Source organism: Neobacillus sp. PVCKKU3 (genome assembly GCF_058323225.1).
In genome coordinates, this window is record NZ_JBLVQN010000054.1 from 1 (window position 1) to 43,439 (window position 43,439).

41 protein-coding genes and 2 riboswitches are annotated in these 43,439 nt (G+C 41.3%); of the genes, 27 read left to right on the forward strand and 14 right to left on the reverse strand.

The window, feature by feature from the left end; translation table 11 throughout:
• Positions 1 to 719: 719 nt before the first annotated feature.
• A complete protein-coding gene (locus ACNQGS_RS25705; protein WP_491489865.1) occupies positions 720 to 1,742 on the reverse strand; it encodes a M42 family metallopeptidase in 1,023 nt (340 codons plus the stop codon).
• A gap of 177 nt (positions 1,743 to 1,919) precedes the next feature.
• On the opposite strand from ACNQGS_RS25705, the gene ACNQGS_RS25710 reads away from it, so the two are divergent.
• A complete protein-coding gene (locus tag ACNQGS_RS25710; RefSeq protein ID WP_491489821.1) occupies positions 1,920 to 2,627 on the forward strand; it encodes a DUF421 domain-containing protein in 708 nt (235 codons plus the stop codon).
• A gap of 69 nt (positions 2,628 to 2,696) precedes the next feature.
• Here ACNQGS_RS25710 and corA read toward each other — a convergent pair whose 3' ends face one another.
• A complete protein-coding gene (gene corA / locus ACNQGS_RS25715; protein ID WP_491489823.1) occupies positions 2,697 to 3,647 on the reverse strand; it encodes a magnesium/cobalt transporter CorA in 951 nt (316 codons plus the stop codon).
• 167 nt (positions 3,648 to 3,814) lie between these two features.
• Here corA and ACNQGS_RS25720 point away from each other — a divergent pair, with 167 nt between their 5' ends.
• From ACNQGS_RS25720 to ACNQGS_RS25730, 3 genes are read left to right on the forward strand one after another with little or no spacing between them, the layout of a single operon-like run.
• Positions 3,815 to 5,149, forward strand: coding sequence for a spore germination protein (locus ACNQGS_RS25720; RefSeq protein ID WP_491489824.1), 1,335 nt, complete (start codon positions 3,815 to 3,817; stop codon positions 5,147 to 5,149).
• A gap of 24 nt (positions 5,150 to 5,173) precedes the next feature.
• Positions 5,174 to 6,250, forward strand: coding sequence for an SLC5/6 family protein (locus ACNQGS_RS25725; protein WP_491489825.1), 1,077 nt, complete (start codon positions 5,174 to 5,176; stop codon positions 6,248 to 6,250).
• Positions 6,247 to 7,347, forward strand: a complete 1,101-nt coding sequence (locus ACNQGS_RS25730) for a Ger(x)C family spore germination protein (protein WP_491489826.1) — start codon at positions 6,247 to 6,249, stop codon at positions 7,345 to 7,347. Before ACNQGS_RS25725 ends, ACNQGS_RS25730 begins: the two co-directional genes overlap by 4 nt.
• Positions 7,348 to 7,387: 40 nt before the next feature.
• Here ACNQGS_RS25730 and ACNQGS_RS25735 read toward each other — a convergent pair whose 3' ends face one another.
• The gene (locus ACNQGS_RS25735; protein ID WP_491489867.1) at positions 7,388 to 8,575 is read right to left on the reverse strand and encodes a TIGR04053 family radical SAM/SPASM domain-containing protein; all 1,188 of its coding nucleotides are present in this window, start codon (positions 8,573 to 8,575) and stop codon (positions 7,388 to 7,390) included.
• Between the two features lie 359 nt (positions 8,576 to 8,934).
• On the opposite strand from ACNQGS_RS25735, the gene ACNQGS_RS25740 reads away from it, so the two are divergent.
• Positions 8,935 to 9,714, forward strand: a complete 780-nt coding sequence (locus tag ACNQGS_RS25740; RefSeq protein ID WP_491489827.1) for a C40 family peptidase — start codon at positions 8,935 to 8,937, stop codon at positions 9,712 to 9,714.
• A gap of 477 nt (positions 9,715 to 10,191) precedes the next feature.
• Here the strand turns inward: ACNQGS_RS25740 and ACNQGS_RS25745 are convergent, their stop codons facing one another.
• On the reverse strand, positions 10,192 to 11,562 hold the full coding sequence (locus tag ACNQGS_RS25745) for an MFS transporter (protein WP_491489828.1): 1,371 nt from the start codon (positions 11,560 to 11,562) through the stop codon (positions 10,192 to 10,194).
• A gap of 143 nt (positions 11,563 to 11,705) precedes the next feature.
• On the opposite strand from ACNQGS_RS25745, the gene ACNQGS_RS25750 reads away from it, so the two are divergent.
• From ACNQGS_RS25750 to ACNQGS_RS25765, 4 genes are read left to right on the forward strand one after another with little or no spacing between them, the layout of a single operon-like run.
• The gene (locus ACNQGS_RS25750) at positions 11,706 to 12,710 is read left to right on the forward strand and encodes an XdhC family protein (protein WP_491489830.1); all 1,005 of its coding nucleotides are present in this window, start codon (positions 11,706 to 11,708) and stop codon (positions 12,708 to 12,710) included.
• A 54-nt stretch (positions 12,711 to 12,764) separates the two neighbouring features.
• On the forward strand, positions 12,765 to 15,095 hold the full coding sequence (locus ACNQGS_RS25755; protein WP_491489831.1) for a xanthine dehydrogenase family protein molybdopterin-binding subunit: 2,331 nt from the start codon (positions 12,765 to 12,767) through the stop codon (positions 15,093 to 15,095).
• Complete coding sequence (locus ACNQGS_RS25760) at positions 15,082 to 15,921, forward strand: FAD binding domain-containing protein (protein WP_491489833.1); 840 nt, start codon at positions 15,082 to 15,084, stop codon at positions 15,919 to 15,921. The genes ACNQGS_RS25755 and ACNQGS_RS25760 overlap by 14 nt, the downstream gene beginning before the upstream one ends.
• A gap of 15 nt (positions 15,922 to 15,936) precedes the next feature.
• Positions 15,937 to 16,392, forward strand: a complete 456-nt coding sequence (locus tag ACNQGS_RS25765; protein WP_491489834.1) for a (2Fe-2S)-binding protein — start codon at positions 15,937 to 15,939, stop codon at positions 16,390 to 16,392.
• 52 nt (positions 16,393 to 16,444) lie between these two features.
• On the opposite strand, the gene ACNQGS_RS25770 is transcribed toward ACNQGS_RS25765, so the two are convergent.
• Positions 16,445 to 17,773, reverse strand: a complete 1,329-nt coding sequence (locus tag ACNQGS_RS25770) for an IS3 family transposase (protein WP_491489835.1) — start codon at positions 17,771 to 17,773, stop codon at positions 16,445 to 16,447.
• Positions 17,774 to 17,892: 119 nt separating this feature from the next.
• Positions 17,893 to 19,956 (reverse strand): peptidoglycan D,D-transpeptidase FtsI family protein, encoded by a 2,064-nt coding sequence (locus ACNQGS_RS25775; protein ID WP_491489836.1) that lies wholly within the window; start codon positions 19,954 to 19,956, stop codon positions 17,893 to 17,895.
• A 177-nt stretch (positions 19,957 to 20,133) separates the two neighbouring features.
• Here ACNQGS_RS25775 and ACNQGS_RS25780 point away from each other — a divergent pair, with 177 nt between their 5' ends.
• Positions 20,134 to 20,520: a hypothetical protein gene (locus ACNQGS_RS25780; RefSeq protein WP_491489837.1), complete on the forward strand. Its 387-nt coding sequence runs from the start codon at positions 20,134 to 20,136 to the stop codon at positions 20,518 to 20,520.
• A 49-nt stretch (positions 20,521 to 20,569) separates the two neighbouring features.
• On the opposite strand, the gene ACNQGS_RS25785 is transcribed toward ACNQGS_RS25780, so the two are convergent.
• Genes ACNQGS_RS25785 through ACNQGS_RS25795 form a run of 3 tightly spaced genes read right to left on the reverse strand, consistent with a single transcriptional unit; the run spans position 20,570 to position 24,236 of the window.
• Entirely contained in the window at positions 20,570 to 21,058 is a 489-nt protein-coding gene (locus ACNQGS_RS25785) for a (2Fe-2S)-binding protein (protein WP_491489838.1), read from the reverse strand.
• The gene (locus ACNQGS_RS25790; RefSeq protein WP_491489839.1) at positions 21,055 to 21,894 is read right to left on the reverse strand and encodes an FAD binding domain-containing protein; all 840 of its coding nucleotides are present in this window, start codon (positions 21,892 to 21,894) and stop codon (positions 21,055 to 21,057) included. The genes ACNQGS_RS25785 and ACNQGS_RS25790 overlap by 4 nt, the downstream gene beginning before the upstream one ends.
• Complete coding sequence (locus ACNQGS_RS25795) at positions 21,891 to 24,236, reverse strand: xanthine dehydrogenase family protein molybdopterin-binding subunit (RefSeq protein ID WP_491489841.1); 2,346 nt, start codon at positions 24,234 to 24,236, stop codon at positions 21,891 to 21,893. The genes ACNQGS_RS25790 and ACNQGS_RS25795 overlap by 4 nt, the downstream gene beginning before the upstream one ends.
• 248 nt (positions 24,237 to 24,484) lie before the next feature.
• Here ACNQGS_RS25795 and ACNQGS_RS25800 point away from each other — a divergent pair, with 248 nt between their 5' ends.
• The 6 genes from ACNQGS_RS25800 (at position 24,485) to ACNQGS_RS25825 (ending at position 29,544) form a co-directional block, all read left to right on the forward strand.
• Entirely contained in the window at positions 24,485 to 26,017 is a 1,533-nt protein-coding gene (locus ACNQGS_RS25800; RefSeq protein ID WP_491489843.1) for a carboxypeptidase M32, read from the forward strand.
• 290 nt (positions 26,018 to 26,307) lie between these two features.
• Positions 26,308 to 27,090 (forward strand): TerC family protein, encoded by a 783-nt coding sequence (locus ACNQGS_RS25805; protein ID WP_491489845.1) that lies wholly within the window; start codon positions 26,308 to 26,310, stop codon positions 27,088 to 27,090.
• A gap of 181 nt (positions 27,091 to 27,271) precedes the next feature.
• Positions 27,272 to 27,973, forward strand: a complete 702-nt coding sequence (gene pssA, locus ACNQGS_RS25810; protein WP_213115975.1) for a CDP-diacylglycerol--serine O-phosphatidyltransferase — start codon at positions 27,272 to 27,274, stop codon at positions 27,971 to 27,973.
• 27 nt (positions 27,974 to 28,000) lie between these two features.
• Positions 28,001 to 28,306 (forward strand): iron-sulfur cluster assembly accessory protein, encoded by a 306-nt coding sequence (locus ACNQGS_RS25815; RefSeq protein WP_491489847.1) that lies wholly within the window; start codon positions 28,001 to 28,003, stop codon positions 28,304 to 28,306.
• Between the two features lie 177 nt (positions 28,307 to 28,483).
• Entirely contained in the window at positions 28,484 to 29,230 is a 747-nt protein-coding gene (locus tag ACNQGS_RS25820) for a Cof-type HAD-IIB family hydrolase (protein WP_491489848.1), read from the forward strand.
• A 113-nt stretch (positions 29,231 to 29,343) separates the two neighbouring features.
• A complete protein-coding gene (locus ACNQGS_RS25825; protein WP_213140427.1) occupies positions 29,344 to 29,544 on the forward strand; it encodes a cold-shock protein in 201 nt (66 codons plus the stop codon).
• Positions 29,545 to 29,976: 432 nt separating this feature from the next.
• On the opposite strand, the gene ACNQGS_RS25830 is transcribed toward ACNQGS_RS25825, so the two are convergent.
• The 3 genes from ACNQGS_RS25830 to ACNQGS_RS25840 are packed head-to-tail and all read right to left on the reverse strand — an operon-like array spanning position 29,977 to position 30,975.
• The gene (locus ACNQGS_RS25830) at positions 29,977 to 30,426 is read right to left on the reverse strand and encodes a hypothetical protein (RefSeq protein WP_491489868.1); all 450 of its coding nucleotides are present in this window, start codon (positions 30,424 to 30,426) and stop codon (positions 29,977 to 29,979) included.
• Positions 30,348 to 30,779, reverse strand: a complete 432-nt coding sequence (locus ACNQGS_RS25835) for a nuclease-related domain-containing protein (RefSeq protein ID WP_491489849.1) — start codon at positions 30,777 to 30,779, stop codon at positions 30,348 to 30,350. The genes ACNQGS_RS25830 and ACNQGS_RS25835 overlap by 79 nt, the downstream gene beginning before the upstream one ends.
• Positions 30,780 to 30,804: 25 nt before the next feature.
• Positions 30,805 to 30,975: a hypothetical protein gene (locus ACNQGS_RS25840; RefSeq protein ID WP_491489851.1), complete on the reverse strand. Its 171-nt coding sequence runs from the start codon at positions 30,973 to 30,975 to the stop codon at positions 30,805 to 30,807.
• A 116-nt stretch (positions 30,976 to 31,091) separates the two neighbouring features.
• Here ACNQGS_RS25840 and ACNQGS_RS25845 point away from each other — a divergent pair, with 116 nt between their 5' ends.
• The 8 genes from ACNQGS_RS25845 to ACNQGS_RS25880 all read left to right on the forward strand — a co-directional run bounded on the left by ACNQGS_RS25845 (position 31,092) and on the right by ACNQGS_RS25880 (position 38,356).
• Positions 31,092 to 31,931 (forward strand): oxidoreductase, encoded by an 840-nt coding sequence (locus tag ACNQGS_RS25845; RefSeq protein WP_491489852.1) that lies wholly within the window; start codon positions 31,092 to 31,094, stop codon positions 31,929 to 31,931.
• Positions 31,932 to 32,123: 192 nt separating this feature from the next.
• Entirely contained in the window at positions 32,124 to 32,591 is a 468-nt protein-coding gene (locus tag ACNQGS_RS25850; protein WP_491489854.1) for a GyrI-like domain-containing protein, read from the forward strand.
• 75 nt (positions 32,592 to 32,666) lie between these two features.
• A riboswitch (FMN riboswitch) is annotated at positions 32,667 to 32,814 on the forward strand.
• A 151-nt stretch (positions 32,815 to 32,965) separates the two neighbouring features.
• Entirely contained in the window at positions 32,966 to 33,625 is a 660-nt protein-coding gene (gene ribE / locus ACNQGS_RS25855) for a riboflavin synthase (protein ID WP_491489855.1), read from the forward strand.
• A gap of 37 nt (positions 33,626 to 33,662) precedes the next feature.
• Entirely contained in the window at positions 33,663 to 34,856 is a 1,194-nt protein-coding gene (locus ACNQGS_RS25860; RefSeq protein ID WP_491489856.1) for a bifunctional 3,4-dihydroxy-2-butanone-4-phosphate synthase/GTP cyclohydrolase II, read from the forward strand.
• Between the two features lie 18 nt (positions 34,857 to 34,874).
• Positions 34,875 to 35,342: a 6,7-dimethyl-8-ribityllumazine synthase gene (gene ribH, locus ACNQGS_RS25865; protein ID WP_213140423.1), complete on the forward strand. Its 468-nt coding sequence runs from the start codon at positions 34,875 to 34,877 to the stop codon at positions 35,340 to 35,342.
• Between the two features lie 137 nt (positions 35,343 to 35,479).
• Positions 35,480 to 35,672: riboswitch (cobalamin riboswitch) on the forward strand.
• A gap of 136 nt (positions 35,673 to 35,808) precedes the next feature.
• On the forward strand, positions 35,809 to 37,104 hold the full coding sequence (locus tag ACNQGS_RS25870; protein WP_491489857.1) for a prenyltransferase/squalene oxidase repeat-containing protein: 1,296 nt from the start codon (positions 35,809 to 35,811) through the stop codon (positions 37,102 to 37,104).
• A 2-nt stretch (positions 37,105 to 37,106) separates the two neighbouring features.
• A complete protein-coding gene (locus ACNQGS_RS25875; protein ID WP_491489858.1) occupies positions 37,107 to 37,775 on the forward strand; it encodes a DUF4430 domain-containing protein in 669 nt (222 codons plus the stop codon).
• Positions 37,775 to 38,356 (forward strand): ECF transporter S component, encoded by a 582-nt coding sequence (locus ACNQGS_RS25880; protein ID WP_491489859.1) that lies wholly within the window; start codon positions 37,775 to 37,777, stop codon positions 38,354 to 38,356. Before ACNQGS_RS25875 ends, ACNQGS_RS25880 begins: the two co-directional genes overlap by 1 nt.
• Positions 38,357 to 38,372: 16 nt before the next feature.
• Here ACNQGS_RS25880 and ACNQGS_RS25885 read toward each other — a convergent pair whose 3' ends face one another.
• Positions 38,373 to 40,475 carry a transglycosylase domain-containing protein gene (locus tag ACNQGS_RS25885; RefSeq protein ID WP_491489860.1) on the reverse strand — a complete coding sequence of 701 codons (2,103 nt, stop codon included), beginning with the start codon at positions 40,473 to 40,475 and terminating at the stop codon, positions 38,373 to 38,375.
• Positions 40,476 to 40,658: 183 nt separating this feature from the next.
• On the opposite strand from ACNQGS_RS25885, the gene ACNQGS_RS25890 reads away from it, so the two are divergent.
• Positions 40,659 to 40,925, forward strand: a complete 267-nt coding sequence (locus tag ACNQGS_RS25890; protein WP_423802057.1) for a phage holin — start codon at positions 40,659 to 40,661, stop codon at positions 40,923 to 40,925.
• A gap of 44 nt (positions 40,926 to 40,969) precedes the next feature.
• On the opposite strand, the gene ACNQGS_RS25895 is transcribed toward ACNQGS_RS25890, so the two are convergent.
• Positions 40,970 to 41,647, reverse strand: a complete 678-nt coding sequence (locus ACNQGS_RS25895; protein ID WP_491489861.1) for a DUF421 domain-containing protein — start codon at positions 41,645 to 41,647, stop codon at positions 40,970 to 40,972.
• 153 nt (positions 41,648 to 41,800) lie between these two features.
• Here ACNQGS_RS25895 and ACNQGS_RS25900 point away from each other — a divergent pair, with 153 nt between their 5' ends.
• Both ACNQGS_RS25900 and ACNQGS_RS25905 read left to right on the forward strand, forming a co-directional pair.
• Complete coding sequence (locus tag ACNQGS_RS25900; RefSeq protein ID WP_491489862.1) at positions 41,801 to 43,018, forward strand: MDR family MFS transporter; 1,218 nt, start codon at positions 41,801 to 41,803, stop codon at positions 43,016 to 43,018.
• Between the two features lie 112 nt (positions 43,019 to 43,130).
• Complete coding sequence (locus ACNQGS_RS25905) at positions 43,131 to 43,337, forward strand: hypothetical protein (RefSeq protein ID WP_491489863.1); 207 nt, start codon at positions 43,131 to 43,133, stop codon at positions 43,335 to 43,337.
• Positions 43,338 to 43,439 lie beyond the last annotated feature (102 nt).

The following is a 43,439-nucleotide window of genomic DNA, read 5'->3' on the forward strand; positions in this document are numbered from 1 at the left end:
GCTCTAAAGCGCCTGCGGGGTCTCCCCTGCCCCGTACTCCCGCAGGAGTCTTCGCGCCTTCCGCTCCAATCAACAGGTGTATTCAATAAAGACCTTCAACTCACAATGCATAACAAAGTCCCTCATAAAACCAATGAGGGACAAAATCGAAGGAATCCAAGAAGTAAATGTCCCTCATTAAGCTGATGAAGTACGAAATCGAAGGAAATTGAGAGGGAAATGTCCTTCATAAAGCTGGTGAAGGACAAAATTGAAGGAATCCAAGAAGAAAATGTCCTTCATAGAGCTGATGAAGGACAAAATCGAAAGAACTTAAGGAGGAAATGTCCTTCATAAAGCTAGTGAAGAACAAAAAAGTTTGAAGAATGCTAATGAATAAACGATCTCTTCTACAGCCTTCCAAAATATAAAAAAGATCGAATCATAATTAGTTAGGATGGATGTGTATAGCAATACTTTAGATTGATTTCCGCCAGTTGATTGGAGCGGAGGGCATTCGACTCCTGCGGGATAGAGAGGTCACTGGAGACCCCACAGGCGCCATAGCGCCGAGGAGGCTCCAGGACCTCCCCGCGGAAAGCGAATGCCCGGAGCGGAAATCAACAGGCCAGTTTGCAGAGACAATCATTAAAAAAATCGGTGATTAGAAAAAATAAAAAGATTGCCGAGAAAAACTTTCTCGACAATCTGTCCAATTGGTCTTTTTTATTAAGTAAGTTTTATAAAATTAATTCAGATTGAACGTAATGATACAAAAGCTTGGCTGTATTTTCTAGTGACGATTTGTGGGTCCGTTCAAACGCGTGTGATGAATCGATGCCGGGGCCGATTAATCCGTGGACAATATCGTGTCCGGAACGGATGGCAGCGGAGGCATCTGAGCCATAGTGCGGATAAATATCAAGCTTATAACCGATATTGTTAGCTTCTGCAAGCTGCACCAAATGTTTTCGTAAGCCGTAATGATATGGGCCGCTTGAATCCTTCACACAGATCGAAACCGTGTATTCATCGGTTGACTGTCCGTCTCCCATTGCTCCCATATCCACCGCTAAGTATTCAACCGTTTCAGGTGTAATATTGGAGTTGCCGCCATAGCCAATTTCCTCATTATTCGAAATGAGGAAATGCGTTGTGTAAGGTAAAAGGATATTCTCCGTTTTAATTTGTTTAATTAATTGCAGGAGAACAGCCACGCTCGCTTTATCATCCAAGTGGCGAGACTTGATATAACCGCTCGGTGTCACCTCAACGCGCGGGTCAAAGGAAACAAAATCTCCTACTTCAATTCCAAGCGCGCGGACTTCATCTGCTGTATGTACTTTCTCATCAATTCGAATTTCCATATTCTCCTGATTCCGTTCCGCTTTTCCGGCATCTTTGTATACGTGGACGGATGTTTGATGCATCAGGATGGTCCCAGTGTATTTCTTACCGCTCGATGTTTCAATTTGGCAGTATTCACCTTCGATCGAATTGTACTTAAATCCGCCAATCAGGTCAATTTTCAGTCTGCCATTAGATTTTATTTCCTTTACCATGGCACCTAGTGTATCCACATGAGCGGTCAGCATCCTGTGCTGGCTTTTGTCTTTGCCTTCCAGTGTAGCAATAAGGCCGCCTTTACGATTTCTCTTCGTTTCAATCTGCAGTTCCGCAAGGTATTTTTCAACAAAGGTTACCACTTCATTCGTATTGCCGGACGGGCTTGGAATGGAGACTAACTCTGTTAATAGTTTCATCGTATCTTCCGTGTCTGGATATGCCACAATTATGTTCTCCTCTCTATAATAGCGATCCTTTTTATTATACATCTAAATTTCTATGTTAATAAAAATGGTTCTGGTTTAGATGCAAAAAAAAATCTAATACTAACATCGAGTCAGTGGTCGTTTTACTATTGCTAGGGGAGATACATATTGGAATTAATCTATCGCACAATTATTGTTTTTTTAGCTGGATATGTATTTTTAAGGGTGACAGGTAAAAAGGCTGTATCGCAGATGCATACCTTCGATCTTTTGTATATCTTTGTCCTAACAAATATTATTAGTACGCCTATTGAGGTAAATGGACTAGGCAAAGCTTTAACTTATGCAGCAATAACAGTCGTATTATATAAAATTTTAATTCGTCTATCGTTACACAACAAATTAAGATGGATCATTTATGAAAGTCCTACTGTGTTAATTCGCAATGGTGATATAGATCGGACAGGACTGAAAAAGGTGCGTATGCCGATGAATGAATTATTATCGCATTTGAGGGTGCAAGGGTATACGGATACGCAAAATATTGATCTTGCTGTAATGGAGGAAACAGGCAGCATTAGTGTGATACCTAAATCAGAATACCGGCCAATTCAGCCCAATGATTTAAATTTAAAGGTGAAGAAAGAGTATGTCCCAATACCACTAATTATGGACGGTCAAATTATTTATCATAATCTAAAATACCTCCAACTAGAACAAGGATGGCTGATGAACGAGGTAGAAAAAACGGGGGAAAAAGTGGAGAACATCATATTAGCCACTTATTTAGAAAACGGGAAGTTATTCATTGATAATAACGTAATGAAGGAACATAAGGGGGATCCTTATTATTACAATCCGGGAGAAGATAATTAAATGATATCATGTGGGGTTTATAAGAGGGGGTCCCAAAGGTATAAAAAAATTTTAAGGACACCCCTTTATTTACTTAAACCATCCTTTTTTCTTAAACCATAAGAACATCCAAAGCCCGACTAGGAACATCAGAAAAAGGACAGCAAAATAACCATATTTCCAATTAAGCTCTGGCATATAATGAAAGTTCATTCCGTAGAGGCCGGCAATAAAAGTCAGTGGCATGAAAATAGTTGTGATGACAGTCAAGACCTTCATCACGTGATTTGTCTGGTGGGAGTTGATGGATATATAGCTGTCCCTGATATCCGTCGTTAATTCCCTGTTTGCTTCAATCATTTCTGTTAATTTTAACAAATGGTCATGGATATCGGAAAAGTAAACCATTTTCCCTTGCATTTCCGTCATCCGCTGCGAATTTAACATTCGATAGATTAGGTCGCGCATCGGTGTAATCGTATGTCGTAACGATAGAAGCTGATGCCGAGTATCAAACAAATCCTCCAACAACACCTCCATTGATCTGCCTGTTGAATTCTCATCAATCTCACTTAAGCGGTCTTCAATCTTATAAACTGGAGGAAAATAGTTGTCCACCATTTTATCGATAATATTATAAAGGACGTGGGAGGGGTCCCATTTTTGAATATGTGGAGATTGACTTAAACGGTTCCATACCTCATTAATTTCCATTGAGGGGCTGTGATGAAATGTAACAATATAGTTCCCGCTAAGAAAGAAATCCACCTCTTCTTTTGAGATCGTTTCCTGGTTTAAAGATTGAGTGACAAAAAATGTATAGTTATCATAATAATCTAATTTTGGCCTTTGTAAATGATGAATACAATCCTCAATCGCCAATGGATGAAAAGAGAGTGGGTCCCTCAGGAATTCAATTTCCTCTTCCGTCGGCTTATTAAAATCAATCCAGTACCACTTGAAATTTCCCTCCACCAAGTGAATGATATCCACGTCTTTGACGATTTCCTTATTGTTTTTTATAGCAATGGTTCTTATCATAAAGACTCCTTAAAAAGCGCACAAATGTTTAAAAACTATTACGATAATACCACTAAACCCAACGAAAAACCATAAATTATCATCCACTAATACCCTCTCTTTTTAGAATAAAATACCAGCTGTTGTGGGACAGTAACGTACAAAGCAGTTGTTAAAGAGGGAGACATATGCCGACTACTAAAGTGGAATCCATCAAAGAAAGCATAATGAGCAAAATACAAAAAGCGGAAGATGTAGTATTTAAAGAAAACTTCACGAAAGAAAAATATCTTGAAACCTATTATATAAAATCAATCAGTGATGAACAGGTTTTAGGCCAATATGTACTTAAACCATTTTTTGAAATTCAAGGCTCTGAGTTATTTCTGGATTATCTTCAATCTCATCCAAAAATAACAGCATTTAAGACTGAGGAGCAAACGGTCGAAAGTGTGCTTAGGGGGGAGGCAGTCCTTTTTTATCAGGACTATATTTTTTTATTTGATTGCAAGGTTGACCATAATAATGCTGTTCAAGATACAACGGTGGAAACGACGATACAAGGGCCGCAATCGGGATTTAGTGAAAGTTTGCCGACAAATCTTGGACTGATCCGGCACCGTTATCCAGAAGCCACATTAAAAGTTGAATCCTCACAAGTGGGGGCCATTTCCAAAACGAAGGTGATGCTCCTTTATGACACTAGATTTGCTGATATGGACACATTAGGCCGAATCAAAGAATTTTTGGGTAATGTTAAGATTAATATGTTTCAAACAGGGGAACAGCTGCTTGATAGTATCAAAAAAAGTAATCGATCCTTGTTTCCGGTCATGCTTGTGACGGAAAGACCGGACCGGGTCGCCATAAATTTGTCCACAGGAAAAATAATTTTATTAATCCACGGTTCGCCATTCGCCGTTGTTTTGCCGACTTCGATGAAGGATTTTATGGCTTCGATGGCTGATATTTATCAAACCTATTGGGTTGGGAGATTCCTGCAAACAATGCGTTATATCGGCCTTTTTGTCAGCATAGTTTTACCGGGGCTGTATGTGGCGACAACTAGTTATAATCCGGAGATATATCGGGTGCAATTGGCCTTATCGATTGCTGGGAGTCGAAATCTTGTTCCGTATCCTTCATTTGTCGAAGTATTGCTGATGCTGTTTATGATGGAAATGTTGACAGAGGCCAGCATACGGCTGCCAAAGGCAATTGGACCAACAGCGACAACCGTCGGCGGTTTAATTTTGGGACAGGCAGCAACAGAGGCAGGGCTAGTGAGTAATATTATGATTATCATTGTATCTACTGTTGCCATTTCTAATTTTGTTGTCCCGATTAACGCCTTTAGTTTTTCGGTAAGAGTTGTCAAATATATCGTATTGGGACTCGCCACTGTGTTTGGGCTTGTTGGTGTAGGTATTGGGTTTTTGTTGTTTATTGCGTACATGGTTAAGCTTGACAGTTTTGGCCAGCCATTTCTTACATTAATTCAAACGAAGCCAAATAAAAAGTAAGTTAGATTAGGAGGGAGGACTGCATTGAACCGATATTTTCTCTATTTAATATTAACAAATATGTTAATTAACGTAATCATTTTTGTGCCGAAAATTTTAATTGAATACCGTTATGAAGGCGCAGTAATGGGGATGTTGATTGCCATACCCATTGGTTTTACGCTTTCCTTCCTTTTCTGTAAGGCAATCACGAAATTCCCCGGGCTAGGGTTTCCCGAAATTGCTGATAAATATTTTAAGCGCCGATGGTTAAAATTTCTTCTTTTTGGCAGTATCCAGCTTGCCGGTTTTTCTGCTGGGCTCATCACGCTGGTTGGTTTTATTGATATCTTAACCCGTTTTATCAACCCTGAAATGCCAAGATTATTATTGCTGACGATTTATTTAATTGCAATTATATTTATTATTCAGCTTCCTACTGAAAGGGTTATGTATATTTTAGAAATTGTCCTGTTTATGAATACACCATTAATCGGTTTTATCGTTTTTAAAGCATTCACCAGTGATTATTTAAGCTGGGATTCGATTCTTGAGGTTGGCACCCATCTGTTCGATCGGCCAAGCGTAAAAGCCATTGCTGCAGCTACTTACGTTTTTAGCGGTTATGCCAATCTTGTTATTTTTAACCGTGTGATTAAAGAAAAACTTAAAGCTTGGAATTTTGTCATTATTTTCTTTATGAGTATTTTTAATTTATTTACTACTTTTTTTATTCCAATCGGCTTTCATGGATCCGACGGTGCCCAGGAATTTCTATACCCTTGGATATCGACGTCAGATTCCCTGCGCCTCGTTTACAGTCCGATAGAGAGAGTCATTTTTATTTTTTTAATGTTCTATATGAGTATTACACTTATGAGTATCACGGTACAATGGCATGTAGCATTTGAATTATTAAAGGGGACATTTAGGAAAAAGGAAAATAAAAAAATGAAATGGGTTGCCCTTTCAGCCTATTCTGTGTGTGCAGTGATTGCGGTCATGTTTATTGAGACAATCCTTTTAAATCAGATTACTACCTATTGGATGATTTTTCGATTAGGTTTTGAAATAATCATTGTGATTTCTTTTAGCTTATGGGCAAGGAGGCAGATCGCATGAAAAGCACTGTAAATTGGTTTGTTGCAGTTTTCATCGGCACAGGTTCCTTACTTCTGACTGGGTGCGGTTTCAAAGATATCGATAAGCGCCTGTTTGTCGTCAGTATTGGGGTGGATCTTGCCAAGAACAGTTCGAAGAAATATGATGTCCACCTTAAATTTGCCATTCCAAGCGGGTCAAAACAACAGCCAAACGAATTCACGATAGTATCAGAACAAGCAGACTCAATGTCGGATGCGGTCCGAATTATTAAAACAAAAGTGGATAAAGAAATCGATTTTAGTCATGCCAAAATGATTTTGGTAGGGGAGAAGCTTGCAAAACAAAGGGGTAATGCCGGGATTTACTATTGGCTGTCAAGAAGAAGAGATATTCAAATGATTGCCTGGGTGGCTGTTGCCAAGCCAACGGCGCTTGAGGTACTAAAAATCAAACCGAAATCCGAACAAATTCCGTCGAACTCTTTGTTTCTCGCTATGGGAAAAGACGGCTCGGAGACACCTTATGTTCTGCCAGAATTCCTGTTTGATTTCAAGATGAGGCTGATTGAACGGGGGTTGGACCCGATGCTGCCGATTGTTGAAGCTAAAAAGGAATTTGTTGAAATAAATACGACCGGTCTTTTTAATAAAAGTCATATGGAACTCACCCTTACTCCTGAGGATACAAAAGCCCTTAACTTCCTCTTGAATAAGGAAGAAAAATCAGCGATATGGGCAAGAAAGGGCAAAACCAGGTTTTTTATAGATACGCAGAAAATAAGCTCGAAGTATAAAATTTATACGCCAAAAGGGAAAACGCCATATATAAAATTTGATATAAAAATAAAAGGGATCGTGGAGGAGACCAGTAGAAAAATTCCCAATACCAGATTAGCCAAATATGAAAAGGAGGTAGAAAAGGAAACAAACAAATTTGTAAAACACGTTTTAGTAAAAATCCAGAAATCAGGCATTGATCCGATTGGCTTTGGACTGCGCTACCGATCCCGCCATTTTAATGAAAATGATTGGGAAGAATGGCAGAAGATTTATCCGAAAATAGTCTTTAAGGTAGATACGAAGGTTAAAATTACGGATACGGGATTAATTGAATGAAGAAGGGCCTTCCTACACGGAAGGCCCTTTATATACTCCATTAAATTACAGGTGAGGTTTCCTTGTTACGCATCGCTTGCGGGATATAAACGCAGAATGGCTCACTTTCTAAATAATCCCCTGTGACAGCATAGGTTCTCGAGCGTGAACCGCCGCAAATTTTGTTGTATTCGCAAACGCCGCATTTACCTTTATAATTGTCAGGCTGGCGCAGTTCTTTAAATACTTTTGCCTCACGATAAATCTTTGCCAAAGGCTCCTCGCGAATGTTGCCGCCGACAATTGGCAAAAGCCCGCTTGGCATCACATCGCCAATATGAGAAACGAAGGCAAACCCATTTCCGTCATTGACGCCTTTTGGCGCCCGCTTCAGCCCGTCGTGCATCGAGGCAAAATCGGTTGTGATCGAATCCTCGTAACGAATTTCCCCTTTTTCAATCAGATGATCACGTGTTTTCTGTTGAAGGACAACGCGGCGGTAATGTTGAGCGGCTGTCGTTTTAATATCATACGGTGCTGTTTTGCTCAATTCATAAAGCCAACGGAAAACCTTCTCATGTTCAACAGGAGAAATGCAGGCATCCAGTTGCCCACGTCCAGTAGGAACAAGCAGGAAGATATACCACATGACAGCACCAAGTTCTCCGACAAGCTCGGCCATTCGCTCCAGATGGTCATAATTATATCGTGAGATTACCGTGTTAATTTGTAGCGGCATTTGTAATTCATTTAAGTATTTTATTTTCTCAAGAGTTAATTCAAAGGAACCGGGAGTTCCTCGGAAATGGTCATGAATTTCCGGTGTTGGACCGTCAAGGCTGAAGCCCCAGCGCGAAAGGCCGACTTCTTTGGCACGCTTCATTTTCTCGACGGTGACATTTGGTGTTGCACTTGGTGTCATCGAAACACGCATGCCTTTTTTGATAGCATAGTCAGCCAGCTCGAACAAATCTTCCCTCATCATACAATCCCCACCGGTGAACACAAGCATCGGGTTGTCCATTTCATAGATTTGATCAATGAGATTGATTCCTTCTTCGTGAGTCAGCTCCCGCGGGTCCGGTGTTAGCTGTGCATCTGCCCGGCAATGTACACACTTTAGTTGGCAGGCCCTAGTAACCTCCCAAATGACAATAAACGGATTTTGATCATAATCAATTGATTTTCCTCCACCATGTTGGTGGCCGTGACCCATCTCTTGTGGATGTCCCTTACTAAATCCTTGCATTTTCATCACCATGTTTCATAGATATTTTTGTAACCGTGAAAACGTTCTATAGGTTCATTATAAAATTGAAGTCTTCTAGTGCATGGGTGCTTTGTTACAATATTTCTACATTACTAGTAATGTCTTTTAACTATTACAATTTTGTTACATAGATGTCACAAATAGTTATATGAAAATAGCAAAAGTGCAAAAAAAATCAAGGATTGAATGTAATTTAGAGTAGTTATCATTTGTTATATTTGGCCTGTATATTTCCAATTGTGTCGAACACTTCCATGTAAACCATATCTTTGGCATTTTATCCAACTAAACTATTCGATACCATGTAAATACAAATATCTTGAAGGAGTGCAACAAGAATGAAAAAACAGCTACTGACAGCCGTCACGGCAGCCGGCATCTTCCTATCCTCTTATGCGGGAGCCGCAAGCGCCCACGAAATGACCTATACGGTTCAAACTGGAGATACCCTTTGGAGAATCTCGCACACAAACAATCTTTCAGTTACGGACTTAAAAGCATGGAATAACCTCACTAACGATACCATCTACTTAAATCAAAAACTATCATTACTTGCTCCTCATTCTCATGAATACACAGTTCAAAAGGGTGACACTCTTTACCGAATTGGCGTCAACAACAATGTATCAGTTGTCCAGCTTAAATCTATCAATAATTTAACTTCTGACACTATTTATGTGGGACAAGTCTTGAAGCTTTGGGTTCCGGAAACAGCAGCAGCTCCTACACCAGCTCCGGCACCAGCACCCGCGCCAACAGTTTCAAAAGCACAATTGGTAGTCGATGAGGCGAAAAAATTGATTGGAACCCCATATTTATGGGGTGGAAATACGCCTGCCGGATTTGATTGCAGTGGTTTTACAAAATACGTGTTTGATAAAGTAGGAATATCCATTCCGCGTACGGCTGCGACACAGTGGTCCGGATTAACTCCAATCACAAGTCCTAAACCCGGCGATTTAGTGTTTTATGAAACGTATGCACCAGGTCCAACACATGTAGGCATTTACATTGGGGACAATAAATTCATTAATGCAGGATCAAATGGGGTCACCATCAGCGACATGAGCCTTAACTACTGGAAATCTCGCTACCTTGGTGCGCGAACAGCATTTTAATAAAGACAGAAAAGACCTTTTCGCTTCGATAAAGGTCTTTCTTTATCCAAAAAATTAGAAAGTAATTGTTTATGGAAATATATTTTGCCATTATACTATACATAAAAAAATACCCGGCCAAGAAAGGCCGGGCAAAAACAAATATCTATTAAAAGGGGGCGGAGGTTGAATGGTTCATTATCGAACCTGTTACTATCATAATGGTTAAATATGAAAAAATTATGAATGAAAAATTAATAGATTAAGAAACCTTCTCAAGAGGAGTTAAATTCGATGAAAGATTATCATTGCTGCGCCACCTGTCAACATTTTAAAGCCGAGAAAAAATCGGAGGGAATGTTTTATTTTTGCAAACGCTTGGGATATGAGACAAAGTCCAGCTATAAATTCAATTGCTGGAGTCCAAGGGAAGAAATAAAGAAGTTGATGGAAAAGAAATAAAGGAACAAAGCCAAAAGAAGCTCTTGTTCCTTTTCTTCAGACTTGTTTAAAATTGCCGAATCGTAATGATTGTCTAGAAAACCACACACTCACTAAAAAGCTACAAGTTCCGAGGATTATCATAATACCGCCAACGATTTTCATTTTTTCAGGTGATGCTTCAGCGTCAAATATCATGCCAAGAATGATGGTGGAAAAAATCGATCCTAGATAACGGCAGGTTTGAAACAATCCGGAAGTAGTCCCGATTATCGCTTTGGGACTTTCCTTTAACATCGCCACTTGAAGCACAACATTGCCAATACCATAGCTTAGCCCCATAATCGATAACAGGATCCCAATCACAATATAGGAGGCGCCAACAAAAAAGAATGTAAAGGCCGAGGCCCCGATAATTGATAAAAATGCCCCTGCCGTAATCGGCTGATACACACCGGATTTATCTGCCCATTTCCCTGCAAACGTTGAAATGATAATGCTGACTCCCGACATAAACAGCATAAGCATGCCGCTTTTTTCTACGTCCAGTCCCATTGCCTCCTGAAAATAAGCAGGCAGACCGAAAAATAAACAATAAAAAAAGATATTTAACAAAATAAACTGCACGTAAACCAAAGTCAGTTGAGGGTTTGTTTTAAAAATACGAATATCAATAAATGGTTCTTTAACCTTCAATTCTCTCCATGCAAATAAAGCAAAAAAGAGTAAGCCTCCAATCCCTGATGAAAAATGGACACTTTTTTCAAAGGAAAGCAAAAACCATAAAAATAATACCATTCCTGCAGCAAAAAATCCCATTCCCCAAAAATCAAGGTTGGAAAATAACCTTTTAACCGTTTTCTTATCCTTTTTCACATCCTTAGGAAACATGTGCCAGCCAAGCAGGAAACTAAGGAAAACAAAAGGCAGGTTCACCCAAAAAATCGCTGGCCAGCCTCCCCAAACAATTAAAAAGCCGCCGATCGTCGGTCCGAGCGCAACCATTGCCGAGGCGAAAATAGACAAAACGGCGAGTGCAGATGCTTGCCGCTCTTTAATATGCTCCCTGATTAACGCCATCCCTGATGGATAAATCGCACTGCTGCCAATCGATTGAACTAATCTCATTACCACTAATAATAGGAAGGTCGAAGAGAAGGGAGCGCCAATGGCGGAAAGGGCAACAAGGACTAGTCCAAACAAAAAGGTGTTTTTTCTCCCAAAGATATCTCCGATTTTTCCTGTTACCGGCTGTGCTACAGCACTCGATAAATAGAAGGCGGTAATTAACCAGGAAACGGTTGAAAAGGAAAGTTGGAAGTCCTTTTGAATGCTATGTAAGGCCAGGGCGATCATCGATGAATTTAGGGGATTCAGCATAGTTCCCGAGGCAACGCCAGTTATAAACAACGCACGTGTTTGTTTCATGTCGAATCTCATTCCCGTATTTTTGTTTTAGCATATCCTTAACCCACTGTCTCTAGCCGTTAAATAATGAATTTTATTCTAGGAATAGCCTACCCGGCCATATAAATAGGGTAGGACTTTATGTGTTGAAGCGGGGGAGAGCCATGGAGGATTTTTTTCAAACTATCAATGTACTGAACCATCCCGGTAAAAAAGTGCTGGCAACAATCGTTGATGTAAAGGGATCTGCCTATAAAAGAGAAGGTTCTTCAATGATTTTTAAGGATGACGGAACCCAGACCGGGATGGTTAGTGCCGGCTGTGTGGAAGCTGATTTAGCGGAGTGGGCAAAAAAAGTGCTTGAAAACGAAGAGCCCCAGCTTGTCCGGTACGATTTGACTGAGGAGGGTGACATCGGCTGGGGAAAGGGCTGTAACGGAACCATTGATATTTTGCTTGAGCCGATTACCAGGAAGTTAGAAGAAGATATGAAATTGGTGAAAAAATTACTCGATAACAATATCAAGGTGGCAGGGTTTAAGAGCTTGGGCCATTTGGGGGAGTATGTTTTTGTTCCCGAAAAGGGTGAAGCGTTTGGCTGTTGGGAAGGCTCATTTCCGATTATTAATTTTTCCTCCAAGAGTGGGCTGATGATAGATGGCGTCATTTTTCAGCACATATATCTGCCAAAGCCAAGGTTAATCGTTTTTGGAGCTGGGCCGGATGCAAAATCGCTCGTTTCTTTGGCGGCAGAAACCGGTTTTTCCGTTACGGTGTGCGATTGGCGGGAAGCGCTTTGTCAGGAGCAAAACTTTCCTGCAGCAGACGAGCTTTTAATAGGGTTCCCCACGGAGCTTTTACGAAAAGTCTCTTTTTCACCCTATGATTTTGTCGTGATTATGACGCATCATTTTCAAAGGGATCAGGAAATTCTCTGGCCGCTGCTAGATGAGAATATTAGATACTTAGGAGTTCTTGGACCTAGAGAAAGAACGGTAAGACTCCTAAATGGAGAAAAGATTCCGGAATGGGTTCATTCACCGGTCGGATTGTCAATCGGGGCGAAGGGGCCTGCTGAAATTGCTATTAGTATCATTGCGGAAATGATTGAAGCGTGGCGAAAACCGGTCCGTGAAAAAGTAGAGCACTTATGGACCATACCTGATTAGCCGGCATTTACCGGATTCAGAAAAAGAAAGATAGAGTTGGGGGAGGGACCTGAGTTGGAGGTTGTTGGTAAAAGTGTTATTCGCAAGGAAGCATTCGATAAGGTGACGGGCCGGGCCAGATACACACATGACTATCAAACTAGCGGGATGCTGTCAGCAAAAATGGTCATCAGCCCATATGGCCATGCCAAAATTGTCAGCATTGATACCTCGAAGGCCCGGCAGGTCCCGGGCGTTAGGGCGATTATTGCGGGGAAACGCTATCCGTTGACGGGTGAAGCCATTCGCGACCGGCCGCCCATTGCCGTTGATAAGGTAAGGTACCACGGCGAACCGGTTGCCCTCGTTGTGGCAGATACTCCCGGGCAGGCGAAAACGGCTGCTGATTTGATTCATGTTCAATATGAACCATTGCCTGTCGTTAATTCGCCTACCCAAGCGTTTAGAAGGGATGCGCCTTTGGTCCATGAACGGTTGGGTGAATACAAAAAGGAAGAGGATTCCCATCCTGTGCCTGGCACCAATATTGCCACTCATATCAAAATCCGAAAGGGTAATATGGAAAAGGGGTGGGCGGAAAGCGAGGTTGTGGTGGAGGCGAGTTTCTCATTTGCCCCGTCCGATCACGCAGCGATGGAAACGAGGTGTTCGACCGCAGAAATTTTGCCCGATGGACAAATTATTATTATGACCTCTTCACAGGCGCCCTTTATGGCAAAACGGTTAATTGCCGATTACTTTGGGGAGGACATGGGGAAAATTATTGTTCATACCCCGTTGGTTGGCGGAGCCTATGGGGGGAAGGCAGCGGTGCAGCTTGAGGTGCTGGCGTATCTTGCCTCAAAGGAAGTTGGCGGGAAACCGGTTAAGCTTTTAAATACACGAGAAGAAGATATACTTACTTCACCGTGCCATATCGGCCTGGATGCCACCGTAAAATTGGGCGCTGACCGCAACGGGAAACTTAAAGCTGCCGAAATTCAATACTTATGGGATGGGGGCGCATATTCCGATAAAGCGATTGATGTAACGAGGTCTGGGGCGGTAGATTGTACGGGGCCCTATAAGCTTGATCATGTTTGGTGCGATTCCTATTGTATGTATACAAACCACCCGTATGCTGCACCATTCAGGGGCTTCAGTCATTCAGAGCTTTCCTTTGCAATCGAGCGGACGATGGATATCCTCGCCGGGAAATTAAACATGGATCCGCTTGAGCTTAGGTTTATAAACGCCATACAGCCAGGGGATACAACGCCGACAAGGGTTCTTTTGAATCGAAGCAATATCGGAGACCTGCGAAAATGTATTGAGAAATTAAGAGAACTGTTCAATTGGAATGAAGGACCCGTAAAAGAAATAAATGAGCGGTATGTAAGAGTAAAAGGGATAAGCTGCAGCTGGAAAACATCAACGATAGACCCTGATGCACCTTCAGGGGTAATTTTGACGTTTAACCGTGACGGGAGCATCAATTTGATGTCTGGTGTGATTGAAATTGGCACTGGGACGAAAACAGTTCTCGCGCAGATTCTTGCTGAACGGTTGAAAATGGATGTTGACAAAATACATGTGCGGATGGAGGTGGATACGCAGACAACACCCGAACATTGGAAAACGGTGGCCAGCCGCGGTACATATATGGGCGGCCGGGCAGTGCTAGAGGCGGCAGAAGATGTTATTCGCCAGTTAAAAGAAGTTGCAGCTTGTGTGTTAAGAGCGCCAATTCAAGATTTAGAGGTGGGCGGAAGCCGGGTATATTTACGCGATGATCCTGCAATTGGACTGCATTTCAAAGATATTGGTACTGGATATCAGTATCCAAATGGGAACTCCGTTGGCGGGCAAATTATTGGCAAGGGCAATATTGTGTTGAGGCATCTTACCCACTTGGATCCCGAGACAGGTGAAGGAAAACCAGGACCGGAATGGACTCCTGCAGCCTACGGCGTAGAAATCGAATTTGACCGCCGCGATTACACTTACCGGCTCGTTAAGGCCTGCACGGTTGTCGATATAGGGAAAGTAATGAATGAGAAAGCAGCCCTTGGCCAGGTAATGGGAGCGATGAGCATGGGACTCGCTTTTGCCGGCAGAGAAACCTTTTATTTCGATGAACTTGGCAGAGTTCTAAATCCTCAGCTGCGTACGTATCGTCCGCTTCGCTACGGCGAAAACCCTGAGTTTTTAGTTGGCTTTGTTGAAACGCCTGCCCTTGATTCCGCATACGGTGCCCGCGGTGTCGGAGAGCATGGGGTGTTGGGGATGCCTGGAGCACTTGGAAATGCATTGTCACTGGCGGCGGGAGTATCCCTGCACCACTTGCCGCTCATTCCAGAATTAGTATGGAAGGCAAAGGAGGCAGCAAGAAATGCTTCCATTTGATTTTGATTATTACAGGCCGCAATCGCTCAGTGAAGCTATTGAATTATACCAATACTTGGCACAGCAGGGAAAAAAGCCGATGTTTTTTTCCGGAGGAACTGAGTTGATTACACTTGGAAGAATTGATTTGGCCCATGCCGATGCTGTTATTGATATAAAGGGGATAGCAGAAGGTAGAGTTATGGAGATGGATGGGGATTACTTGGTTTTAGGAAGTACCCTGTCTTTAACAAATATCGAAGAGGCAAACCCTTTTCCGCTCTTAACAAAGACCTCAAGTGAAATTGCCGATCACACCGCCCGTGGAAAAATAACTCTCGGAGGGAATATATGCGGACAAATTTTTTATCGGGAGGCTGTACTGCCGTTTTTATTAGCAGATAGCCAGGTAGTTCTTGTTGGCCCTAAAGGTGTGAAAACCGCATTTATTCATAATGTTTTTAACAAGGAACTTCAGTTGGAAAAAGGAGAATTTCTCGTTCAATTAGCCACTGAAAGAAGGTTTGTCGAGGCACCTTTTATCAGCATAAAACGGCGTCAACAGTGGGACACGGGCTATCCGCTGATTACCATTGCGGCTCTCAAAATCGATAGGGAAATTCGCGTTGCCATTAGCGGACTTTGCCCGTTTCCATTCCGTTCAAGGGAAGTGGAGGAAGCATTAAACAGACAGGGAGTGACGGGAGAAGCAAGAGTCGAAAGAGCACTTACTGTATTGCCTCGGCCCATTTTAAATGATATTGAAGGATCGGCTGAATACCGCCTATTTGTATTAAAGAATTTGTTTATTGATATCCTTCGAGCTTTGGATGGAATGACAGTGTAAAAGGGGGAGCTTTCAATGAGCCTGCACACTTTTCCATTGAATGTTAATGGAGAAAAGCGGATGGTGACCGCCAGATTTGCGGACACCCTTTTATTTGTATTGCGCGGTAGACTTGGACTGACAGGCGCTAAACCAGGCTGTTTAAATGGTGATTGCGGGGCATGTTCGGTAAATGTGGATGGCTGGCCGATGAAATCCTGTCTGATGCTGGCCGTTGAGGCGATTGGAAAAGAGGTAACGACAATTGAAGGGTTAAAGGATACGCCTATCCAAAAAGCCTTCGTGGAAAATTTTGCCTTCCAATGTGGATATTGTACACCAGGCTTTATCATGAACTGCCATGCACTAATTAAACAGCATCCAGATGCGGGTGATGATACAATCAAGGAATGGCTTGAATCAAATATTTGCCGGTGCACAGGTTATGCTGAAATTGAGAAGGCTGTAAAAAGTGTATTGGAGAAAAAATAAGGGGGTGCTTGTAAACTGGCACCTATGTCAAGGACACAATAAAAAAAAGAGATTAAGCAGCTAGAAGATGATTCCTATATTGTATAGGGGTCATCTTTTTTAAATTCCACTGATAGCGGTAATTGTTATAGTAAACCATGTAATGATTTATTTTTGACTTCAATTCCTTCAATGTTCTTGCCGATTTATAATCGACCTCATCCTTAAGATGGCCAAAGAATGATTCTTGAGGGGCGTTATCCCAACAGTTTCCTCTCCTTGACATGGACTGGCCCAGACCATATTTCTTTAATAGTTTCTGGTATCTCGGGCTTGTGTAATGACTTCCCTGGTCCGAGTGTATAAAAGCATCTTCATGAAGCGTAACTTTCTTGTTGTTCATCAATTTATGGATTGTCTGGGTGGCGATGTCCAATGTAATGCGGTCAGACACATGGTAAGCCAGGATTTCATTGGTGGATGCGTCTTTTACGGTCGACAAATAAGCCATGCAATTACCGTTATATGGCAAATAAGTGATATCCGTCAGTAATACTTTTCCAGGGATTCCTTGCTTAAATTCCCTGTTTAATTTGTTCGGGACAACTTGATGCTCCTTTGTCGCTTTTGCGATCCTTTTATAAGGATTTGGCTTTCGGTGAGGACAGACGATTCCATATTTCCTCATGATTCTCTGTATCTTTTTACGGCTAAAGGTAATGTTAAAATCATTTTCCAATATCATTTTAATGGAGCGGGAACCTTTCTTATATCCCCGTCGCTCAAAGGCCTTTAAAATGATTTCTTTAGCTTCTAGATCCAATTTCTCTCTTGCTTCCCGGGCAGAGGAAGCCTTAAGGTAGCTATTATACCCAGACCGGGATACCTCTAAGAGGTCGCAAAAATACCTAGTCATCCCCTTAAATCCATTTTGTTTAATAGTCTCCTGAATTAATTGATACGCTCTATTCGGATTTAGATTTTCGCTTGCGCTTAGCAGCCTCCTTTCTGTCGTTTCTAGCTTTTTTAACAGCTCAACCTGTCCTTCCAACAGCTCGATTCTTGCCCTTTGCCTTTCAATCACTTCGGACGGTGTAAGCTCACGTTTCAAGGGTCTGCCAGAAGCGGTTTTCCTCGTATCCGTAAGTCCGATCAAGCCATTCTTCTCATAGGCTTTTTTCCACCTGCAGGCTGACTGTTCGATTCGTTTTATTCCTATAACGTCCACATCAAAGCCGTTCTCCGCAAAGATCTGACGGGGAAGTTTGCCGGCTAGGTATTCATCTATAAATCTATTTTTAAAATCGTCAGTATAGGTGATAGACCGCTCGCTGACACGATGTACATTTGCATTCTTTCGAAGTGTGTTTATCTCTTTAGTTGAAAAAGTTATTTTACTCATGATGTCCCCTAATCCCCATATCTTGAAATTCAAGTATATAAAAAAATACCTGTAGATAAAACACTCTTTTTCAAGTGTCCTAACTACAGGTACCATTTTATTGAGGAGCACCCCCTTATTTAATGGCTTTTCATTTTAAAGTAGGTATCCAAAACCCTTCGGCCAATTTTTAAATTAGCCTTGTTATCATCATCTCCTTGAAACGCCCATGGAACTAAAACAGCCATCGCTACCTCAGGATTAGTACTTGGAGCGTAACTGACAAGACTTAGATTCATAACTGATGGAGGAATCTTTCCAAAGCGGCTTCTTAATGGTCCATCATAAAAGGCTTCCGCAGTACCGGTTTTTCCGGCAGGTGCATAAGGAGCACCTTCGAAAAATTTAAAAGCCGTACCGCCCGGTTCCTGCATGACTTTGCGAAAGCCCGTCTGTACTCGGTTCAGCCACTCCTTTTTGGCATCAATTGTATTTAAAACGACAGGAGAAATTTCCTGCGCCACGGAACCCAGCTCCTCCGTTCCCGAAGCAGGCCGGCGGATTTCCTTCACGACATGTGGCTGCATCCGATAGCCGCCATTGGCGATGGTCGAAACATATTGGGCAAGCTGCATAGCTGAATAGGTATCATACTGCCCGATGACCAGATCGAGCAAATACCCTGGAAGCCTGCTCATTCCTTTAAATCCAGTTTGCTCATTTGGCAAATCAATACCCGTTCTTGTCCCAAGGCCAAATGAAGCGAAGGAATTTCTGATGGTTTCAAACGCTTGCAGATTTTTTAGATTTAATGGTTGATCGTATTCATAATGCGCGTTTCCAATTCTTAACGCTGTATGAAACATATAAACGTTCGAGGACTTTTTTAACGCCTGAATTTCATTTAATCTTCCTAAATAGGCATAAGACTTTTTAAGCGGAGTGTCTTTAATTTTAATTCCGGCATCATCAAATACTGTTCCTGGTGTAATCGCTCCCGTTTTATATCCGGTTAAGACAGTCGCCCCTTTCACCGTGGAACCGACATTATATGTAGTTGTAAACGTGCCAAGGGCATCATCCTCCATTACTTTTCTCCCCGAAGAATCCTTGACGATTTTTTTTCCGGACATGGCCAATATTTCGCCTGTAAAGGGGTTCATTAAAACAACATAAGCCCTGTCAGTTAAGGCAGTACCCGGCATTTTTTTGGCAGCCCAGAGTTCTTCTTCGATAATCTGGTCAACTGCTTTTTGCAGGTCCATGTCAATGGTTAAGACAAGGTCTTTCCCTTTTTGGCCGTCTGAAACAGGCTGCGATTCAATGACTCTTCCGGCTTTATCGGTTACATTTTTAACTTTTGTTTTATATCCCCTTAATACTTCCTCATACTGCAGTTCCAGTTGGCTTTTGCCAACCCGGTCATTGCGGCTGTATCCTCTTGCTAAAAAATAATCCAATTGATCGGCCGGGAGTCCTTCATCAGAATTGGTCACCTTGCCAAGGACAGACCTCAGTGTTTCATCAAAAGGGTAGGACCGCTCCCAATCGGTGGTCGTATCTACGCCAGGAAGGGACTCGAGATTTTCACTGACAACTGCGTATTCCCCATCACTGACATTTTCATTTTTTACAAGCTGTGAAGTGAATTTATACCCGCTTGTAAATTCTCGGAATATGGCTGCTGCCTCTAGTTCCTCTTTGGATAAATTCATGTCCGCGTCAGATATGCGTTCCAGTTTTAATTTATATAAATCCTGATCCGTTAATTTTTTAGCAGCAAACAATTCCTTTTCTTTTCTGGTGATTTTCGCATCAGCTTGCTTTGGATTTTTTATAATCCAATAATCCTTTTTATTTTTGTCAGTTAGCTTATCTGTATTTTTATCGATTAGTTTTCCTAATTTCTCAGCTGTTTCAAGCATTTCTGTTAGCGTAAATCCTTCGTTGCTGAAGGTAATGGCACTCTTAGGGATATTATCCACGATCACTCGGTAATTGCGGTCAAGCATTTTCCCTCTTGGGACAGGATTACTTACTGTAATTCCTTCTTTTCGTTCCAAATCCCTCTTGAAATTTTCTCCATAGACAATCTGAACAAAGCCAAGCCTTAGAATGAGGATGGAAAATAATAAAAACACACTGAAAAAAAGGAAATTTAAACGAAAGGGAAAGTGGGATTTTTTCTTTTTTTCCTTCTCCAATTAGCTTTCACTTCCTTTTTCTTACGAATTGTTAAAATTATTATGCCTTATTGTAAAAAGGCGCATAACGAATATATTGGTAAATTTTCTTCATAATGTTAAATAATCCATTTGGATATTATCATGTTAAATTTAGAAAACTACGTATAGACAAACACTAAGAAAGGGTGCAACGGTGTGAAAAAACAGCAGCAAAAGCAATCCCAAATGGACCAACTGCAGAAAATGCAGCAAGCGACTCAGCAGCTTCAGGAAAACCAGCCTGCCATGGAGCAGCAATTTCAGGCACAAAAGAAACAGGCATTGCAAACTATGCAGGAAGCTTCGCAAACCATTCAGCAAAATGTTTCAATGGCAAATCTACAAGGCATGCAGCAAGCCGGGCAAAAGCTTCAGCAGGCCGTCCAGCAGCTTGATTTGATGCAGGGTATAGCAGTAACCCAGGCTGCTACAGCTCAGCAGCAGCAATTGGAGCAGGTTCAGCAGCAGATTGAACAGGCCTCGCAAACCCTAAGTTTGATTGAATCGCTGAATACTACCAATAACAGCTTCAAAAAAGGATGAATGATAATAAAACCCAGCTTATGGATCACATTAAGCTGGGTTTTATTTTTTAAGAGGCAAAATCATTTTTGTTATTCTGCAGTACTGTTTTGACCGCATCGCGGATTTCCTGGTATCCTGTGCAGCGGCAGAGATTGGATTGCATCCATTCCTCGATGGTTGTATCATCTGCATCTGGATGTTTAGCTGCCAGGGCGTGGCAGTTTAAAATAAAGCCAGGTGTACAAAATCCACATTGAATAGCCCATTTTTCGACAAATATCTTTTGAATCGGTGAATTCATCAGCGCTTCTATAGTAGTAACCTGTTGATTGACGGTTTCTACCGTTAGAGATAGGCAGGCGTGCTGTGGTTCACCATTAATCAAAACCGTGCAGGCCCCACAGTCCCCATTTTGGCATGCACGCTTAGCACCGGTTAAGCCAAGCTCTTCCCTCAGTGTTTCTAACAAGGTGTCTGCGGACCGAACCATAACATCTTTTGAATCACCGTTTACATGTAATTTTACGATTGTTTTTTCCGAACCATTTGTGTTCATGCCTTTGCAGCCTCCAAATTATCCAGCATTTCCCTTAAGGTATTTTTTAGTACAAATTGACGGTATGCGGCTGAGGCTTGAATATCTTCGATAATCTGGGCAGGCAAACGGGAGAGCGCTTTATCAATTCGTTCATTAATCGAAAGGGAGGAATCATTTAAAGCAGCCTCCATTTCGCTTGACCGGAACGGGAATTCACAAACTCCACTGAGTGCCGCCAGGATCTGCTTGTCCTTTTGAACAGCCGCGAGCGAAACAATTGGATATCCTATTTTAGAAATTTTCGTTTTTTTCAGGCTGACAAATGGGAGATTGACATTTGTTTTGTTAATCAGTATCTGGACGATAAACTGACTTGGATTTAGCTTGATTTCCTTATCGAAAATATCGCTTAGCTGCAGGGTTGTCTCACCTTCATCACCGGCTATTTTTATCTTTGCATCCGCCACTAAAAGGGGCAAAAGGCCCTCCCGATAGATAAGCCGGCTGTTCAGATTTCCACCAAGTGTAATTTTATTACGTGAAGTATGGTCAGCTATCCGTTTTAATGTTTGACTTAGCAAAGGATATAGGTCTGTTTCTGAAATTTTGTTTAATGAGAGGGAAGAGCCGATGACAAGCTCCTCACCTTGGAATTCTATTACATTGCAATCCGGAATTCCCTTCAGGTCAATAACTGCTTCAGCTGTCATCTTATTGATCCTGGAAAAGGTAATGAATTCTGTGCCCCCATTATAATATATAACGGTTTTTCCCTGATTCTGGAGGGATTTAAAGGTTTGAACCGCTTCTTGAATGGAAACAGGCTTATAATATTCAAATTCAAATGGGATCATTTCAGCCTTTCCTCCCGGGTCTTCCAAATCAGTTCAGGGATTAACGGCAAATGATTTAAATCGACTTCGGCAGCAGAAGAAAGGGCATTTGCCAAGGCACCAGCCATGCCGATAACTCCATATTCGCCAATTCCCCTTGCCCCAAACGGCCCATCAATTGCAGGTGTCTCCACGAAATCAACAAGGTATTCTACTGGCTGATCGCCAAACCTCATGATTTGATAGGTTCGTAATTGCGGGTTTTGGACTATTCCCTTTTCGTCAAAAATGAATGCTTCATGACTGGCAAAACTAAGCCCTAAATACATGCCGCCCCGCATTTGCTGTGTGGCGGTTGCCGGGTTAATGATTCTGCCGCCGTCGAGCACTGTTACTGCTTTTAAAATTTTGTACGTACAGTCTTTGGAATCCCATTCCACTTCAACTGCCTGGGCTCCAACGGACCACCAGGGGCCGGGCTTTCCGAAGCCTGTTTCCTTATCCATCGGGGTTAGATGTCTTTGGACATATCTCCCGTGCCCGACTACTTGTCCTTCAACGGCATGGCCATTGGGATATTTGTATCCAAGAGCAATATCTTCGATTTTTATGCCATATTCCGGGTTTGGTTTTAAATATACCCGGCCGCCGCCGACTTCTAAATCCTCGGCAGAACATTCCAATGCGATTGAAGCTGTTTTTTTTAGCTGTGATATGGCATCATCACAAGCTGCCATAACTGCCCGGCCTGCTAAAAATGTGGTACTGCTGGCAACTGTTCGCCACTGGTGCGGATCATTTTGAGTATTGACCTCCATTGTAACGTGGACTTTATTTAGTTCCATCTTCAACCGTTCTGCTGCCATTTGTGCCAGGATTGTTTTAGTGCCCTGTCCCAATTCAATCGCAGCACAGTTTAAATTAACGCTGCCATCCGATTCAAAAGTCAGGATAGCACCTGCCTGCGCATTTGTTGCGGTTGTCGAAGTTTTCCAAAAGATGCTCATCCCCCTTGTGATCACCTTGCCATTGTTGGTTTCAAGCCGCTGACCTTGATCCCATTGAATGAGTTCCTTCGCTCTTTCCATACATTTTTCAGCATCGCCAATATTACTAGCTGTAAGGACAGTCTGTGTAGGGCTCGTATCGCCCGGCTTGATGATGTTTCTTTTTCGAAGCTCAATCGGATCGATATTTAACTTTTTGGCAAGCTGGTCCATCGTCCGCTCCACAGCAAAAGTCAGCTCCGGATGTGCGTAACCCCTGAAGGATGTCGCAAAAGGATGGTTTGTATACATACAATAGGAGTCACACCAAACGTTTGGTATGTTGTATGGACCTGTACAGTCAAGAGCCATGGCTCTGGTAATCCCGGCAGCCTGATCAGTATAGGCACCTGAATCAATTAAAAAGTTATATTGCCCTGCAATAAGTCTGCCGTTTTTGTCAGCTCCAAGTGAAATCGTAGCTTCTAAGCCAATATGGCAGGGGGCTGTTATCAAATCTTCTTCCCGGTCATACTCAAGTTTAACCATTTTCCCGCCTACCGCCTTTGAGGCCAGATAAGCAAGCGGTTCTAATTGAACGGTTCCTTTACCGCCAAAAGCACCGCCAAGCATTGGGACGTGAACGACAATATTACCCACCTCAATATTAAAAAACTGATTTAACACCTTTTTTATCGTATAGGGCGACTGTGTGGTGGAATGGACAATAACCTTCCCGTTTGGGCTAATTTCCACTCTTGTACAGCGTGGCTCTAAAGCGGCATGGTCTGAAAGGTTAAAAGAATAGGTTTCTTTTATTTTCACTTCACAGTTTTCCCAAGCGGTTATGAAATTTCCTTTGCGGATTTTGATATGGCTTCCGATATTTGTTCCTTGAACAGGGTAAACATTACTGATAATTTTCATGTACTGTCCTGAATTTTCATGGATTAGGGGTGCGCCGTTCTGAAATGCTTCCTTAACGGAATTAACAATCGGCAGCGGGTCATAGTCGACCTTAACAAGGCCTGCCGCTTTTTTTGCCTGATATTCATGATCAGCCACTACAATGGCGATAGGTTCGCCATAATAGCGCACTTTTTCATAAGCAAGCGGTGGGCGATCTGCGAGGATCGGGCCGATATGAAATGGAAACATTTCGCCGGTCACAATCGCTCGAACACCAGATACCTTCCAGGCTTCGGTAACATCTATGGCGTTAATTTTGGCATGGGCATGAGTGCTTGTAACTAATTTCGCATGGATAAGTCCGGGCGCTGAAAAATCCGCCAGGTATTTGATGTTGCCGGAAGCCTTTTCCAGTGCATCTATTCGATGCTCAGGTTTTCCGACCGACATCCAAATGTTTTCCCGCATATTATTGTCCTCCTTGGAGTAAGGAAATAAAATTCTATTAATAAATTCGGAAATATTTTAAACAATGTTTGTATTTTTCACCCATTTGTAAAATTTATACAGACATAAAAACGAGGGAGATAAGAGATAAAAATCAGTTTGAAAAGGCTTTCAAATTTTTTCCATAATGACCAGTTTTCCTTTATAATAAATGAGGATGAACTAACAGTTTTTTCATCAATTGGAAAATAGAACAGGAGGGGGCTAATATGGAACAGAAGGTATTGGAGCCGAAATTACAACACGCATTGGAGAAATTTAAGGCATTAGATGAAAAAATAACGCATTACTCAAGTATTATCGGTTTGGCAGACTGGGATCAGAAGGTGATGGCACCGAAAAAAGGGAGACACGTTTTTGCAAAGGCAGCCGGCACATTGAGGACAGAGGTGTTTAAATTATCGGTTTCACCAGAAATGGGTGAACTGCTTACTACTTTAACACTTCCTGCGAATTCTGCAGTTTTAGATGAAGCAACAAAAGCGAAGGTAAGAGAATATAAGACTTTTTATGAAAAATCCAAAAGCATTCCCGCTGACATGTTCCAGGACTATTCGGTGCTGACAGGACAGGCAAATGATGCCTGGGAGGAGGCAAGAGCAAATAACGATTTTGCTCGTTTCTTACCGTATCTGGAAAAGATTGTGGAGTACAAGCGAAAGTTCGCTGAAATCTATGGCTATGAGGACCATCCATATGATGCTTTGCTAGATGAATTTGAACCTGGTTTAACCGTAAAAATTCTGGATCCGCTGTTTGCAAAGCTAAGAGAATCCAGTGTACGGTTATTGAATCGGATTCAAAAGACTGGTAGAGGAACAAGGTCGGAAATTTTCAACCAGGCTTTTGAAGTTGAAAAGCAGAAACAATTTAATCGCTATATCCTGCCAATCATTGGTTTTGATATGGAGGCCGGAAGATTGGATGAGACTGTTCACCCGTTTGCTCAAACAGTGAATATTGGGGACGTCCGCTTGACGACGCGTTATTTGGAACAAAATGTGCGCTCTGCCTTATTTGGCACGATCCACGAAGCGGGTCATGGCATTTACGAACAGCATATTAATCCGGAGTATGAGGAATCTGTCCTTCAAAGCGGTGCCTCTTTTGGGATTCATGAATCTCAATCAAGATTTTTAGAAAACATGGTCGGCCGCAGCAAAGAATTTTGGAATTATTTTTATCCCAAGCTTAAGGAAACATTCCCAGAGCAGCTTGCAAATGTGTCTGTCGATGAGTTTTATCGAGCGGTTAACACAGTTGAGCCATCGTTCATCCGAGTTGAAGCAGATGAACTGACCTATAATCTGCATATTATGGTCCGCTATGAAATCGAAAAGGCCCTAATCGCTGGTGAAATAGAAGCAAAGGATTTGCCAAGCATTTGGAATCAAAAGATCGAGGATTACCTAGGAATTATACCGATTTCTGATACGGTAGGAGTGTTGCAGGATGTTCACTGGTCGTTTGGCGGCATTGGTTATTTCCCATCTTATTCGTTAGGAAACCTGTATGCGGCGCAAATTCTTAGGAAGATTCAACAGGATTTGCCGGAATTTCATCAGCTTATTGAAAATGGCAGGTTTGATGCGATTCAGGACTGGTTAAAGGAAAATATTCATCAATATGGGAAGCTTTATACACCGAATGAATTAATTGTCAAGGTAACAGGTGAAGAATTGAACGCTGACTACCTGGTGGAATACCTCGAGAAAAAATACTCCGCAGTGTATGAACTGTAAAATATTTGCATTCTTAGAAACTTACATTGACATCTTTTTAAAAGTTTAATATAGTATAAGTAATAGAATATTTCCTTTTTAAAGGGGAGTAGCTGCTACAATAAAGTCGTCATTCCGAGAATTTATTCTCCGGCTTTATTGGCAACCTGGACGTTGTTAGCAAGACCTTTACTTTACTGTAAAGGTCTTTTTATATGCTTTTTTAGGCCTTTACTGTATTCGGTAAAGGCCTTTTTATTTGGCAAAAGGGTATTTTATGAACCAAAACCTTTTAAAGGAGGAATTGTATAGTGGATTTTTCTCTATTGTTGGAGTACGGCTGGGTTTTAATTATTTTGGTGGCATTAGAAGGTTTACTAGCGGCGGATAATGCTTTGGTATTGGCAATCATGGTAAAACATCTCCCAGAGGAAGAACGAAAAAAGGCATTATTTTACGGCTTGGCTGGTGCATTTATCTTCCGTTTTGCTTCTCTTTTCGCCATTTCCTTCCTGGTGGATGTATGGCAGGTTCAAGCCATTGGTGCCCTTTATTTATTATTTATGGCCGGCAATCACATTTTTCGTAAAGTAGTGAAAAGAAAAGCTGAAGGAAAAGAGAAAAAGGAAATAAGTAAAAAAAGTGGATTTTGGACCACCGTATTTAAGGTGGAATTGGCGGATATTGCTTTTGCTGTTGATTCTATTCTCGCAGCTGTTGCCATGGCTGTCGTTCTTCCCAATACCCCGCTTCCGAATATTGGCGGACTAGATGGCGGAAAGTTCTTGGTTATCTTTGCCGGCGGAATTATTGGTCTAGTGATTATGCGTTTTGCAGCTAATATGTTTGTTAAGCTTCTCGAAAGACGCCCAGGCCTTGAGATTGCCGCATTTGCGATTGTTGGCTGGGTGGGAGTCAAACTTGTTGTCTATACACTTTCCCATCCTGAACTAGCAATATTAAATGAAGATTTTGCACACTCAACCGAGTGGAAGGTGAGTTTTTACCTTGTCTTGGTTGGAATTGCTGCAGCAGGATGGTTCTTCTCAAAGGATAAAGTATTAAAAACCTCAGAAAAAGAAGCATCATCATGAAATCATAAAAAGGGGGCTGTTTCAATACGGAACAGCCTCTTCTATATTTTTAAAATTAATTTTGTTAAAATATGTTATGATATAATATTGACATAGTAACGTAACCTAACAGATATTAATAAGAGAGGAATGATTTTGAATAAAAGGGTATTAATTAATCCTTTTTATTGTTTAAATTGGAGTGATACATATTATTAGAAACAGTATTCCAAATTTGTTTACGCTATTTAATTTATTTTTTGGCTTTTTGTCGGTCATGTATTCGGCCCAGGGGGATTATAAGAATGCGGCCATTCTGATCTTAATCGGGATGATGCTCGATAGCATGGACGGACGGATTGCCAGAATACTGCGTGTGGAAAGTGAGCTGGGAAAAGAGCTTGATTCACTCGCTGACATCGTTACCTTTGGTGTTGCGCCTGCGATGATGGCTTATTACTCCTACTTTTCTACATATGGCATTGTGGGCATGGCGATTTCAGGTTTGTTTCCATTATTCGGAGCTTATCGATTAGCACGCTTCAACATAAATGCGGTGAAATCTTCATTAAAGTATTTTACGGGTGTACCCATCACGGCTGGGGGCGGGGTGTTAACGCTGCTGACGCTGTTTCACGGCAAAATGCCATCAATTGTTCTCCCTATCGCCTTTTTTGTGATTTGTTTCTTAATGGTAAGCACCGTTAAAATCCCAAGCCTGAAGGACGTTCCCCTGCCCAAATACGGAATTATTGTCACTGCTTTTTTAGGCTGCGCCATTTATTTATTTTTCAAAAAAGAACAATATCGTTTTCCATACTTTCTCTATGTAGCCATCCCGCTATACATCGCGTTTATTTGGTTCCAGCTGGTTAGAGAGAAAAGAAAACGAAATACTCGTTAATTATTTTAGAAAGAGGGCTTAGAAGAAATGAAGGTAAAAGTAAATCGTAGTGCTGCAAAGGAATTGAAAAAAATGCTTGGACAAGAGGAAGCGGAGGGTAAAATGTTCCGTGTTTATGTTTCCAACATCCACGGCGATCATGCCCATTATGACCTGATGCTTGATACACCAACCGACAAGGATGAAGTGGTAAAATCCGATAAGGATATTGATTTTATTCTGGAAAAGGATAATGAATGGTTAGATGGTGTTTGGATTCAATTTTTCCAAGTACCTAATGAAGAGTGGGTAATTACCAACCCATCCAGAGGCGGCCATCACCATCATCATTAATCATAAGGAGCAACTATCAGTTTCTTATTTTCATCTCCCTCCTTGCGGAATATCGCAGGGAGTTTTTTGCATTTACCATAAAAATATTATGTAAATTAAAAAGTCTCCTTCTTTGAAAAGACGTATTCAAAAATGGTAATCTAATGTAATGAGCAGAACAGAAGGGAGCAAGAGGAATTGAATAATCATATAGATATTAAATTAATTGCCCTTGATATGGATGGGACCTTATTAAATAACCAGCATGAAATTTCTGTGGCAAACCGTGAGGCGATCAAAGAAGCCCAGGATAAGGGCGTATTTGTTGTTCTAAGTACAGGACGATCTTTTTTAAATAGTCATAATCATGCCGATTCTCTAAATCTTTCGTCCTTTTTGGTGACGGTAAATGGAAGTGAGATTTGGGATGAAAAACGCGAACTTGTGAGAAGATCGCTTGTAAAATCTGAACAAATTGAATGGATGCTGAAGCTTGCCAATGAGCACAAAGCGACATTTTGGGCAATCAGTACGGAACGAAACTGGCACAATGAAATGCCAGAGGATTTGCATTCGGTTGAGTGGATGAAATTTGGCTTCAATATTCACGACGATGCCGTCCGCGAAATTGTGATTAAAGAGCTAGAAGCTAGAGGTGAATTTGAACTGTCAAATTCAACACCATTCAACATAGAGGTTAACGCTTCAGGTATTAACAAAGCGCAAGGATTAAAGCTTGTGTGCGAGCGGCTCGGAATTGAGATGAAGAATGTAATGGCTATCGGAGACTCCCGTAACGATCTGGCCATGATTAAAGAAGCTGGCATGGGTGTGGCCATGGGAAATGCCCAGGAGATTGTAAAGGAAACGGCTGACTGGGTGACAGCTTCTAATGAAGAAGATGGCGTGGCGATGGCTATTCGCAAATGGGTTTTAGATAAATAAAAATTTTTTTACTTGGAATTGGTATATGAGGAATGCATACGGGTAAAAATATATGTGCAAGCATTATTTTGCAAAATTTAGTTATGGGAATATGCTAGGAGGCACCGAAAGAAATGGAACATGGCAAGGTAAAATGGTTTAACAGTGAAAAAGGTTTTGGATTTATCGAAAGAGATGGCGGAGAAGACGTCTTCGTTCATTACTCTGCAATTCAAATCGAGGGTTTCAAAACCTTAGACGAAGGACAAGAAGTTACGTTTGATATCGAAAACGGCCAGCGTGGGCCGCAAGCGGTAAATGTCCGTAAAGCTTAATAACTGTTAAAAATTAAACAGACTCTTTTAAAGGGTCTGTTTTTTTCGTAAAAATAAATTGTGCCGTTCGCGTTTTGGTGTGCGAACGGCCTTTTTTGGTTGGTTTTTTAAAAAGGTAACTAACTATTGTGAGCGGGCACGGAGTTTTGCTTAAAGTTAGTTGGAAATGGGCCGGAAATTCGCGCGGATGTTTCCTTTTTAAAAGCAAAATTACAATTTTTTAGAAAAAATCCCCGAGTTGAGTGAGAAAATCATGTAAATACCGATAATCATGTTATATAGGAAATCGATTTTTCAAGCAAGAAAAAATATCAGCGAATTTTTATGATATATTGCGAATTTTTGATTTTATCAGCGAATTTTTATGATATATCAGCGAATTTTTAAATATATCAGCGGATTTTCAAATTTATCAGCGAATCATACAAGTAATTAATTTTTACGGAAATTTGTTGGGTGAATAAAAGGAATTTCTGTAGGAAAATAGACCCTCGCTTTGTTTTCACCCACATATTTAAGATTGGCTGAATGAAGTAATCTACGTGCAAGATCTGGCGAAGATATTTGCGCGAACTCCCTAAACTGTTGATTGGTAATACTAGGCCCATATAATAAAAAATAATCCTGGATAGTGTAAAGATGGGCATTTGGAACAAAGGTATTAGAAAATGAACAATACCAATTTTGGTTTTTGCGTTGCACTGGTAAATGTAAACAAATTGGACAATGCACCCCCGGCAACAAATCACCATGGAGTATGTCAAATCTTTTGAGAATTGGCTTTGTTGGAACAGTATTAAGCTTTAACAAAAGTTTATCAAACTTCCGAAGATCCTTTGGGTCAAATATCTCTTGTTTATGGAAATTCTCAAATAACTGCATTTTATGAAGAATACAGGGGATTTGCAGATGTGCTGCATGACCTTCAATCCATTTCTCCCGACAAAGGAAAGAATGGCATTAGGATTACTGAAAACTACTAAATATTCAATGGGTAACGGTGGTAAATTGTGTTCAGTAAGCACTCTATTAAGGACACTTTGATGCCTTTCTACCTGAAAAATTGGATAGGGGTATGTATATTCTTCACCATTAACTGTTTGAATTAATTGTTCTGAATCTGTGTCAATTAAGATCTTTCCCTTATGATTTTTCACATCTATGATAATTCCGCTTTTGGTAGTTGTAAGGAAGGTATCAATTTGGCAGTTGTACTCTCCATCGGGAAGGTTCAAATCGTGGAAAATATGGTATTCTTTTTCAGGAGAGAGTGCAGGTAATAATCAATCGATTGTTCACCGCGGTATCTGCCCATCGTCCGGCTAATTCATCTGAAATCAGCTGCCATTTTGGATGGTTTTTCCGTAGACGCCTTACCAAGGCCTCTAAAATAAGAATAATCAGTGGGATAAAGCGTGGTTTTATTATCAAATTCATCACTCCTTTTAATTTCCCATTAATCTTTCTCAAAAAGAAGAAAATTTCCTGCTGAATTTTGCAGGAATTTGTCAAAACTTTGTTACATTTTTATTTAAGGGGGAATTACCATGAACGAACCGATTGCCATTGTAACAGGATCCTCAAGCGGATTCGGCCTTTTAACAACTCTGGAGCTTGCTCGGTCGGGTTTTCATGTTATAGCGACGATGAGAAATCTTGAAAAAAGCGGCGAACTCCTTTCAGAAGCCAAGAAAGAAAACATCGAAGATAAAATCACCGTCCACCAACTAGACGTTACCTCACAAGATTCAATCAACCAACTCGACAAACTAACGGAAACTCTAGGCCGTATCGACGTACTCGTCAACAACGCGGGCTACGCCGCTGCCGGGTTTGTCGAGGAGCTCCCGATGGAGGAATACCGTAAACAATTTGAAACAAACGTTTTTGGTGTGATGGCAGTTACCAAAGCCATCTTGCCATATATGCGACAGCAGCGTCATGGAAAAATCATTAATCTTAGCAGCATCAGCGGCGTTGTCGCCTTTCCAGGAATGTCACCATATGTGGCATCAAAGCACGCCCTCGAAGGCTGGGGTGAATGCCTCCGCCTGGAAATGAAGCCATTTGGCGTGGATGTAGTAATGGTAGAGCCTGGTTCGTACAGGACCAGTATTTGGTCTTCAGGAAAACAAATTACCCGCTCCCAACCCGACTCACCGTACTACCGACTAATGGAAGGTATGGAAAATTACATTCTATCCGGAGAAGAAAAGTTTGGCGACCCACGGGAGGTAGCCGAAAAAATCGCAGTAATAGCCAAAATGCAAAAACCAGCATTACGTTTTCCTATTGGTAAGGGTGTGCAAATGGCCATCCTCATTAAAAATCTGATCCCCTGGAGCCGATGGGAGAGGATTCTATTAAACAAACTACCTAAGAAATAAATTTCAAGAAGTTCTTGTGGAATATTTTTGAAATTAATTCCAACATTTAGAAATAAAGTGCAGCCACCATTTTGGCTGCATTTTTGATTTTTTTAAAATAATAAATTTTTGAAAAAGTCGAATTTTTTTGGCAGGAATTTAAGGATATTGTGAGAATATTAGAAATAAGATAGAAAAAAAGGGGGTTTTAACATGGATATCCAAGTAGTAGAAAAAAATGAATTGAGAGTAGTTGGAATTTCATGGAATGGAAGTTATACTGAAACTAACAAGATACCCAAGTTGTTTACAAAATTTAAACAACGCTTAGAGGAAATTTCCTTTAAGACAGAGGAACCGGTTCTTATTGCCCCGTTTCATAGCCGGGAGACGGAGTTTACCTATTACGTCACTGCACCTGTTGAAAAAATTACAGAAATCCCGGAAGGAATGGTTGGCTTTACGATCCCAAGTAAAAATTATGTGGTGACAACCCATAAAGGAAAACCTGATGAGGTAGAAAATACATATAACCTTTTGTTTACGTGGATGAAAGAATATGGCTATGAGCAAGATCATCAAGCATTAAGTTTAGAGATCTATAAGGAAGAGCACAAAGAGCAAAATGCCTGCGGTGATCTTCATTTTGAAATTTATTTGCCAGTAATGGTGTATAAATAAAGTTTATTTTCATTAATCAGTTCGGTTTCCTTTACAGATGCACTTCTGTATAATAATATTAAAATAATTTAACAGTAATTCCTTCGGGGCAAGGTGAAAATCCTTACCGGCGGTGATGAAGCACATGCTTCTTAGTCCGTGACCCGGTTAACAATTTTGTTAAACGGTGGATCTGGTGAAATTCCGGAGCCGACAGTTAAAGTCTGGATGGGAGAAGGGAAATAAGCAGGATTAAAATTGGCGAAATTTAGCCTTTTTTAAGCCTTAATTTTCTATTGTCTTTAAACAGGCCCTGAAGGTTTTTACCTCAGGGTCTTTTTGCTTTTTAGAAGAATCTTTAATCCCTGGAAACCCTAATGAAGGGAGAAAGAAGGATGTTTACCGGAATTATTGAAGAGATTGGTACTATTTCGGCTATACAGCGGACTGGTAATTCATTTGTGATGACGATTGAAGCGAAAAAAATTCTCGCCGATGTTCATCTTGGAGACAGTATTGCTGTCAATGGGGTTTGCTTAACTGTCACCTCCTTTACGGGAACCCGTTTTACGGTCGACGTCATGCCGGAAACGGTTAAAGCCTCTAGTTTAAATTCGTTAAAGCGCGGCTCAAAAGTAAATCTTGAGAGAGCAATGGCGGCCGGTGGAAGGTTTGGCGGTCATATTGTGTCGGGGCATATCGATGGCACCGGGGTTATTAAAAGTAAAAATGCGCTTGAAAATGCTGTGTATTATGAAATTGAGACCGAGCCGGAAATATTGAAATACATTATTTATAAAGGCTCCATAACAGTGGATGGGACAAGCTTAACGGTATTTGGAGTAACCGAAAACTCCGTTACAATATCGTTAATTCCCCATACGATGTCGGAAACTGTGGTCGGTAACAAAGGACCGGGAGAGATTGTAAATTTGGAATGCGATATGATTGGCAAGTATGTCGCTCATTTTATGAATAATTTTTCGAACAATCAGAAGCCTAAAGGCCAATCAGGTATTACGGCCCAATTTTTAGAAGCGAATGGATTTTTATAAAATTGCATGAAAAAACTGAACAAAGGAGTGATACGGTATGTTTGACAGGATTGAAGAAGCAATCGAAGAATTGAAACAAGGGAACGTTATCATTGTTTGCGATGATGAGGACAGGGAAAATGAAGGAGATTTCATAGCGCTTGCCGAAAAGACGACTCCTGAGGTTATCAATTTGATGGTAACGCATGGTAGAGGCCTTGTCTGTGTTCCGATTGAGGAAGAATTAGCAAAAAAATTGGATTTAATGCCGATGGTAGCGAACAATACCGACCCGCATGGGACTGCTTTTACAGTCAGCATTGATCATAAAAATTCTACAACAGGTATTTCGGCCTTTGAACGGTCTGCGACAATCATGAATTTGATTGATCCTCAGTCAAAAGCTGCCGATTTTAAACGTCCTGGCCATGTTTTTCCGCTTATCGCTAAAAAAGGCGGCGTCCTTAGAAGAACAGGTCACACAGAAGCAGCAGTTGATCTTGCAAACCTATCTGGAGCCAAGCCTGCTGGCGTTATTTGTGAAATCATGAATGAAGACGGGACGATGGCCCGGGTACCACAGCTAAGAAAAATCGCCGATAAGCTGGGCCTGAAAATGATTACAATCAAAGATCTGATTGAATACCGAAATCAAAAGGATAAATTGGTAAAGCGGGAAGTGGAAATCAAGTTGCCGACTGAATATGGCGATTTTAAAGCAATCGGGTATTCAAATATGGTAGACGACAAAGAGCATGTTGCTCTCATTAAAGGTGAAATTGACCCGGAGAAGCCAATTCTGGTCAGGGTTCATTCGGAATGCTTAACGGGTGATGTTTTTGGGTCTTACCGCTGTGACTGCGGTCCGCAGCTCCACGCCGCCCTAATGCAGATTGAACAAGCCGGAAATGGTGTGCTGTTGTATATGCGCCAGGAAGGCAGAGGCATTGGCCTCCTTAACAAAATGAAGGCCTATCAGCTTCAGGAACAAGGCTATGATACGGTAGAGGCAAATGAAAAACTCGGCTTTAAGCCTGATTTAAGGGATTATGGAATTGGTGCACAAATTTTAAGAGATCTTGGCATCAGAAAAATGATGTTATTAACGAATAATCCGCGTAAAATTAAGGGCCTAAAGGGCTACGACCTGGAAGTCGTCGAGCGGGTACCGCTGCAAATGGAAATGAGACCCGAAAATGAAAGCTATTTAAAAACCAAACATGATAAATTAGGCCATCTGCTTCATTATTAAAAATACGGAGGAATAGAAATGGGACATATTTTTGAAGGAAATTTAGTTGGTACAGGACTGAAAGTCGGAATCGTAGTAGGACGTTTTAATGAATTTATTACAAGCAAATTATTGTCTGGGGCGCAGGATGCTTTAAAGCGCCATGGAGTGAATGAATCTGATGTGGATGTCGCGTGGGTTCCAGGCGCATTTGAGATTCCATTAATAGCTAAAAAAATGGCAGACAGCAAAAAATATGATGCAGTTATCACCCTAGGTACAGTTATCCGTGGTTCCACACCACATTTTGATTTCGTGTGTAATGAAGTCGCTAAAGGAGTATCCCGCATCACGCTTGATACTGGCATTCCGGTTATTTTTGGGGTATTAACCACAGATTCAATCGAGCAGGCAATCGAGCGGGCAGGTACAAAAGCAGGCAACAAAGGCTGGGATGCTGCTTCTGGCGCCATCGAAATGGCCAACCTAACAAGAAATTTTGAATAACAGAAGGCCAAGGGGGCACCTTTTTTGGGTTGCTCCTTGCTTGTTTAATTCCATAAATTGATTTATAAAAAAGAAAGCAAAAACAAAAACATGTACAAATGAACCCGACTTTTACTATAATAATAACAGCATAAAAAAATAATCTTTAAAAAACAGGTGCTAAAGTCTTAAAACAAGACTCTTAGCTTAATAGGGAAGTTGGTTAAAAGCCAACGCGGTCCCGCCACTGTAAATGGGAGCAACCTATAAGATGTCACTGTCTTAATAGATGGGAAGACATAGGAAGCAATGACCATGAGCCAGGAAACCTGCCTGTTTTTAAACACAAATGCCTACGTGGATAGGAGCGTGTTAAGCAGGAAACGTCACTCGTTTGTTACTTAGCATACATAACACCTCCTCCTAACTGATAGGAGGATTTTTTTATGCCAATTTTGGTGTAAAGATAGAAAGGGAGAGAGAAAAAATGAGAAAAGCAACAAAATTGATGGTAATTGTGGGTGTACTGGCGCTGGCGGTACCTTACAATACTTATGCAGCTGAGGATGTCAGCACCGAGATTGCCTCTACTGCTGAACACGTTCAGGCTGGAGAGCTAAATTCAGATTGGCTGGCTATTACGCTTTCAAAAGCAGGGAAATTGACCGCAGCGAACAAACAAGACTATTTAATGAAGCTGAAAAGCAGGGTAAATGGAACTGATTTAAAAGGAACGGAGCTTCATAAAACAATCTTAGCTATTCGTGCATTAGGGGCAGATCCTGCTAATTTTGAGGGGCAAGACTTAATAAAAAAGGCTTATAGTGATACATCCCTGACCGCATTTACTGCCTATGTATATGCCTTAATTGCATTAGATAGTGCAGATTACACTATCCCAACTGATGCTTTATGGACAAAGGATAAACTTATCGACAAGATTACAACTATGGATTCAACCGCCGGTGGCTGGAACTGGGATGGATCAACAAGTAAACAAGCAGATCCGGATACAACTGGAATGGTGCTAACTGCATTAGGCAAGCATAAGTCAGATGTTGTTGTCAAAGCAGACATCAATAGTGCCGTTACTTATTTAAAAACGGTTGAAACGGCAAATGGCGGTTTTGATAATTGGGGAGAAAACTCATCTTCAACTGCCCAGGTTGTAATTGGACTTTCCTCTATTGGTGTGGACCCGACTTCGACTGAATTCACTAAGGATGGAAAAAATCCTGTTAACCATCTATTTACCTATGAAATAGGAAATGGCGGCTATAAATGGATGAAATCCGAAACTGCAGAGAATAGTTTTGCAACAGAGCAAGTTTTCCAAGCTTTAGTGGCATACGATAAGTTTAAAAGCGGTGATCAGCTCTTTAGCTTTCCATACCAAGCTAAAGAGGAGCCTGCACCATCACAACCATCTACATCTGCTCCAACACCAACAGTAGTAAACAACAATAATTATGTGACTGTTACGCCGACAACAGACGTTTCAAAATTGCCTGTCTCAGAGTCCACGAAAGAGGTAATTAGAGAAATCATTACAAACAATAATGCTGGCACAGCTGGAGCTGCAGGAAATACATCTTCACAGCCGCAAGTGATTGTCGTCCAGCAACCTGCCGCGGTTCAAACAGCAGCGGGTGAACCCAAAGTTGAGGTAAAAGTTGAAAAAGAAAGTGGTACCATCAATTCCAATAACCTTAAGGTAGGAGGCACTACCGCATTTATTGGGGCACTGGCTTTAATTCTTAGAAGAAAGTTCTTGGGGGTGTAACCATGAAAGGCTGGCAGAAAATCATCGGTGATATTGCATCATGGCTTTTGGTTATCGGCGGGATTGGCTATGCTTTATATGGCTATACTCCGGGCAAAACGATTACAACGACAACAACCACCCCTCAAGTTAAACAAGTTCAGCATAATCAGCAAACTGCTGCGGAAACTGTAAAGAATGTGGAAGGGATTGTTTCCAATGCTGAAGCAACGTCATCTGATACCGCTGGAAAGAATTCAACAGTAAAAGTAATAACTACTCAGCCTGTAAAACAAACTTCAACGGTAACGCAGCAGCCAGCGGGCAGTACGGCACCAGCATCTGCACCGGTCGAAGAAAAAAAGCAAGACTCAGTAACTGTTTCAGTAAAGACGCCTGATGGCTATTTAATTGCACCGCGGTCAGTTAAAATAAACGATCAAACGAGAGCAGCTGATGTTTTAAAACAAGTCTGTCAGGAGGCCGGCATAAAGCTGGAAACTACCGGTTCAGGTGCCATGCTATATACAAAAGGTATTGGCGGATGGCGTGAATTTGACAAAGGGCCTTACAGCGGATGGAGCTACAGAATAAATGGAGTCAAAGGAGACCGCTCATCCGGCGTAAAGGATGTTAATCCTGGCGACACATTAGAGTGGAATTATGTTGTCGATTATAGGGAGGACAAGTGATGGAGAGCGTTCTTTCCATATTTAGGCCCAGGGTACGGAACCTTTTAACGTTAAGAAACATGACCTTGATGGCGTGTTTAGCAACCTTGAGTATTGTTGGCAGGATTTATATGGGGATGATTCCAAACGTCCAGCCATCAACGGTTATAATAATTTGCTCTGCCTTGATTTATGGAGTAAGGTTTGGATTGATTATTGCAGTTCTGACAGTCTTGGGTTCAAACCTGGTGTTGGGCTTTGGTCCTTTTGTTGTGATGCAGCTGATAGCATGGGGAGCAGTTGCCGTTGTATCGGGCGTGATTGGAAGGTTTTATGAGAAAATTCCCCATCTGCTTTTATCGTCATACGCCGGTTTTACCGGGCTGTTTTTTGGATTCATGGTATCCTTAAATGTTTTCATCATTGGCGGTCCGGCTGCTTTTTGGGTTTACTACCTAAGAGGGATCCCGTTTGATCTATATCATGCGGCCGGCAACTTTTTGTTTTATTTAACCCTTGGTCCAGTCCTGCTAAAGCTTTTACAGAGGCATAAGGAAAAAACATTTCATCAAAACCCAATAGAGTTAACAGATGATAAATAGCACGCCAAGCGGCGTGCTATTTTTGCATACTCTGCAGTTTTTGAATTAACGAGTCGACCTTTTCGCCAACATTATAGAGTACTTCCTCCAATCCTTTTTTCCATTCAGGTGCTTGTTCTTTTATTGTGTTCCCAATCTTTTTGGCACTTTCATTTAATTCTTTACCAATTTCTTCAGCCTGGTCTTGTATGTTTGCAGCAGAGTTTGTTTCCCCGGCTAGCTTAGCATTTATGGACACAACATCAAAATTTTTCTTCGGAAGAGAGGTTGTTGATGTTCTCATGATTTCTCTAAAAATAGGCACGACATTTGAAGAACTTGAGCTTGGCAGGTAGTGCTGGCGGTCCGTTTGGTCAAAACCAATCCAAATGGCCCCTACCAGATTTGGCGTATAGCCGACCATCCATTGATCCTTCGTGCCGTTTATATCAGCAAACGGAAGCTGAGTTGAACCGGTTTTCCCGGCAATTTGTACTCCCGGGATGCGTGCTTTTTGACCTGTTCCAGATTCAACCACATTTAGAAGAATGGAGGTCATTTCATTTGCCACCTTTTTGGAGGTCACTTTGGTTGTTTTAGCTTCCCGTTCAGCAATAATATTGTCTGTTGGGCCGACAATTTTTGTAATCAAATGGCTGTCCTGACGCTTCCCGCCATTTGGAAAAACAGTGTAAGCATTGGCCATCTGCAGGGGGGAAACGCCTTTACTCATCCCGCCAAGTGCGACCGCTAGATTTCTATCTTCTTTTTCTACAGGAATACCGAAACGTTTCAAGGAATCAAGTCCCTTGTTTAAGCCTACCTGATTCAACAGCCAGACGGCCGGAACATTTAAGGAGTCTTCCAAAGCCTTATACAATGGAACCTTGCCCTGATATGTTTTTGTGAAATTTTCCGGCTTATAATTGCCAATTGTAAGCGGCTCATCCACCAGTTCTGACGAATAAGTATAACCTTCCTCAAGAGCTGCTGTATAGACAGCCAACGGTTTGATTGAAGAACCTGGCTGCGCCTTTAATTGCGTCGCCCGGTTAAAGCCGCGAAACACTTGTTCACCGCGTCCCCCGACGAGGGCAAGAACACCGCCTGATGCTGGGTCCATCAAGACAGAGCCGCTTTGGACGGTTTCTCCCCCCATCCCTCTAGGAAACAAGGATTTATTTGCATAAACCTTTTCTAGGCCCGCCTGTAAATTTTGATCCATTTCCGTATAAATTCGGTAGCCTCTTGTTAAAATTTCATCCTGTGTCAGACCGTATCGGGAAATGGCCTCGTTTAAAACAGCATCAACATAATAAGGGTATTTCCGCTCTACAAAGCTGCCACCGCCGTCATGCAGGCGGATTTTTTCTTTTTTAGCTTGGCTGTATTGGGCTGTGGTTATCATCCCAAGTTCCTTCATTTTACCCAACACGACATCTCTTCGGTCCATTGCTCCCGTATAATTTCTATAAGGATCAAGATAATTCGGCGCATGCAGAAGACCGGCAATCATTGCAGCCTCACTAATGGTCATGTCCTTGGCATCCTTATTAAAATATTTCTTTGAGGCATTGCCAATTCCCCAGGCACCGCTGCCGAAATAAACTTGGTTTAGATACATTTGCAGAATTTCGTCTTTAGTATAAACTTTTTCAATTTTTACCGCTAAAAATAATTCCTCAGCCTTCCGTTTATAGGTTCGTTCTGGCGACAGCAGCGCGTTTTTAGTGAGCTGCTGCGTAAGGGTGCTTCCGCCTCCAGTAATCCTGCCGGCGAATAAGTTACCGAAGAAGGCACGGGCGATCCCCTGAATATCGAAACCGCCATGCTCATAAAATCGCTCATCCTCTATAGCTACGACCGCATTCGGAACATATTTGGGCAGCTCCTCAATTTTCACACCTTTTGTCCGGTTTGTTGCAACATTTGAAGCAACATTGCCATTTTTATCATAAATAACCGTCGGCTGGCTTAGGCCTTCCTTTAATGACTGTACATTGGCTCGTGAGGCGAGCCAGCCAAAATATGAAATAGTTGATAGCACGACCACTAGACAAATCAACAATAGAATTTGAGTTAAATGTTTCTTTTTCCAGAAACGGACGACTAATTCCCAGATTGGGCGCAGCTTGTCCATAATGATCTCCTAACCTTCGTGTGATTTTTTGCTTCTTACTATTATAAAGATTCATCTAAAAAAAGACCAACAAAGACGTCTAAATAGAAATCTTTTAACACCATGACAATCGTGGACAACCAATTCCAATCTAAGCATATGTTAGTAGAAAGATAAATCATTTTTGTGGAAAGGGATGGTGTCATGATTAACTGGAGAGTCCGGTTTAAGAACCGGAACTGGGTGATTGCATTTATCTCGCAGCTATTTATTGTCGCGCAAATGATACTAGGCGGATTAAATTCCTTGGGCATAACTAGTTTCCAGCTTTCGGATGCACTTCAGGATTGGGTAATTACCTTGGCAAATGCTGTTTTTGTATTGCTATCATTGCTAGGTATTGTGCAAGACCCGACGACCAAAGGGTATGGCGACAGTACCCGAGCCTTAAATTATAAGGATCCAAATTAACCATAAAAGAGGCCGTCAAGCGAGACAGCCTCTTTTTCGCTGTGTTATGAAATGGTTTGTACAAATAAACCTTCCCCCTCCAGCCATTCAGCAATAAAAATATTCTTGTAGTCCGTGATATTATGGGAATTTAGTTGAGTCGTCAGCCATGCTTCGTCATAGCCAAGGTCGTAGATTTCATCCCATAATACCTCGCCATCCCGAATAATTGTTACGGGTATGTAAACGGGTTTTGGCGGCATATTAAAATCCTCTTGAGTAGTTTTTTGATACTTTGTCTTTTTTAAAATGCTTAGTGAGCCATTTGCCTCAAGATAGCAATAAGCGACTTCGCGGATCGAAAAGGTTTCACTTTGCCGAAGCAGGCTTTGCAGCTGATTGATGTTCATACGGTTTTTCTTCAATTCCTGCCGGTCCACAACACCGTTTTTAATCAGGGCCGACGGCTTTCCTTCAACCATGCCACGAAAGGTTAGAAACTTCTGTCCAAGATATTCGACAGTTATAAGAAGAGCCCCCCATAGGACCATCGAATACATAATATAGTAAAAACTGATTTTATCATCATAGATGGCGTTACCGATTAATTCACCTAGAACAATGGAAGAAATAAAGGTAAAGGGGGTAGCCCTTTTGATAATTTTTCTGCCGATGATTTTTATCCAAATAATGAGAAGGACAAAGCCGACAATTAGGTCAGTTGTTATATAAGCCAGTTTCATGGTCAATGCTCCAATCAAAACTCATACTACATTCTTTTATTGCCAAGTATGGGTATAATGAAACACATTCCAATATCTTCAAGAAAATTCTTTACATTTTTCTAATAAAATAGTTTACTAGTATGTATCTAAAAATTTGCGAGGACATTATATATGAACAGAATAAAACAGTATATTGGACAGTTTCATCCTATTGTCTGGGTTTTGTTATTAGGAACCGTTTTAACTAGGGGTTCCGCTTTTATGACCCTGCCATTTTTGTCTATTTATTTATCTAGGCATTTGGAGCTTTCTCCAATTGTAATCGGGATTACAGTTGGGATGAGCCCGTTAATGGGAACGGTGGGGGGATTTATCGGGGGGCATCTGTCGGACCGGTTTGGCCGTAAGCCAATCATGCTGACTGCTTTATTTACGCTGACACTTGTTTACTTCGGCTTTACTATTGCAAATGCGCAAATCTGGTTCATTATTCTTAACGCCCTTAATGGACTTTGTACATCCTTTTTCGAACCAACCTCCCAAGCACTTATGGCAGATTTAACTGACAAGACGAAACGCATGAAGGTTTATTCGTTACGGTACACAGCCATCAATATCGGGGCATCTGTTGGTCCGCTTCTTGGGGCCTATTTTGCCAATACATCTGCAAAAGTGTCCTTTGCCATTACAGGCAGTACCTATCTTTTGTATGCTATAGTCTTGTTATGGCTAATGAATAAACTAGTTATCTCAAATGAAGCTTCTGCGAAGAAAGTAGTTTCTGCGGCAGATGCATTTAAAATTATAAAGACGGATAAGGCATTAAGATATTTATTAGTTGGGATTATCTTGATAAACATGGGATATTCCCAAATAGACTCGAACCTGCCGCAGTACCTGGAAAATTCAGTGGAGGATGGCGTGCTGATTTTCTCTGTGCTTCTTACCATCAATGCTGTCATGGTGGTGTTTTTGCAAATGCCAATCAGCCATATCGCGGAGAAGCTGAGCTTGATGCAGGGAATGGTTTTCGGTGCTATCTTTATGACAGCCGGATTAATCGGATTTAGCTTCATTAATGGTTGGGTAACAGCAATTATTGCCATGGTGCTTTTAACGGTTGGTGAAATATTGATTTTCCCGGCCAACAGCATGATGATGGACAAACTTGCCCCAGAACATTTACGCGGCACCTACTTCGGAGCCGGACAGTTTCGAAAGATTGGTCATTTCTTCGGTCCAATCCTCGGTGGATATCTACTAAGCCACCTTCAAGGACAGTTCATGTTTTTGATCATTTCGTTAGTAACCCTAGCCAGCATTATTTTTTTCACAGCAGGAAACAAAACGTTTATCAAGTCAAAGCCTGTGAAAGCTAAATCATTTTAACTCATTTTGATTGCCGAAAAATCTCCCATTTGGTAAAATTTGATAAATAATAGGAAAGAAAAAGCTTTTTTTGAATAGGATTAATTAATCCTTTTAAAAAGGGGTCCTGTAAATGTTCTGGATGGTGATGGTAATTTTGTCGATTTTCGTGATTGAGGAAACGACTTATTATTTTTGGAATCGATATGTTTACGGACCAAATGTTCAGAGAAAAGAAAAATGGAAGAATCGGTTTTCCATTTTAATAATGCTGATTAGACGGAAGCATAAAAATACTGAAGCTACAGAACCAAATAATCATGAACAAAGCTCGCTTTAAGGCGAGCTTAGGCTGTCGAGAAACTCTCGATAGCCTTTATTTTATTTATTTCCTTTATCAATTCACCGCGTTAACTTGTTATAATATAATTGATAATTCGTC

Coding starts and splice junctions, on each gene's coding strand:
- ACNQGS_RS25705 (WP_491489865.1), bottom strand. CDS start 1,742: ATGAAACTATTAACAGAGTTAGTCTCCATTCCAAGCCCGTCCGGCAAT.
- corA (WP_491489823.1), bottom strand. CDS start 3,647: ATGATAAGAACCATTGCTATAAAAAACAATAAGGAAATCGTCAAAGAC.
- ACNQGS_RS25720 (WP_491489824.1), top strand. CDS start 3,815: ATGCCGACTACTAAAGTGGAATCCATCAAAGAAAGCATAATGAGCAAA.
- ACNQGS_RS25730 (WP_491489826.1), top strand. CDS start 6,247: ATGAAAAGCACTGTAAATTGGTTTGTTGCAGTTTTCATCGGCACAGGT.
- ACNQGS_RS25735 (WP_491489867.1), bottom strand. CDS start 8,575: ATGCAAGGATTTAGTAAGGGACATCCACAAGAGATGGGTCACGGCCAC.
- ACNQGS_RS25740 (WP_491489827.1), top strand. CDS start 8,935: ATGAAAAAACAGCTACTGACAGCCGTCACGGCAGCCGGCATCTTCCTA.
- ACNQGS_RS25745 (WP_491489828.1), bottom strand. CDS start 11,562: ATGAAACAAACACGTGCGTTGTTTATAACTGGCGTTGCCTCGGGAACT.
- ACNQGS_RS25750 (WP_491489830.1), top strand. CDS start 11,706: ATGGAGGATTTTTTTCAAACTATCAATGTACTGAACCATCCCGGTAAA.
- ACNQGS_RS25760 (WP_491489833.1), top strand. CDS start 15,082: ATGCTTCCATTTGATTTTGATTATTACAGGCCGCAATCGCTCAGTGAA.
- ACNQGS_RS25765 (WP_491489834.1), top strand. CDS start 15,937: ATGAGCCTGCACACTTTTCCATTGAATGTTAATGGAGAAAAGCGGATG.
- ACNQGS_RS25770 (WP_491489835.1), bottom strand. CDS start 17,773: ATGAGTAAAATAACTTTTTCAACTAAAGAGATAAACACACTTCGAAAG.
- ACNQGS_RS25785 (WP_491489838.1), bottom strand. CDS start 21,058: ATGAACACAAATGGTTCGGAAAAAACAATCGTAAAATTACATGTAAAC.
- ACNQGS_RS25790 (WP_491489839.1), bottom strand. CDS start 21,894: ATGATCCCATTTGAATTTGAATATTATAAGCCTGTTTCCATTCAAGAA.
- ACNQGS_RS25795 (WP_491489841.1), bottom strand. CDS start 24,236: ATGCGGGAAAACATTTGGATGTCGGTCGGAAAACCTGAGCATCGAATA.
- ACNQGS_RS25800 (WP_491489843.1), top strand. CDS start 24,485: ATGGAACAGAAGGTATTGGAGCCGAAATTACAACACGCATTGGAGAAA.
- ACNQGS_RS25815 (WP_491489847.1), top strand. CDS start 28,001: ATGAAGGTAAAAGTAAATCGTAGTGCTGCAAAGGAATTGAAAAAAATG.
- ACNQGS_RS25825 (WP_213140427.1), top strand. CDS start 29,344: ATGGAACATGGCAAGGTAAAATGGTTTAACAGTGAAAAAGGTTTTGGA.
- ACNQGS_RS25830 (WP_491489868.1), bottom strand. CDS start 30,426: ATGCAGTTATTTGAGAATTTCCATAAACAAGAGATATTTGACCCAAAG.
- ACNQGS_RS25845 (WP_491489852.1), top strand. CDS start 31,092: ATGAACGAACCGATTGCCATTGTAACAGGATCCTCAAGCGGATTCGGC.
- ACNQGS_RS25850 (WP_491489854.1), top strand. CDS start 32,124: ATGGATATCCAAGTAGTAGAAAAAAATGAATTGAGAGTAGTTGGAATT.
- ribE (WP_491489855.1), top strand. CDS start 32,966: ATGTTTACCGGAATTATTGAAGAGATTGGTACTATTTCGGCTATACAG.
- ACNQGS_RS25860 (WP_491489856.1), top strand. CDS start 33,663: ATGTTTGACAGGATTGAAGAAGCAATCGAAGAATTGAAACAAGGGAAC.
- ribH (WP_213140423.1), top strand. CDS start 34,875: ATGGGACATATTTTTGAAGGAAATTTAGTTGGTACAGGACTGAAAGTC.
- ACNQGS_RS25870 (WP_491489857.1), top strand. CDS start 35,809: ATGAGAAAAGCAACAAAATTGATGGTAATTGTGGGTGTACTGGCGCTG.
- ACNQGS_RS25875 (WP_491489858.1), top strand. CDS start 37,107: ATGAAAGGCTGGCAGAAAATCATCGGTGATATTGCATCATGGCTTTTG.
- ACNQGS_RS25880 (WP_491489859.1), top strand. CDS start 37,775: ATGGAGAGCGTTCTTTCCATATTTAGGCCCAGGGTACGGAACCTTTTA.
- ACNQGS_RS25885 (WP_491489860.1), bottom strand. CDS start 40,475: ATGGACAAGCTGCGCCCAATCTGGGAATTAGTCGTCCGTTTCTGGAAA.
- ACNQGS_RS25890 (WP_423802057.1), top strand. CDS start 40,659: ATGATTAACTGGAGAGTCCGGTTTAAGAACCGGAACTGGGTGATTGCA.
- ACNQGS_RS25895 (WP_491489861.1), bottom strand. CDS start 41,647: ATGAAACTGGCTTATATAACAACTGACCTAATTGTCGGCTTTGTCCTT.
- ACNQGS_RS25900 (WP_491489862.1), top strand. CDS start 41,801: ATGAACAGAATAAAACAGTATATTGGACAGTTTCATCCTATTGTCTGG.
- ACNQGS_RS25905 (WP_491489863.1), top strand. CDS start 43,131: ATGTTCTGGATGGTGATGGTAATTTTGTCGATTTTCGTGATTGAGGAA.